The 57,671-nt window shown below is 41.5% G+C and carries 49 protein-coding genes, 1 tRNA gene and 1 pseudogene (1 of these 51 running past the window's edge); 26 read left to right on the top strand and 25 right to left on the bottom strand.

All coding sequences use genetic code 11. The features are described 5' to 3' along the window. The 3 genes from ccmC to ccmE form a co-directional block, all read left to right on the top strand. A protein-coding gene (gene ccmC / locus ACZW67_RS02630; protein ID WP_465182048.1) for a heme ABC transporter permease CcmC crosses the window boundary here: on the top strand, positions 1–440 show its 3' portion. It extends 349 nt beyond the left edge of the window; only the last 440 of its 789 coding nucleotides appear in the window; its start codon lies off the left edge, out of view; the stop codon is at positions 438–440. A 16-nt stretch (positions 441–456) separates the two neighbouring features. Next, complete coding sequence (gene ccmD, locus ACZW67_RS02625) at positions 457–678, top strand: heme exporter protein CcmD (RefSeq protein ID WP_110924042.1); 222 nt, start codon at positions 457–459, stop codon at positions 676–678. A gap of 244 nt (positions 679–922) precedes the next feature. Next, positions 923–1,423, top strand: coding sequence for a cytochrome c maturation protein CcmE (ccmE, locus tag ACZW67_RS02620; protein WP_465182047.1), 501 nt, complete (start codon positions 923–925; stop codon positions 1,421–1,423). A 417-nt stretch (positions 1,424–1,840) separates the two neighbouring features. Here the strand turns inward: ccmE and ACZW67_RS02615 are convergent, their stop codons facing one another. From ACZW67_RS02615 to ACZW67_RS02585, 7 genes are all read right to left on the bottom strand, one after another. Continuing rightward, on the bottom strand, positions 1,841–2,689 hold the full coding sequence (locus tag ACZW67_RS02615) for an aldo/keto reductase (protein WP_465182046.1): 849 nt from the start codon (positions 2,687–2,689) through the stop codon (positions 1,841–1,843). Between the two features lie 397 nt (positions 2,690–3,086). Continuing rightward, on the bottom strand, positions 3,087–4,037 hold the full coding sequence (locus tag ACZW67_RS02610; protein ID WP_465182045.1) for a MetQ/NlpA family ABC transporter substrate-binding protein: 951 nt from the start codon (positions 4,035–4,037) through the stop codon (positions 3,087–3,089). A 229-nt stretch (positions 4,038–4,266) separates the two neighbouring features. Beyond that, positions 4,267–4,953 (bottom strand): methionine ABC transporter permease, encoded by a 687-nt coding sequence (locus ACZW67_RS02605; RefSeq protein WP_465182044.1) that lies wholly within the window; start codon positions 4,951–4,953, stop codon positions 4,267–4,269. A gap of 18 nt (positions 4,954–4,971) precedes the next feature. Beyond that, positions 4,972–5,742, bottom strand: a complete 771-nt coding sequence (locus ACZW67_RS02600) for a methionine ABC transporter ATP-binding protein (RefSeq protein WP_181416320.1) — start codon at positions 5,740–5,742, stop codon at positions 4,972–4,974. A 256-nt stretch (positions 5,743–5,998) separates the two neighbouring features. Continuing rightward, on the bottom strand, positions 5,999–8,086 hold the full coding sequence (locus tag ACZW67_RS02595; protein WP_465182043.1) for an ATP-binding protein: 2,088 nt from the start codon (positions 8,084–8,086) through the stop codon (positions 5,999–6,001). A 106-nt stretch (positions 8,087–8,192) separates the two neighbouring features. Then, positions 8,193–8,915, bottom strand: coding sequence for a response regulator transcription factor (locus ACZW67_RS02590; protein ID WP_110924036.1), 723 nt, complete (start codon positions 8,913–8,915; stop codon positions 8,193–8,195). Positions 8,916–9,224: 309 nt separating this feature from the next. Further along, positions 9,225–10,484 (bottom strand): efflux RND transporter periplasmic adaptor subunit, encoded by a 1,260-nt coding sequence (locus ACZW67_RS02585; RefSeq protein ID WP_465182042.1) that lies wholly within the window; start codon positions 10,482–10,484, stop codon positions 9,225–9,227. Positions 10,485–11,176: 692 nt separating this feature from the next. On the opposite strand from ACZW67_RS02585, the gene pilG reads away from it, so the two are divergent. From pilG to ACZW67_RS02540, 9 genes and pseudogenes are all read left to right on the top strand, one after another. Continuing rightward, complete coding sequence (pilG, locus tag ACZW67_RS02580; RefSeq protein WP_465182041.1) at positions 11,177–11,554, top strand: twitching motility response regulator PilG; 378 nt, start codon at positions 11,177–11,179, stop codon at positions 11,552–11,554. A 278-nt stretch (positions 11,555–11,832) separates the two neighbouring features. Then, positions 11,833–12,195: a response regulator gene (locus ACZW67_RS02575; RefSeq protein WP_465182040.1), complete on the top strand. Its 363-nt coding sequence runs from the start codon at positions 11,833–11,835 to the stop codon at positions 12,193–12,195. Between the two features lie 3 nt (positions 12,196–12,198). Further along, positions 12,199–12,729: a chemotaxis protein CheW gene (locus tag ACZW67_RS02570; protein ID WP_465182039.1), complete on the top strand. Its 531-nt coding sequence runs from the start codon at positions 12,199–12,201 to the stop codon at positions 12,727–12,729. A gap of 519 nt (positions 12,730–13,248) precedes the next feature. Beyond that, positions 13,249–14,307: pseudogene (locus ACZW67_RS02565) on the top strand (methyl-accepting chemotaxis protein); the annotation flags it as partial. A 134-nt stretch (positions 14,308–14,441) separates the two neighbouring features. Beyond that, a complete protein-coding gene (locus ACZW67_RS02560) occupies positions 14,442–15,422 on the top strand; it encodes a CheR family methyltransferase (protein WP_465182038.1) in 981 nt (326 codons plus the stop codon). A gap of 30 nt (positions 15,423–15,452) precedes the next feature. Beyond that, positions 15,453–22,304 (top strand): Hpt domain-containing protein, encoded by a 6,852-nt coding sequence (locus ACZW67_RS02555; RefSeq protein ID WP_465182037.1) that lies wholly within the window; start codon positions 15,453–15,455, stop codon positions 22,302–22,304. Further along, on the top strand, positions 22,294–23,298 hold the full coding sequence (locus tag ACZW67_RS02550) for a chemotaxis protein CheB (protein WP_465182036.1): 1,005 nt from the start codon (positions 22,294–22,296) through the stop codon (positions 23,296–23,298). Before ACZW67_RS02555 ends, ACZW67_RS02550 begins: the two co-directional genes overlap by 11 nt. Positions 23,299–23,315: 17 nt before the next feature. Next, positions 23,316–23,813, top strand: coding sequence for a hypothetical protein (locus ACZW67_RS02545; RefSeq protein ID WP_465182035.1), 498 nt, complete (start codon positions 23,316–23,318; stop codon positions 23,811–23,813). 139 nt (positions 23,814–23,952) lie between these two features. Next, positions 23,953–24,480 carry a cytochrome b gene (locus ACZW67_RS02540; protein WP_465182034.1) on the top strand — a complete coding sequence of 176 codons (528 nt, stop codon included), beginning with the start codon at positions 23,953–23,955 and terminating at the stop codon, positions 24,478–24,480. Between the two features lie 277 nt (positions 24,481–24,757). Here ACZW67_RS02540 and minE read toward each other — a convergent pair whose 3' ends face one another. From minE to ACZW67_RS02515, 5 genes are all read right to left on the bottom strand, one after another. Continuing rightward, the gene (gene minE / locus ACZW67_RS02535; RefSeq protein ID WP_465182033.1) at positions 24,758–25,051 is read right to left on the bottom strand and encodes a cell division topological specificity factor MinE; all 294 of its coding nucleotides are present in this window, start codon (positions 25,049–25,051) and stop codon (positions 24,758–24,760) included. A gap of 2 nt (positions 25,052–25,053) precedes the next feature. Further along, a complete protein-coding gene (minD, locus tag ACZW67_RS02530) occupies positions 25,054–25,866 on the bottom strand; it encodes a septum site-determining protein MinD (protein ID WP_465182032.1) in 813 nt (270 codons plus the stop codon). Positions 25,867–26,212: 346 nt separating this feature from the next. Further along, entirely contained in the window at positions 26,213–27,043 is an 831-nt protein-coding gene (gene minC / locus ACZW67_RS02525) for a septum site-determining protein MinC (RefSeq protein ID WP_465182031.1), read from the bottom strand. A 146-nt stretch (positions 27,044–27,189) separates the two neighbouring features. Continuing rightward, the gene (locus ACZW67_RS02520; RefSeq protein ID WP_197102159.1) at positions 27,190–28,284 is read right to left on the bottom strand and encodes a hypothetical protein; all 1,095 of its coding nucleotides are present in this window, start codon (positions 28,282–28,284) and stop codon (positions 27,190–27,192) included. Between the two features lie 431 nt (positions 28,285–28,715). After that, positions 28,716–29,678 carry an acyltransferase gene (locus tag ACZW67_RS02515; protein WP_465182030.1) on the bottom strand — a complete coding sequence of 321 codons (963 nt, stop codon included), beginning with the start codon at positions 29,676–29,678 and terminating at the stop codon, positions 28,716–28,718. A 445-nt stretch (positions 29,679–30,123) separates the two neighbouring features. Between ACZW67_RS02515 and ACZW67_RS02510 the strand changes: the two genes are divergently transcribed. From ACZW67_RS02510 to ACZW67_RS02480, 7 genes are all read left to right on the top strand, one after another. After that, positions 30,124–30,780, top strand: a complete 657-nt coding sequence (locus ACZW67_RS02510; protein WP_110924021.1) for a YiaD family glycine zipper/OmpA-like lipoprotein — start codon at positions 30,124–30,126, stop codon at positions 30,778–30,780. A 423-nt stretch (positions 30,781–31,203) separates the two neighbouring features. After that, positions 31,204–32,664, top strand: a complete 1,461-nt coding sequence (locus tag ACZW67_RS02505) for an imelysin family protein (RefSeq protein ID WP_197102155.1) — start codon at positions 31,204–31,206, stop codon at positions 32,662–32,664. Between the two features lie 442 nt (positions 32,665–33,106). Next, a complete protein-coding gene (locus tag ACZW67_RS02500) occupies positions 33,107–34,780 on the top strand; it encodes a di-heme oxidoreductase family protein (RefSeq protein ID WP_465182029.1) in 1,674 nt (557 codons plus the stop codon). A 116-nt stretch (positions 34,781–34,896) separates the two neighbouring features. Beyond that, positions 34,897–36,048 carry an imelysin family protein gene (locus ACZW67_RS02495; protein ID WP_197102153.1) on the top strand — a complete coding sequence of 384 codons (1,152 nt, stop codon included), beginning with the start codon at positions 34,897–34,899 and terminating at the stop codon, positions 36,046–36,048. Between the two features lie 3 nt (positions 36,049–36,051). Beyond that, a complete protein-coding gene (locus ACZW67_RS02490) occupies positions 36,052–37,704 on the top strand; it encodes a DUF1513 domain-containing protein (RefSeq protein ID WP_197102151.1) in 1,653 nt (550 codons plus the stop codon). Between the two features lie 25 nt (positions 37,705–37,729). Then, the gene (locus ACZW67_RS02485) at positions 37,730–38,392 is read left to right on the top strand and encodes a M48 family metallopeptidase (RefSeq protein ID WP_465182028.1); all 663 of its coding nucleotides are present in this window, start codon (positions 37,730–37,732) and stop codon (positions 38,390–38,392) included. Positions 38,393–38,512: 120 nt separating this feature from the next. Continuing rightward, positions 38,513–39,115, top strand: coding sequence for a methyltransferase domain-containing protein (locus ACZW67_RS02480; RefSeq protein ID WP_197102147.1), 603 nt, complete (start codon positions 38,513–38,515; stop codon positions 39,113–39,115). Here ACZW67_RS02480 and ACZW67_RS02475 read toward each other — a convergent pair. Beyond that, complete coding sequence (locus tag ACZW67_RS02475; protein WP_465182027.1) at positions 39,089–39,772, bottom strand: HD domain-containing protein; 684 nt, start codon at positions 39,770–39,772, stop codon at positions 39,089–39,091. The genes ACZW67_RS02480 and ACZW67_RS02475 overlap by 27 nt on opposite strands. A 24-nt stretch (positions 39,773–39,796) precedes the next feature. Continuing rightward, positions 39,797–40,705: a hydrogen peroxide-inducible genes activator gene (locus ACZW67_RS02470; RefSeq protein ID WP_110924015.1), complete on the bottom strand. Its 909-nt coding sequence runs from the start codon at positions 40,703–40,705 to the stop codon at positions 39,797–39,799. A 316-nt stretch (positions 40,706–41,021) separates the two neighbouring features. Between ACZW67_RS02470 and ahpC the strand changes: the two genes are divergently transcribed. After that, a complete protein-coding gene (ahpC, locus tag ACZW67_RS02465; protein WP_197102143.1) occupies positions 41,022–41,588 on the top strand; it encodes an alkyl hydroperoxide reductase subunit C in 567 nt (188 codons plus the stop codon). A gap of 184 nt (positions 41,589–41,772) precedes the next feature. Here the strand turns inward: ahpC and ACZW67_RS02460 are convergent, their stop codons facing one another. Further along, positions 41,773–42,021 carry a YdcH family protein gene (locus tag ACZW67_RS02460; RefSeq protein ID WP_465182026.1) on the bottom strand — a complete coding sequence of 83 codons (249 nt, stop codon included), beginning with the start codon at positions 42,019–42,021 and terminating at the stop codon, positions 41,773–41,775. A 479-nt stretch (positions 42,022–42,500) separates the two neighbouring features. Here ACZW67_RS02460 and ahpF point away from each other — a divergent pair, with 479 nt between their 5' ends. Then, positions 42,501–44,078 carry an alkyl hydroperoxide reductase subunit F gene (gene ahpF / locus ACZW67_RS02455; protein WP_465182025.1) on the top strand — a complete coding sequence of 526 codons (1,578 nt, stop codon included), beginning with the start codon at positions 42,501–42,503 and terminating at the stop codon, positions 44,076–44,078. Between the two features lie 116 nt (positions 44,079–44,194). Beyond that, positions 44,195–46,411 carry an SIR2 family protein gene (locus tag ACZW67_RS02450; RefSeq protein WP_465182024.1) on the top strand — a complete coding sequence of 739 codons (2,217 nt, stop codon included), beginning with the start codon at positions 44,195–44,197 and terminating at the stop codon, positions 46,409–46,411. A gap of 70 nt (positions 46,412–46,481) precedes the next feature. Here the strand turns inward: ACZW67_RS02450 and ACZW67_RS02445 are convergent, their stop codons facing one another. The 6 genes from ACZW67_RS02445 to ACZW67_RS02420 all read right to left on the bottom strand — a co-directional run bounded on the left by ACZW67_RS02445 (position 46,482) and on the right by ACZW67_RS02420 (position 51,510). Continuing rightward, complete coding sequence (locus ACZW67_RS02445) at positions 46,482–47,342, bottom strand: bile acid:sodium symporter family protein (RefSeq protein ID WP_197102133.1); 861 nt, start codon at positions 47,340–47,342, stop codon at positions 46,482–46,484. A 140-nt stretch (positions 47,343–47,482) separates the two neighbouring features. Continuing rightward, positions 47,483–48,229, bottom strand: coding sequence for a glutathione S-transferase family protein (locus ACZW67_RS02440; RefSeq protein WP_465182023.1), 747 nt, complete (start codon positions 48,227–48,229; stop codon positions 47,483–47,485). Positions 48,230–48,397: 168 nt separating this feature from the next. Next, positions 48,398–48,730, bottom strand: a complete 333-nt coding sequence (locus ACZW67_RS02435; protein ID WP_110924009.1) for a protein tyrosine phosphatase family protein — start codon at positions 48,728–48,730, stop codon at positions 48,398–48,400. Positions 48,731–48,867: 137 nt separating this feature from the next. Beyond that, complete coding sequence (locus ACZW67_RS02430; protein WP_197102129.1) at positions 48,868–49,194, bottom strand: protein tyrosine phosphatase family protein; 327 nt, start codon at positions 49,192–49,194, stop codon at positions 48,868–48,870. Positions 49,195–49,356: 162 nt separating this feature from the next. Continuing rightward, positions 49,357–51,066 (bottom strand): SulP family inorganic anion transporter, encoded by a 1,710-nt coding sequence (locus tag ACZW67_RS02425; protein ID WP_465182022.1) that lies wholly within the window; start codon positions 51,064–51,066, stop codon positions 49,357–49,359. Positions 51,067–51,138: 72 nt separating this feature from the next. Continuing rightward, positions 51,139–51,510: an ArsR/SmtB family transcription factor gene (locus ACZW67_RS02420; RefSeq protein ID WP_413787067.1), complete on the bottom strand. Its 372-nt coding sequence runs from the start codon at positions 51,508–51,510 to the stop codon at positions 51,139–51,141. 268 nt (positions 51,511–51,778) lie between these two features. Between ACZW67_RS02420 and ACZW67_RS02415 the strand changes: the two genes are divergently transcribed. The 3 genes from ACZW67_RS02415 to ACZW67_RS02405 all read left to right on the top strand — a co-directional run bounded on the left by ACZW67_RS02415 (position 51,779) and on the right by ACZW67_RS02405 (position 53,965). Beyond that, complete coding sequence (locus ACZW67_RS02415) at positions 51,779–52,651, top strand: MBL fold metallo-hydrolase (protein WP_197102125.1); 873 nt, start codon at positions 51,779–51,781, stop codon at positions 52,649–52,651. A gap of 157 nt (positions 52,652–52,808) precedes the next feature. After that, positions 52,809–53,429, top strand: coding sequence for a class I SAM-dependent methyltransferase (locus tag ACZW67_RS02410; protein ID WP_465182021.1), 621 nt, complete (start codon positions 52,809–52,811; stop codon positions 53,427–53,429). Positions 53,430–53,527: 98 nt separating this feature from the next. Next, positions 53,528–53,965, top strand: coding sequence for a thioredoxin domain-containing protein (locus tag ACZW67_RS02405; protein ID WP_197102120.1), 438 nt, complete (start codon positions 53,528–53,530; stop codon positions 53,963–53,965). A gap of 140 nt (positions 53,966–54,105) precedes the next feature. Here the strand turns inward: ACZW67_RS02405 and ACZW67_RS02400 are convergent, their stop codons facing one another. From ACZW67_RS02400 to ACZW67_RS02385, 4 genes are all read right to left on the bottom strand, one after another. Beyond that, entirely contained in the window at positions 54,106–54,507 is a 402-nt protein-coding gene (locus ACZW67_RS02400; RefSeq protein WP_465182020.1) for a hypothetical protein, read from the bottom strand. A gap of 147 nt (positions 54,508–54,654) precedes the next feature. Further along, positions 54,655–55,014 carry a SirB2 family protein gene (locus tag ACZW67_RS02395; RefSeq protein WP_197102116.1) on the bottom strand — a complete coding sequence of 120 codons (360 nt, stop codon included), beginning with the start codon at positions 55,012–55,014 and terminating at the stop codon, positions 54,655–54,657. An 89-nt stretch (positions 55,015–55,103) separates the two neighbouring features. Further along, the gene (locus ACZW67_RS02390) at positions 55,104–55,427 is read right to left on the bottom strand and encodes a BolA family protein (protein WP_197102114.1); all 324 of its coding nucleotides are present in this window, start codon (positions 55,425–55,427) and stop codon (positions 55,104–55,106) included. A gap of 341 nt (positions 55,428–55,768) precedes the next feature. Continuing rightward, positions 55,769–56,581 carry a M48 family metallopeptidase gene (locus tag ACZW67_RS02385; RefSeq protein ID WP_197102112.1) on the bottom strand — a complete coding sequence of 271 codons (813 nt, stop codon included), beginning with the start codon at positions 56,579–56,581 and terminating at the stop codon, positions 55,769–55,771. Between the two features lie 675 nt (positions 56,582–57,256). Here ACZW67_RS02385 and ACZW67_RS02380 point away from each other — a divergent pair. Beyond that, positions 57,257–57,331: transfer RNA gene (locus ACZW67_RS02380), tRNA-Gly, on the top strand. Positions 57,332–57,671: the final 340 nt, after the last annotated feature.

Genomic DNA, 57,671 nt, shown 5'->3' with positions numbered 1-57,671 from the left:
TGCTCTGTATTATTAGCTTAATTACAGGCTCTATTTGGGCAAAACCCACTTGGGGAACTTATTGGGTCTGGGATGCACGCTTAACGTCTATGCTGATTTTAGCATTCTTATATGCTGGTGTTATGGCATTGTTCGCAGCCTTTGAGCATACTGCCAATCGCGGCAAAGCGGCAGCCATTTTATCGATTGTTGGTGCCGTGAACTTACCGATTATCAAGTACTCAGTACAGTGGTGGAATACGTTGCATCAAGGTTCGACTTTTAGCTTGACCTCAGCGCCAAAAATGTCGGCAGATATGTGGATGCCATTGCTATTGATGGTAATTGGTAGCTATTTACTGGTGGCAACGTTAGCGATTTATCGTACCAATACTTTGATATTGTATCGTGACCAAGGCAAAGCATGGGTGAAAGAATACATCCGTGGTCAACATAAATAACGGCTAGGAAACGATTATGCAGCCCTATTTTTATAGCGTATCTGAGTTCATCGCCATGGGTAAGCATGGTGTTTTTGTTTGGTCATGTTGGGCCATCACGGTTGGCGCGATGCTGATTTTTATTGCTTATAGTCGCCGCCAGAGACAAGCTCTTATCAAGCAGCTGACAATTCAGCAAGCCCGTCAGGCACAGCGTACGACTAAAGCAACACCATCTGCGACCAAGCACTCTCGTTAAAAAAACATTTCGATATCATGACTTTAGTGCATAAATGGTCAATGAGCCATTCATCAATGGGTAACATCATACCTCACTATAAGGCCTATTGATTTGTCCGAAAAATGCTACCATATAGCCGTTAGAAGAGTACGATTAGAAAGACATTTTTAGAAAGTTTTTCTAATGGTAGTTTCTTCAAATTTTTCTGTTTTATAGATTGATTCTGGTTTGTAAAACAGCGACTCATCAATGAGGTAGTGGTATGAATGCAGTTCGTCGCAAAAAACTGATGTGGGTTATGTTTACGCTTGCAGGAGCCACAATAGCCGTGGTGCTGGTGCTGTATGCTATTGGGCAACAGACGGACTACTACTTTGACGCGACCGCTATAGCAAAAGGTGAGGCACCACAAGATAAGCGCATTCGTGCAGGCGGTATGGTGGTCGCAGGTAGCGTACAGCGTGCAGCAGATAATCCGCTGAATGTTGAGTTTGCTATTACTGATTTTGAGTCAACCGTTCCAGTGACTTATCAAGGTATTTTGCCAGATTTGTTCGCTGAAAACTCAGGTGTGGTTGCCACTGGTAAAATGCAGGGCGATACCTTTGTGGCTGGTGAAGTATTGGCAAAGCATGACGAAAACTATATGCCTCCAGAAGTGGCAAAATCAATGAAAGAGAACAATCGTAGCGGTGCCGTACCTTCTTCTGAGCAATACAATCCTGCTGAAAAGGTTCATGAGACTGATACGCTGCAGCAGTAATACAGTCATTCCACTATGAAAGTATTACTGCGTTAACCTCGCTTGAAGTATTTAATATACATCTACGCTCGGTTGCCTTGTACTACTTCTAAATTGAATCGAATGTATTTGAACAAGATTAATCACAAAAAAGAGCCGCTAAAATCAATTAGCGGCTCTTTTTTTATATGGGTTTTAGAGTATATCCTAGGGCGTGTCTTCAATTCACCCGATAGTCATCTAAATGGGCTAAAAATGGCTAAGTCTTGCCAAACATCGTCAAATAGCTGGTTAATATCCCGATATTATCTGCGCTATTTTTCTTGTTTGACGGCAATTTATCTCATTTTTATCACCATTTTTGAAATGAAGACACGCCCTAATCAAATATGTGCTTTGCTCGTTTAAATTTAGAATACGCTCTAATATGACGAAATATTAGTCATCCCATACAGGGCTATAGTCAGGATGTTCAATTTTACGACCATCGCTACTAGCTAAGTTGCCAATTTTTTCTAATTCTTCCGCACTTAATTGCACATTGAGGGCATCTAAGTTGCCTTGTAAATGGTCAGGGTTTGCAGTCTTCGGAATGGCGACACGATGCTTATCTGATAAAATCCAAGCCAATGATATCTGCGCTGGTGTAACATTATGCTTATCTGCAATTTCTTTGATGGTATCATTATCAAACACATCACCACGCGCGAGCGGTGAGTAAGCTTCTAATAGAATATGGTGATTGTTCAAAAAAGTCTGCAAAGTATTTTGCTTGATGAATGGATGAAACTCAACCTGATTGACCACAATTGGTACGTCAGCATACTTTTCAGCTTCAATAATGTTCGCAATATTAAAGTTAGATACACCGATGTGACGTGTCAGGCCTTGTTTTTGTAGTTCGCACAATGCAGGAATGGTTTCAGACAGTGGTACACGATCATCAGGCCAATGTAACAGCAGTAAATCAACGTAATCAGTGTCTAAATTTTCTAAAGAACGCTTGGCTGCTGCGATTAGTTTTTCTGGTTGGAACTTCATATCATCAGGAAATATCTTTGTGGTCAAAAAGAACTTGTCACGAGCCACACCTGATTGTTTGATACCTTGGCCAACTTCTTTCTCATTGCCATAAGCCTGAGCAGTATCGATATGCTCGTAACCCATCTCTAACGCTTGTTTGACGACGTCGATGCAATCTTGTCCGGTTGATTGCCATGTGCCGAGACCGAGTACAGGAATGTTTGCTTGTCCAGCGGTACGAATTTTATAATTTTTAACGCTCATATTATTATCCTTATAGTTTGTCATCTAATTTATCAGCAATAGTTATATTTAATTTTGCCTATTAACTATTAAGCTCATCTACTATAAGAAAAATCTGTGTGAAGTGAAAGAGCGAGTGACGGTTTCCTACAAAGGACTAACAGGTTGTAACGTCATTTTCACTATATAGGTCATCCCGCTATAAAAGTATTACTGCGTTAATCTTGTTTAATCTCCTATTTATAGTACTTTCACTGGGCTTCGTTATATCCAAATTATATTGGATAGACTACAAGTAATTGTTTGCCGTTCATAAAATTGAGATCAAAAAAAACCCATCATTTGTGAATGATGGGCTTTTACTACTTAAGCTCAAAAATGGTTTATTTAGAGCAACCATTTGTGAGTGTTAGTCTACTTACTGAGCAGCAGCTTCAGCAGGTGCAGCGGCGTCAGTCTGTGCACCATGATCAGCGCCCCAGATTTTTGGATATTTATAACCTGGGAAAGTGTCATGAGCGTACTTCTTGAAAGCTTCTGAGTTATAAGCGTTGGTTACGTCTTCAACCCATTTTTTGCCAGTATCAGCAGACTTAATCGCTGACCAGTTGACATAAGAGAAGCTTGGCTCTTGGAATAGAGCTTCTGTTAGCTCGATACCTGCATCCGTTGCATAGTTACCGTTGATAACGGCAAAGTCAACTTCATCACGGGCGCGTGGCAACTGAGCTGCTTCTAATTCAATGATGTCGATATCATATTTACTGTTATCAGCGATATCAGCTTTTGATGCAGTCAATGGATCGATATTGTCTTTTAGGGTAATCCAACCAAGATCATTCATCATAACCAAGGCACGTGCAAAGTTGCTTGGATCGTTTGGTGCAGAGACACTCATGCCTTTGAAAGCAGCGTCAAGCGTGTTCTTTTTACCTGAGTAAATACCAAGCGGAGCCGTTGGTACTTGGAATGCTTCTACTAGATCAAGATTGTTTTCTTTTTTGAAATTATCAAGATAAGGCTTGTGCTGGAAAATATTGATATCCAAATCACCTTCAGCCAATGCAAGGTTAGGGCGCACATAGTCAGTAAAGGCAATCAGTTCAACTTCATAACCTTGAGCTTCAAGTGAGCCTTTTACTTGGTTACGTACCATATCGGCAAAGTCACCTTCGGTAGTGCCGATAATGATTTTTGTATGCTCAGGATCGATATCACTAGCAGCAGTTTCTGTAGTTGATCCTTCAGTCACAGGCTCTTGGGTCGCTTCTGGTGCTGATGAATTGCTACAGCCAACTAACACTAGGCCTGATACACCAACAGCGGCAAATGCAGTCGCCAACTGACGGCTGATATCTGTTAATTTCATGGAACTTCCTTAATAAGAGATATGGGATAAAGGGTTAAATAATGACCATTAAAAAAGCAACATTATCAATAGTAATGCTGCTGAGTTAACGGCTGTTAATTTAGTAACAAAATTAAAGGGTCTCAGTAACAAAGTCAAGCGTTTTGCTTAGTATGAATCGGCATGAAGCCTTGAATATTATTCATATAAGCATTGTCTTACTTGGTTTTGTTTTTTATTGGAACCGTTTCTAGCGTTTATCCAAGCGAGTGGCTAACCAGTTACCAGAGGCTTGAATCGAAATGACCATTATCGATAATACGATGACGATAAAAATCATCACCTCAGTTTGATAACGATAATAGCCATAACGAATGGCCAAATCACCCAGACCGCCACCACCAATCATACCCGCAGCTGCTGAATAAGAGAGCAGGCTGATACAAAGTATAGTCACGGACAATACCAGTCCTGAACGGGCTTCATTGAGTAAAACCTTGATAATGGTCAAAGGCCGTGCGCCCATCGATTCAGTGGCTTCAATAATACCGCGCGGCACTTCACGTAAGTTTTGCTCGACCAAACGGGCAAAGTAAAACGAACCCGCGATAGCGAGTACTAATGATGCGGCAATAGGGCCAATACCAGTACCTACAATGGCCTTAGTAAAGGGGCTCATAGCAATCATTAGAATCACAAAAGGGAACGCACGCATAAAGTTGGTGATACCACCAAGCACACCATACAATGTCTTGTTTTGCAAAAACTGTCGATCACTGGACAAAAATAAAAATATGCCAAACAGACCACCAATGACAATGGCGACTGTTGTAGAAATACCAAGCATAATAAAGGTATCGACAAAGGCACTTATAATTTCTTTGCGCAGCACCAACAATTTATCTATCGAGGCGGATAATTCACTACCAGTTAACATGTTTTTTCTCCTGCCTCATTAGTCTTCGTGCACTAAGCCTTGGCCAATAGGGGTGGTTGCCTGAATCAGACCATCTTTGACATCTGCAACTTCTAGTAGTTGTCCTTGATGTAGCAATGCGGCGCGATCGCAGAGTCTACGAATGACACTCATCTCATGAGTCACAATGACAATGGTGACTCCAAGTTGCTCATTGATATCACGTAAGCATGTCAGCAAACTACGGGTCGTCGCAGGATCTAGCGCACTGGTTGGCTCATCGGCCAACAGTACTTTTGGACTGGGTGCAATTGCGCGGGCAATACCAACACGCTGCTTTTGTCCACCTGATAGCTGGGCAGGGTAGTGGCCAGCACGGTCGGTTAAATCAACGATTGCTAGACAATCCATAACGCGTTTATGAATATCACGGCTTGGATAACCAGAGATTTTTAAGTTAAATGCCACGTTATCAAAAACAGTTTGATTAGACATCAGGTTAAATTGCTGAAAAATCATACCAATATTATGACGTGCGATACGCAGCTCACTGGCAGATAACGTTGTTAAGTCAGTACCATCGATGATGACTTGACCAGCATCTGGGCGTTCCAGCATATTAATCAGACGCAATAAGGTTGATTTACCGGCACCTGAATATCCCATTAGGCCGAATATTTCGCCTTGTTGGATAGTGAGAGATGTCGGCTCAACGGCAGTAAACCAATGCGGTTTGCCGTTTTTGTCCTTGATTGATCGGTCGCTTAAGAAGCTTTTGGTCACATCGTTTAAGACAATCATGTCATTCATGGAGGGCTCAAAATTCAATAATATTTTAATAGTCATAAACGTATTGTTTCGCTTCTACTACTGTGTAAGAAGCCAATTAAAAAACAACCGTCAACAACCCTATAATAAGGGGCGCTAATATAGCATATTATCAAGCACTTTGGATATGCACATCCGTGACACGCTTATGACTAATAGCTATTAGGCGTAAGAACTTTGAGGAAACGAGAGGATAGTGAAGTCGTGATAGGAAATGTGCATCTGATAGCACGATTAACTAATCATGCTGGTGGTAATGTGGATCATGCTCGACTGGTATGATGACTAAAAACCGAGTATGGCCATTCAGGGTATCAGTGAGAATACGGCCCTGATGTGCGGTGACAATTTGCGACACTAGAGACAAGCCTAGTCCAGAGCCTTTATTTTTTTGCTGTAAACGTACAAATGGACTGAATACTTCTTCACGTTTGTCTTCAGGAATACCTGTACCTTCGTCAATCACTGCTAGTACTGCATATTTCGGTAATGGGCGTACAGGTTCCGCTTTGGCTTTCTTTATATGCTTGGCAAATAGGCTTTCTTTGCGTGGTGAACTCTGAGTTTCAACGGCATTTTGATCATTATCTTTAGAATCATTCTGCATGCTGGTTTTGGTGTTATTTTTCGCGATGCCAGAATCAATAGATGCCTTATTCGTTTTTTGAGCGTCTTTTGAATGAATACTTATATCGCTATCAGTAGACACCTCAGTATCGGGGACGATTCTCCAAATAACTTTTTTGATTCTGTCGGTCAAATCATTGGTAAAGCTATAATAGTCGGCAATCAATGAAGATTCGCTACTGGTCTCTACTGTGTCGCTGAGGTTTGTTGAATTTTTAGTAATATCAGCATCAGTCTGTTTATCGTTAGCATTGTCTTCTATAAGAGTAACACTAGCTTCTAGGTTTTCGTCATCAGTATCTGGCGTAATGCTTGTACCGTTTTTATAGATAGGCGGTGCTGGTAATATATCTTTGGTATCTGTTATTTCAGACTTGCTCTTATCGATAGTATTCAACGAATCATCTAAATCTGAAGCGTTGTGAGTGCCATTTTCGCTGACATCGATGGGTGCATCATATGATTCGAAATCAGAGCTTCCATAATCAGCAAAGCTGTTGCATAACACGGTTTGTAGCAGATAGTCAGGAACGTTATCAGCTTCATCGATCGTTTGAACACCGTACAGTAATACTGTCACTGGCGGTTTGCCATGTAACATTGCATTGGTTAGTAAGTTGCGGATTAAGTGAGTCAACATCGATGACTGGCCATCAATGACGATGTGCTCACCAATTAGAGTGGCTTCAGGATAATGCTGACGCTCTTGATTGACTAAGTCGTATAAATCTAAATGCTCAACTTGTTGCAGGGCATGACCAGCATCTAAACGGCTGACCAGTAAAATACTCTCTACTAAATCATTAAGTCCTGATAAGTCGCGATTGATTGCATGAGCACGCTTATCAAATTTTGCTTTGGTATCGGTTGGTAACGAACCAGTCAGCATGTCCATCATTTCGATTTGCAGGCGAATACGCGTAATGGGCGTACGTAGCTCGTGGGAGGCATGTGCTAATAGCAAATTATTAGCATCGATAAGATGTTCGATTTTTTGTGCAGCTTGGTTAAATCCGCGTGCCAATGAAGCAATCTCATCGTTACCGCGAGCATTCACTCGTACTGTAAAGTCGCCATCACCCAACTGAGTCATCTGTTGGCTCATCTGATTGATACGCCAAGTAATGGTTCGAGCAATCCACCATAGGACACCTGCCATAATAAATAGCAGCAATAGAGTGCCTGTGAATAAATTCAGGGCAGCAGAGAGTACGGGTTTTTTGGGAGGTAAGCGTGATTCATACAATAATGTATAGCCAGTAGTGCTATAGACCTGAGCTTGCTTGGTAGGGGAGGTTTCTGCAAACGAAGGGAACACACGAGATAACAAAGAAGGCGGTTCTGGCAGCTCTAGCGGTAAGTCACTGTTGTCTGTTTGCATGAGCAGCCGACCTTGGCTGTCATACAAGCCCATCTTAGCTTGTAACGACTCATCAAAAATATCAAAGCTTTTTTTAACCACTGCCAGCATAAACCGAGACTGTAAGCGATTGTCTCGGCTAATGGAAGTATTCAGTTCATGCAGGAATGGGTCTATCTGTCCCAAGATTTGTGTAGCGAGTACTTCTGAGCGAATACCTGCATCTTTATCATGCACAAGTTGCGTCAACAGCACCATAGCCACTGCAAATAAGATAAGTGCCATCATGACACTGGCAAACAACTTGGCAAATACGGAACGAAAACCCAACTGCTGCATTAAACCATCTCTATTATTGAACGCTTATATCGATGCATCCTGTTAATTCTGTAAAACTGAATCAACAGGATGGTTGTTTTCTCGATCTATCAGCTGTTTTCTATGATCAAACCTGATCAGTGGCAAATTGATAACCGACACCGCGTACCGTGATGATACGTTTTGGCTGGCGTGGATTATCTTCGATTAAAGCGCGCAAGCGTGAGATATGTACATCAATGGCACGATCAATGTTGTCTGAGCTATCATCGTTTGGCATGGCTTGCCAAAGCTGCTCACGATTCAGTACTTTACCAGAATGTGTGGCAAAATAATGCAACAATTGGAACTGATGCGTCGTCAAACGTACAGCTTCATCATCGATAGTAACTTCATGGCTATCAGGGAATACGCTCAAACGGCCAAAAGTCAAACTGTCTGACTGGCTATCTGCTTGATTCGGTTGCTCGTGACGACGAATGACAGCACGAATACGTGCTAGCAGTTCACGCGGTTCAAAAGGCTTAGAGATATAGTCATCAGCACCCATTTCAAGACCTAACACGCGATCGGTCGTATCACCTTTCGCTGTCAGCATGATGATTGGCACTTTGTTGGTCATATTGTTTTTGTTGCCGCGAATTTTTTGACACACCTGCATACCATCCATATCAGGTAGCATCAAGTCAAGAACAACTAAGTCAATATCACGCTCTTTGGTGTCTAATAATTCAAGACCTTCTTGACCAAGACCTGCATGATGCACATCATAATAATTCATGGTTAGGTAGTCACTGATCAATTCAGCTAAATCAGGATCATCTTCAATCAATAAAATTTGCTTACTCATGGGTTATCCTCTAGTTGTTGTTATGGTTTATCAAAAGTTTAATATGCTCTGATATTTAAATCATGACAAATACATCGATGGTTTTAATTTCTAAAGCATTCAAACCGTTAAGCCTCTAAGATTTCAAAGTTTCTTTCAAAAGTAATTGGTTTCAGAAGTGAAAAGTATCTAGCCAGTAGTTAGTTCTTAGTAATTTATAATACTTGGCTAATGCGATATATCATACTGCTATATTGCCTAATTAGGCTGTTACAAAACAAGAGAGGCTTTGTTAATATTTCTACACAATGTAACTGTCGGTATGAATGACTACGAAACATTGACCTTTTTGCCATCAGAATCAAGCGGCAAATCAGCCAAACAAATCAGACTGTCATTGCTAATACCTGCAATCAGATATTGTTCTGTCGAGGGGTTGTACTCGACTACCTCAATAGGGTAGCGTTTTAAATGCTGGTCTTGTCCGATAATCCATACATTAGCCGTCAATGGCGTGAGTGGTTTATATGGTGGCGTTTGCAACTCTGTCAAGTCGACATCATGTAGCGCACGTTTAGGCACAATAGTACCCACGTCTATCTGACCATAGTTGACTCGCCCGGTTACTTGCATATTTGGTAATAACTGCTTACGACTGACCTCATTGTCAATAACATCAACATTGACCATAAGTCTTTTCGGTTGACTGGTCGCAGTCAGCTTACTGATTTGTCCCGTAAATTTTTCTAAGATATTTTCAGCAGTAAAATTGACAGTTTGACCTACCGACAGTTGCGGTTCAGCTTGAATAGGTAGCATAGCGGTAAAGTGTAATTTAGTCTCATCGCTAAATTTTAGGAGTAGCATTCGAGCTTCTAGCTTTTGACCTGCTTTTGCATACAGGTTTTCTACACGTCCTGAAAAGCTAGCACGGATAGTAATCAATTTATACTGAGGCTTTGAGCTCTCTATGCCTTTACTATTATTAACCTCACCATCACTTGAGCTAGCTATAGCTGCATTTGTCGTTAATGGCTCTGTGCCATCAGATAAAGCCTTCTTAATGGTTGTATCATTATTTACTGAAGGTTGATTGGGTTTAGCGTTTGCGATGGTATCTTGAGCATTAGTCTGTTTGGCAACATCAGTACCACTTTGCACCTCAGTGTCTTGATCAGGCTTATCTGAATCTGCCGCTGTATCGTCTGATATATCGGATGAGTTGACTGTTCTACTTTCTGTTTCCAATCGTCGGACAATGAGTAACGGTGTGTCTTTTTCTACCCATTGACCTTTAGTAACTAAGACTTTTTCTACATTAATTGGGTGTACTGTCACAAATTGGGTTTGTTTGATAGGTTCTATATTGCCTTGCAGACCAAGGCTAGGCTGGTAACGTGAAGATTTTATACTCAATATATGATCAGGTGTAATGGTAACACTATCGTCAGTAATGATAACAGGAGTGTCTACTGCCGGATGGTTTTCAGTGGCTACTGGATTATCGGTAGGCGCTGGCGGCTGACAAGCAGCAATGAGTAGAGCACTCAATAAATAGCTGCTGTTTTTAAAGATTTTGGGAGCTGTCATCGCGTTCACCATAGTAGTTATTATTTTATTATATAGTGAATTACAGTGCGGTGAAATGACTGCTAAACACTTACTTAACGTTATAAAAATTCGACTAATAGACCAAATAATGTCAGTCATGACAAACGTATCTAGCATAATAACTCTCTAGCCTACTGGTCAGTTCGTATATTAAGTCGATTATGACTAGAAAAGGGTTGATAACTGTGTTAAAAACGAACCTAACAAAGAATTTTGATACATTTTTATCACAAAAGAAAATTGTCCAGCAATATTTTGATCGTTTCTATATAATGTAAAAATATCATAAAGTTGTCGACTGTTTTTTTTGATTGGAGTGTTCAATATTTAAATTATCGTTTAAGTCATTAAAAAATGCTTTGCGTAATATAAAAAGTACCTTCATTTTAATGAGTAATATTAACAGTGCAGTGGTTCGCCCAAAACGCGAAGAGTTAGGCTCAATTTTCTAAGCTTATTAATAAAAAAGTGCGTATAGTAACTCATGTTGACAGCATGTTTGGTGGGTCAATACTGACAGATAGTGGGTTCGCTGTCATAACATATGGTAATGCAAGTTTAGCCGTTCGTATCAATCCAATAGTGAATGATACGACATGTTGAAATAACAGTTAAAATTTTGTATTGATCGATAGAATTACGAACAAATAGTCGTTTATAGGACAATGATAATGGAAAATGATTTTAGTGGTTTGAAAGTAATGGTAATTGATGATTCAAAAACCATTCGCCGCACCGCAGAGACTTTGCTTCAAAAAGCGGGCTGTGAAGTTGTGACTGCTATTGACGGTTTTGATGCTTTAGCAAAGATTGTTGATAACAACCCAGATATTATTTTTGTCGATATTATGATGCCACGTTTAGATGGTTATCAGACTTGTGCCTTGATAAAAAATAACCCTGATTATGCGAAAAAGCCAGTCATTATGCTGTCTTCTAAAGATGGTCTATTTGATAAAGCACGTGGTCGTATTGTTGGTTCTGATGAGTATCTGACCAAGCCTTTTAGTAAAGACGAGCTGTTTGAGGCGATTAACCAATACCGTTAATACGTCAAATGCTGGCATTAGCAACAGAGTATGTACGTCTAATATAAATTTTCGTTTAGGCTTATTGTTGGTATGATTTATGCATGTTGTTTTAGGTTGGGTGGTACGGTCAAAATACCTAACATGAGTGACAATTAATGATAGTTACTCAGTATTTCATAACAACTGTTAAGAAAGTGATGTTGCCAATTATTTTTGCCGATTCACTTTCGTTCGGGTTGTCTCAATAATATAACGACATATCCTCTTGGATATTTTCGAAAATAAAGGAAATCCCTATGACTACCGTTTTAGTCATTGACGACTCGCCATCTGAGATGGCGAAATTTCGCGATATGCTTGCTAGGAATGACTTTCAAGTCCTAGAAGCAACAAATGGTGAGCAAGGCTGTCAAATGGCAGTTGACCACTTGCCAGACGTCATTTTGATGGATGTAGTAATGCCTGAGATGAATGGCTTCCAAGCTACTCGAAAGATTACTCGTGATAAAGCCACTGCTCATATTCCTGTGATTATGATCAGTACTAAAAATCAAGAAACAGATAGAGTTTGGGGAAAGCGTCAAGGCGCTAAAGAGTATATCGCCAAACCAGTTGATGAAAATGGATTGGTTAATATCATTCGCAAAGTAATGGAGTAGCTTGTGGCTTCCAAAGGTTTTATTGAGCTTCTGCGTTTAGCAGATTTGGCACGCGCACGCAAAAGTGGTCGCCGCGGTGGACAAGAGTATGACTGGCAAGGTGTAGTATTTGAGATTGGTGGACAACGTTTGGTTGCGCCGATGGGTCAGGTATCAGAAGTACTAGCCATGCCAGAATTTACCAGCTTGCCTTTAGTAAAACCTTGGATGCTGGGTATTGCCAATATTCGTGGACGCCTATTACCAATAACGGATTTGTCCCGTTTTCTACAGGTTCCTAGCCGCTTAACGCAAATGAGCCAACGTAAAGTCATTGTCATCGATCATGACAATCTCTTTTCAGGACTGGTGGTAGATCAAGTGATTGGTATCGAACAATTTACGCATGATCAATACCGTGCAGAGGCAATTGAATCCAGTTCGCCTTTTGCACCTTATAATCATGGTAGATTTTTTAAAAATGAGCAAGACTGGTATGTTTTTATGCCCAGTTTACTTGCACAAGACTTGCAATATACCGATGCTGCAATATAGCTATCGATAACAGATATCTGACTGTTAAGGCTATGATCAAGTAATAGCGCACGATACGGTACGGTTGGATATCAGCATTCACACAGGCTTTGTTAATCACTGTTGTTTTTATAACAATGAGATTGTCAAAGTCAGTCACGATAAGACTTTGATGATTGTTTTAAAGGAATATGCACGATGAGTGATGTTATAAATAAACCTGTAGCTGGTACACCCAATTCAACAGCGGGTGGCACAAACGCTAATAGTGAGTGGAAGTTATTATTAGCACTTTTTGTTTTAATAAGTGTGGCTTGTCTGATTTGGTTGTTGAATTCTTTATCATCAGTGAGTCAGTATTTTTTAGACTTTACTCAATCAGTTGTTTTGCCTGTGGTTGTGTTTGTGATAGGGGTGCTAGGAATAGTATTTGCTCTGTACCAATTACTTAAACAGCGTGGTGGTTCAGAACGATTACTTATTGAAAAAGAAACATTACGTCGTCGCCAAGAAGCAGAAGCTGAGTCTGAGCGCGCGCGTCAAATCCAAGAAGAAAGCGAGCGTAACCAGGTAGCTATTCTGCGTTTGCTTGATGAATTGGGTGATTTGGCAGAAGGTGATTTAACTGTTAATGCAACCGTATCAGAAGATTTCACTGGCGCCATTGCTGACTCAGTGAACTTTGCAATTGACCAACTTCGTCAGTTGGTACTGGTCATTAACAATACGGCCGATCGTGTTTCGCAGTCTTCGGAACAAACGCAGATGAATGCGGTTGAGCTTGCTGAAGCATCTGAGCATCAAGCACAAGAAATCGCTGGTGTATCAGCAGCCATCAATGAGATGACAATCTCGATTGACCAAGTTTCAAATAACGCTTCAGAATCTGCAACTGTTGCTCAGCGCTCAGTTGCCATTGCCTACAACGGTGCAGAAGTTGTACAGCGCTCTATTGAGGGTATGAACGTTATTCGTGATCAGATTCAAGAAACATCAAAACGTATCAAACGTCTGGGTGAGTCTTCGCAAGAGATTGGAGATATCGTTAACTTGATTAATGATATTGCTGACCAAACCAACGTCTTAGCATTGAATGCTGCGATTCAGGCATCGATGGCTGGTGAAGCAGGTCGAGGCTTTGCGGTTGTTGCTGATGAAGTACAGCGTCTGGCTGAGCGCTCAGCTAATGCAACCAAACAGATTGAAACACTGGTAAAAACTATTCAGGCAGATACCAACGAAGCAGTTGTATCAATGGAGTCGACAACCTCTGAAGTTGTACGTGGTGCGCGGTTAGCAAAAGATGCTGGTGAAGCACTAGAAGAGGTACAGAGCGTTTCTAACACATTGGCTGATTTGATTCAGAACATCTCAAATGCTGCACTACAACAGGCTGAGTCTGCTGGACATATCTCACATACCATGAATATCATTCAAGATATTACTTCACAAACATCCTCTGGTACGATGGCAACTGCACGATCTATTGGTGAGCTGAGCGAAATGGCAGCAGCACTACAAGAATCCGTAACAGGCTTTAAAGTATTGAGTGATGATGAGCTGCTGGATAACGAGCAAGCATTATCAGCAAGTGCATGATGATCATGTTGGGCATTATTTGAGCACTAGTAAGTTAAGGCTTAGAGGTTCTACAGTATTTTATATTAATATGTTAATTACATTACTATGTAAATGATAATGGTTTACTTCGGTAATTATAGGTAGCAGGTGACGTGAATAAATTTATTCAAATAGACGGCCACGCTAACAAGCACATTAAACCAATACTAGTCGAGGCTTCTGTTCAGGAAAACAGCCTAGATATAAGGCAATGGCAACGATACATAGAACAAGAAATTGGCTTTTTTCTGCCAGATGTTCAGTTACAGTGGTTAACCAATGCGATTGAACACACTGCATCGTCATATGGATTAACTGCTCAAACTCTATGGTATCAGTTGCCAAAAAATAATGAGATGCGTCAACAGCTATTAGATAACGTACTTATTCATGAAAGTCGTTTTTTTCGTTATATACCTTCTATCAATTTTGTTACAGAGTATGCATTACAGCATCATCGAGTACGGTTAGCTGCTACCAACATCAATACTAATATTAGTATTAAACGTGACTCTGATGAATTGTTTCGCATTTGGAGTGTCGGCTGTGCAAGTGGCCAAGAAGTTTGGTCATTGGCGATGAGTTTAGCCTCAGAGCAGCTAGAAAAATATACGATACTGGGTACAGATATTAGCCATCAAGCGATTAAGAGAGCACAGTTAGCGCATTATGATCAGCGACAGAAGTTGTTAATCCCAGACTGTTGCCAGCAGTTTATTCAGCCATTGTGTGCTAATAGCGCAATTAGAAAACCGAATTTTTGTGACTCAACTATAACGAAAGAAATGATAGCAAGTAACCAAGCACACTGGCAAATAGTGCCAAGCTTGCAACAGTATGTTAGCTTTGCTTTACATAATATTATCGAACAAAAACCACCCACTCCGCATCTCCAAAATGTCATTATTTGCCAAAATATGTTGCTGTACTTTCGCAAGTTTGATCAGCGCGATATTTTAGCAAGACTATCAGATCAGTGTGCGTTAGGTGGTTATATTATATTGGCTCCAGGTGAGGCGTTGTTTTGGCGTCCTTCAAATATGCGCCGTATTGCGCACCCACAGGTTAATGTGTGGCAAAAAATTAATGCCTAAATTAGTGCTTAGACGAGTTAGGATGACCCTATGAAAAACCAGCCCAATGACATAGTGACGCTTGAGTGGTTATTGCCACTATTTAATCAGCAACTATCACAGATAGCTGATGGCTGGCAATTAGGTGATGACAGCACTAATTATGAGCAGATGGTGAAAAACTACCATCAAGTTGGTGGCGCGCTGACGATGATTCGCCTACCTCTGTTAGCAGATCTTGCTAATAAGCTGAGTTTATTGGTCGAGGCAAGTGGTCACGATAATATTTCTATCAATAACAGCCGTATCGGTCAGTTTGCGCATAGATTGTTAGAGCGTGAGCTCAATCAATATATGCGTACTACTAGCCACAACACGACGCTGATTAACAATGCTGCTAATGACCTTGCCCAAGCACTATCAGATCTAGGTATAGCAATAGAGTCGACAGAAATATCTGCGGCTAGTCAGTATGAAGGCTTAGATAGTCACACTATCGATGACAATATTATTGATAGTATCAAAGTAATGTTTCCTGAAAGTGGAGCGACCGTACAATTAGAAGGTCATCATTACCAACAGTTATTATTGGTTTGGCGCCAGCAAGTACAAGAATTATTGATGGCCAACACCAACCAGTCGTCTTTATTGACGGTATTAGGCAGAGTTAGCCAATATTTATGGCAAGCCTCTCAGATTGCAGATGTACAACGTCTTTGGTACTTAACTGAGTTATGGTTAAACGATCTTGCTAATAATGATACACCACTACCTGAGAGTTACGCCACACTGTTAAATCAGTTGGATCAAGTGATAGAGTTTCATGCGGAGCAAACCGAGCTCTCATCGAGTACTGTTAGAAGCTTGATCATCAGGGTCTATATTGAATTAAGTACCCTTACAAAAAATAGCAAGAGCACTCAGTCCGTACTGAATATTTTGCCGCACAGCGCTGCATCAGCATTGCGTTTTTTACCGCGCATACTCAGTGAGCTTGAAACACTTATTTTTAATCTGGATAATCCAGACACAATTTTAGACCCTCTACAAAAAATACAGCGCCAACTCGAGAGTCGAGGTTGGATGTACTATGTAGCACAAGTGGAGTCCATTCTTACAGATCTAGAGTATGCACTGTCATCAAAAACAGGATTTGCACAAGAGCAATGGCAAATTGAGCGTCAACTTCAAGAGCTATACAATGCGCTTTATAATACCGAACAGACGATATCTCTAAAGATTGGAGATGCTGCCTCTTTTATCACAATACCTGATGATATCGATACACAATCTGAAAGTAGTCAGATTGTAACTGCCACAGATGGTAACTTGCGTGAGCTTCGTATCGCAGTAGAAGATGTCAAACAAAGCTTTCATGAATATGTACAGCGCCAAGATATTTATTTGCTGCCTACAGCTACTGACTTCTCTAAGATTGGTGATGCTTTTGTTGAGATGGGTTTGCCAGAAATTTGTGAAACCATCGATGCGCTATCCAATATATTCACACAGTTAGCAGTTCATGAGATAGCAACGCTTAGTTGGGACGTCACTCAGGCATTGGCTGAGGGATTGACATCTATTGAGCTGCTACTGGACTATCTTGCGCAGCAGGTTTTTGATCAAAAGTTATTGACTCAGGCACATGAATATACTGTTAAAGCCACAGATCTGCTTAATGACTATATTGCCGCACCAGACACCGTCAATGAGACTTTCCTTACCCAAAAGCCAGCCGCAACTAATGTAACCCGTTATGATGATAGTGGTGAATTGGCCCCTACCAGTGCTCAGTCTATTGATGCTGAAGCTTTGACTGATATCAGTGTAGATGAGGCTTTTGTGCAAGAGCAAGGTGCTATTGATAACGATAGGATAGAGAGTGAATCGTTAGCAAAAGCACGCACGCAAATTCAGCCTGATAACTTTGAGACAGATGCAGATATTCGTGAAATCTTTATTGAAGAGGCGACCGAAGTCATTGCTGATCTAGAAGATTTCTTGCCTATTTGGCAACAGGATGCACAAGACTTAACACCGTTAACGGAAGTGCGTAGAGGTTTCCATACTCTAAAAGGCTCAGGCCGTATGGTAGGTGCCTTTAGTATCAGTGAGATGGCATGGTCAATCGAAAATCTGCTGAATCGCCTTTTAGATAAGACATTGCCTGTCACTGATACGGTTGTAAATCTAGTCATTGAAACAGTAAAGAAATTGTCTGCATTGGTCACAGATTTTGAAGCGCAGCAATTACCAAGTTTAGATCCTGCTGTTACGATTCTGCAAAGTCACAATTTAATGATGCAGCAACCGATGAATGCTGGATTAAACGTGTCTGAGCCTGTTAAATCTGAGTTATTAGGCACTCCCGACACGATTTATGACTCTCAAACGATAAGTGATAACGATGAAAGCACACGTATCACTGCTTCATTATCTGATGTCGAGATTCCTGCAGTACTCTTACCATTCATGCAATCCCCTGATCAGCTAGCCGCTGATGCTAACGATGCAGATCCCGATATTAAAGAGATATTTATAGAAGAAGCCAATGAGGTACTGGCTGAAATCGTACCTTTATATGAAAATTGGTGCCAGTCACCAAATGATTTAAATGGATTGACAGATATTCGTCGCGGCTTCCATACCTTAAAAGGTTCTGGTCGGATGGTAGGTGCCAACTATACTGCTGAGTTGGCTTGGGCGATAGAAAATATGCTCAATCGTATCTTGGATAGTAGTATTGCAGTTTCAGAAGATATGAGTCAGCTTATTGCCGACGTATTGGCTGCTTATCCTTCAATGCTACTAGTATTTGAAAATAACAGTCAAGATTACCCAACGACGCTACCACTTTGGATTGCCTGCGCCAATGCTTATAGTAAGCAGCAAGGTAATGAGTTCAGTTATTCAGCTTTGTATCAGAATAATAAAGTGTCCAATGGGTCTGGTGCTGAGGGTACTCAAGCGTCATTATTATCATCTGAGTCAGATGATGCCACTTCTGTACATGATACTGTCAACAAAGAGATGGATGCTACGCTGCAGACGATTAACTCTGTCAATGAAATGATAGCAGAAGCATCTATTATCATAGCGCCTCAAAGCGATGAAGAGAAAGCGTTTTTTAATATCTTTATCGATGAAGCAGAAGAGTTATTACAGGAAATAGACCAGTTCGTTGATGAGCATCAAGATGAGTCTCATATTGAAGTAACAGATGATATTGTACGTGCATTCCATACACTGAGAGGAGCTTCTGGTTCCAGGGCTCTCGCTGCTATCAGTGAAGTGAGTGCGACCATAGAGCATAGTTTAGAGTTATTACAACAGAAAGATAAAGCTATGAATACTCAGCATTTAGAGGCACTAGCGAAGTCTTCTACGCTCATGGATGGTTATTTAAACAGCTATAAGCAAAACGTTCAACCAAAAAACATATCGGTAAAAGATGCACAAAGCCAAGAAGACCTAGCTTCATTGCAGGCGATGCTTGGTGGACAACATGTCGTTAGTGATACTGAAGTTATATCCGATAACAGACCAACGATAGAGCAGTTATTGGATGATAATATTGATGAATTACTAGATGCTCAATGGGAGTTGGATGATGCATTTAACCAAGCTGAAATAGAAAATATCCAAGACTACATAGAGCAGCAAATATCACAAATAAAGTATTTATCCAATAAAGCACAACCATTTCCAAAGTTCACCTCGATTCTCGATGAGCTAGTTAATACCTATAGCTATCTAAACGATAATCCTGAAAAAGCAAGAGATACAGACATTCAAGCTATTTTACATACTGGTCACGCTCAGTTGGTTGGTCTGTTTGATGCATTAGCGGGTAGTACGTCACTGAAAGTGGACCAGAAAGTTATTGCGAACCTGCAAAGTATTTACCATACGGATGATAGTGGTGAAGATAAGGATGGTTTCGTCGTTCGAGCGATATCAGCCCCTGATCTAGAGCTTGAATCTATCGATACTGACGCTGAGTTACTAGAAATATTCTTAGAAGAAGCGCAAGAGCTCGACACGGCATTAGACGAGAGCTTCAACAAATGGCGTTCGGATATTAGCAACGTTAATGCTCTAAAAGTGTTGCAACGTCATCTGCACACTATTAAAGGCGGGGCACGGATGGCAGGCATTAGCAGTATTGGTGACCTGACTCACGAAGCTGAAAGCGTTTATGAAGCATTTGTAGAAAACAGACGAGTACCGACAGTCCAATGGCTTGAAATTATGCAAATAGTGCAGGACACAATGTCATTGCAAGTTATGCATATTGTGAGTTATAAAAAGTCATTTTTTGCCTCAGAACTTATTGTGCAGTTACAGCAGCTTCTAAAAGCACCAGTCTTGCCAGAAATGGTAGAGCTGATCATACCCGTGCCAAAAAATCACTTTGAATCTGAAATACAAAGTAAGGCTATTAATAATACACCTAGTAGATATGAGGTATTAGATAGCGCAAGTTTAGATAGAATGATTAAACAGTCATGGGCTAATGGTTTGCCAGACCCTGACATATTATCGGTATTTCTAGAAGAAGCAGAAGCGCTTACCAATCGTAATAAGTATCTGCAGTTGTTCTTAGCAAATACGGGTAATAAAACAGCATTACAAGCGCTACAGCGTGACTTGCATACCCTTAAAGGTGGTGCGCGAATGGTGGCTGCTACTGGGGTTGCAGATTTAGCTCGTGAGATGGAGTCTGTCTACAAAGATTTTGTAGACAACCGCCGTCCTGTTACCAAAAAAGTATTAGAACTATTAATTGCTAGTCATGATTGGTTAGCTGACGCGGTGTTTGTTCTTAGACAGAATGTCAATCCGCCAACACCTGCGTTACTCATTGAGGCGTTACAGCAATTTGGCAAAAATCCTGATAGTTTAAAGCAAGTACCGAAAGAGTCTTTACAGTCTCAACGTGAAGCAATATTGATTGCTAAAGAAAAGCAAGATTCACAATATCTGGCAAAAGATATCAGTGAAATGCCATCGATGAACGTCAGCACAAACCAAGACGATCAGAGTGCTAGCAGTAATGAAATGATTCGTATCTCAGGTGGTTTGATTGAGCATATGATTAACTTGTCTGGTGAGTCAGCCATTAACCGTGCTCGTATCGATATGGGTATGAGTAGCTTGACTAACAGCATCGAAGATATGGGCATTACCGTACAGCGACTGGCTGATCAGTTACGTCGAATGGAAATCGAACTTGAAGCACAAATTTTGTCTCAAATAGATGATGAATTGATTCAAAATGAAGACTTTGATCCTCTCGAGATGGATCAATACTCTTCTCTAAATCAACTATCAAAATCTTTGACAGAGTCAGCATCGGATTTGATTGATATTAATCATACGTTATTAGAAAAAACACGTGATAGCGAAAGTCTTCTATTGCAGTTATCACGGACACAAACTGAACTACAAGACGGTCTTATGAACTCGCGTATGGTACCATTTACGCATCTGACACCACGTCTTGAACGAATTGTACGCCAAACAGCGAATGAGCTTAATAAATCTGTTGAGCTCACGATCATCAATGCTGATGATGAGATGGATAGAACCATTCTCGAGCGTATGACTTCACCACTTGAGCATATGCTACGTAATGCTGTCGATCATGGTATTGAAAATACTTCGACACGTCTCAGAGCAGGTAAGGAACGTAGTGGGCATATTACTCTTGAAGTCAATCGCGAAGGTAGTGAGATTGTCATTCAGTTAACGGATGATGGTCGCGGGATTGATGTAGAAGCCGTTCGTAACAAAGCCATTTCTCAAGGGCTTATTGATGCTAGCGATACTAGTCTAACCGACCTTGATATCATGCAATACATCTTTAATGCTGGATTAAGTACCAGCAAACAAGTGACGCAGATTTCTGGACGCGGCGTAGGCATGGATGTGGTGATTAGTGAGATTCGTCAGTTAGGTGGCTCTGTGTCAGTTGTCTCAGAGCTCGGTAAAGGCTCTCGTTTTACGATGCGCCTACCGCTGACGGTTGCTGTATCTGATGCTTTAGTTGTACGTGCTGCTGATCGTTATTATGCGATACCACTGGTACAGATTGAACGAGTAGTGCGGGTTAATCCAGACAAACTGTACGACTACTACCAATCAGGCGATGCAACGTTGAATTTTGAAGACGTCGATTATCGAGTGCGCTATTTAAATGAGATTTTATCAGGTAACAAACTGAACGAGTTGGTTGTTAATACCAATACGAGTCTACCGCTCATTATCATCAAAAACCGTACTGGACAGAATATCGCGCTACAAGTTGATCAGATTGCAGGCTCACGTATTGAGGTGGTTGTAAAACCTTTAGGACAACAGTTATCGCACCTATCAGGTATATCAGCCGCTACCATTATGGGTGATGGCTCGGTAATGCTCATCTTGGATCTGATTGCTCTCATGCGTAATGCACAGATGACTCAAAATATACCGCAATCTATAGACTCTAAACGAGGAAGCTTAGAATCTAAGTCAACTATTTTAGTAGTCGATGACTCAGTCACTGTACGTAAAGTGACGTCGCGCTTCTTGGAGCGTCAAGGGTTCAATGTGGCGCTTGCGAAAGATGGTGTTGATGCGATCGAGATATTACAAGACATGATACCAGACATGATATTGTTGGATATTGAGATGCCACGCATGGATGGTTTCGAGGTCGCTACTCAAGTCAGATACAGCAAGCGCTTACAGCATATCCCAATTATTATGATTACATCACGTACCGGCGAAAAGCATCGTGAGCGAGCTCTGGAAGTTGGTGTGAATGATTACATGGGTAAGCCGTTCCAAGAACAAGCACTACTCAATAAAATCCAGCATATACTGGGTGAGAGGGTCAGTCTAACTCATGAAGGATAATACGCGTGTTTTGGCACTGAGAAACAAAAAAAAGAATGATATTAAGGTGATCGTTATTGCCGAAGACCATCATCAGCGTATGGCATTTTCGGATACCATTCGCAGTTGTGGCTTTACCCTCATTGGGTGTATGTCACGGGCGCAGTTGCAAGAAAAAACGGTGCTCTCTGACGTGGTGATTGATATCTGGCTGATAGATAGTGACTACGATGATAATATTGTGACTGAAACGACCGTTTCTATACCCGCTGCGGTGCTGGTAGGCTTTAGTCAAGCACCTTACCTTAATGAAGCCACGCAGTATGCCAAATGGCAGCGTAAGCTCAAACGTAAGCTTTCACAAATGCTTGAGCTACCTGGGCTAATGGATGTGCCAGTTCATAGGCACGATCGTACTGATACGGATTGGCATTATGTGGTGTTTTTGGGCGCTTCTATGGGCGGTCCAAGCGCCATCAAAGAGTTTTTAGACAACTTGTCTGCCACACTACCAGTTTGTATCTTGTTGGCCCATCATTTCAATACAACCATGATTGATACCTTGCCACGCATTTTGAATCGCCATAATGATTGGCATTGTCAAGTTATTACCTCGTCGCAGCGCTTACGAGCCGGTCAGTGTCTAATAGCACCTATCGATAAGCAGATTGTCTGTGATTCGACAGGTCGAGTTATACTGTTAGATCAAGCTTGGGAAGGTGAGTATAAACCTGCAATTGGGCAAATCCTGAAGAACACCAGCGATGTGTATGGTAGTGAGCTTATTAACATCATATTTTCAGGTATGGGTAATGATGGCTCTCAATATTTGGATCTGATCCAAGACAATAATAGTCAAATTTGGGTGCAAGACCCTAGTGTGAGTGCTTGTCCGAGTCAACCTCAAGCTATTATGGATTCAGGATACTGTGATTTTGTTGGTAGTCCAACGGATTTGGCACAAAAATTGACAGACTATATTGGTGAAAGAACAGTCGAAGCTTCTTCACCTTAACTTATTGTGAGTGATGTATGAAACAAATTTTGAAACATTCGTTTGAAGCAGTGAGTTTGTTGACCACTACTAACGGTACACTCGATGTTACCATTGTTCCAGCATTCAACCAGCCTGATTGGGTGATTCCAAGTAGTCTGATTTTGAGTGTGGATGAGCATGACGAGCGCACATCAACTTATTATTGGCAGGAGCAAGAACTGGTCGTGTTTCATTTATTGCCACAAGACGTGGTAGTAGATAAAACAATCGTACTAGAAGGTAATACCTCAGAGCATCGCTTGACGTTACAAACGGCAGGTGAGCTACGTCAATTACAAGTGCGTATTTCAGAAGTTAAAGATATTGATGTTCCTGAGCCGTTCAATAATATAAATATCAACGAAACAGCAGTACCCTTTAATGAAAACGTTATGCTATCCTACCTTTTTCAGACCGTTATGATTGAGGATCAAGTCTATTTAGTACCAGACTTAGATAAAATTGCACATCAGTTAGTTGATGTAAGTAGCTAGACTCACTTCTGCTTTTTATTCATTTATTATGAATTGGATATTTAAATCATCTCAATGATTTTTGAGTGCTGAATGAGTAGCTGTTTTTATCTATATTGCTGATGACAGATAACTAGTAATGAGGGTAATAGGGTAGCTCATGAGTAATACGAATTCAAGCTTGTCAAAGTGGTCAGTCAGTAGCCGTATTTTTCACTGGATCAGCGCGGCTTTATTGTTGGTAACGTGGGTTATGATGTTCTTGAACAATAACTTTGATAACAATCTTTATATCGGACTGCATAAAGCTTTTGGTGTTAGTTTATTGTTTTGGATGATAGCTCGCGTGATTAACCGTTTAATTACCAAAGCACCACCATCCGTACCGATGCCAAAGTGGCAACTGTTATTGTCTCATCTGTCTCATTTTGGACTATATGCCTTGTTGATTGCAATGCCGATGGTTGGTTTGTTGATGTCTGTATATGGCGGTCGACCTGTTGACATTTTTGGCTTGTTCCAAATCCCTGTATTTGTTACACCAGATAGAACTTTGGCACGTTTCTATAATAATCTACATACGGATGTTATCTGGCAAGCCATTCTTGCGTTTACCGCGGTTCATATTGGTGCTGCGTTATATCACCAGTTCGTTAAAAAAGACAATTTGATAGCACGCATAAAATAGTCGATTATAGAATAGCTATGTGTTGCTAAAAGTTCTGTGTGTTGCTAAAAGCTTTGTATGTTTCTAACAGCGATGTCATGACTTAAACAAAAAAAGCCCTCAGTATGATTACTGAGGGCTTTTTTGAAATATGGCATAAAAGCATCAATTGAAATTGTCTGCTGTTATATAGTCGATTCAATTTAAAAGTATTACAAGGCAACCGAGTGAAGAGGTATATTAAATACTTCAATCGAGGTTGATGCAGTAATACTTTTATAGTGGAATGACGATAACTTTACTTTTTGTGCTCAGGCAAGCTGATATTCATCTCTAATACATCTAGACTATCTTCAGAACGATGATTGATGTTGACATCGTCAATCTGTACGCCATTGACATATTTATTGACCACTTCTAAAATTTCACGTTTCATTTTTTCGATACGATCGGCAGTTAGACGGTTATTCAAGCGGTTTTCACTGGCAACAATAACCTTAAGGCGTTCAGTCGCCAAATTAGCGCTACCTGCTGTACCATTGCTGTCATCAGTAGCAAATAAGCTACTCCAAAATCCTTTTTTCTTAGTCATCATTAACCCCCAAACCAGCGCTGTAATAAACTTTTCTTCTTCACGTCAAGATGACGTAGCGGACGTTCTTCGCCTAAGAAACGGGCGACAATATCGTCATAACATTGACCAGCAACAGAGTCGGTGTAATGGATGACAGGCTCTCCATGGTTAGATGCTTCAAGCACAGAATGGCTTTCAGGAATAACACCAAGTAGCGGCACTTTTAGAATATCATTAGAAATCGTATCGATATCCATCATTTCATTAGCCGCCGCACGTTCAGGGTTGTAACGAGTAATAATCAAATGCTCACGTACAGAACCTTGATTTTCTTCAACCTTTTTAGTCTGGCTTTGCAAAATACCAATAATACGATCTGAGTCACGCACTGAAGAGATCTCAGGGTTGGTGACGATAATCGCTTCATCAGCATGATACATAGCCAACTGTGCACCGCGCTCGATACCAGCAGGTGAGTCACAGATAATATAGTCGAACTGTTTAGAGAGCTCATCCATGATTTCTGCTACACCTTCATCCGTCAAGGCGTCTTTGTCACGTGTTTGACTGGCGGGTAGAATGAACAAGTTTTCAAGCTGTTTGTCTTTGACTAGTGCCTGTGACAAGCGTGCATTGCCGTTGATAACGTCAACAAAGTCATAAACAATTCGGTTCTCACAACCCATGATCAAGTCTAGATTACGTAGACCCACATCAAAATCGATAACGACTGTTTTATAGCCACGCAATGCTAAACCGGCGGCAAAAGAGGCGCTTGTTGTGGTTTTGCCCACACCGCCTTTACCTGAAGTGATTACAACTATCTTCGCCACAATGGCACACTCCTATGAGTCAATGGGATATCTTTTATATGAATAGCGCAATTGTATATGACATATATAGTATATATGCGCTACCTGCGAAGGTAGCCTAGCATAAATAAACAAAAATTTATAGAGAGTCTATACTAAAGCCGAAAAACAGCCAATATATAGGTTATAACGCTTTGTAGCCTAAAATATGTTAACCAATACTATCTACTATGAATCATACTATAATATATTATAAAATATATGCTGATGGATGCTATAAATAGTGGCAGAGTCTGCGATTCATCATAGAGCATTTTTGTTAAATAAACTTACCCTAATTAGAGTGGCTATTTAACAACCATCCAAGTTAGGTATCACTTATCACAGTAAATACCAAGCCTTCACCTTCTACGAACCTTACTTGTACGGCTTTATCAACGACATGTGGCGGTAAGTTATCTCGTAAGCAATAAGTGCCTGCAACCGATACCAGTGAAGGATTAAAAACCTGACAAAAAATGCGAGCATCTTTGTCACCAGTAGCACCCGCAACCAAACGCCCTTGAGCACGGCCATAGACATGTAGGCTATTATCAGTAATCGCTTCAGCACCGCTATTGACACTGTTGGTCAAAATTAAGTCGCCACCGACGTGATTGAGACTTTGTCCTGAGCGTAGCATTTGGTCATAGATTAGGCTAGTGATATGATCATCACTTGCTAGTGACTCTGTTGAGGTATCAGATAAGGTTGTCTCGGTAAGTGGTTCGTTGACAGCAGTCGCAGGGTCATTACTGACTGACTCTGTTTTACTGTTTTCGAGCGCCTTACTCACTGGAACAGCGGGCTTTTTAGTGGGCACAATACGCTCGATGCGTTTGCCATCGGCAGGGAAAATCGCCAACCGTTGCGCGCGCGCTTGAGAATCCATCATACCGGTGACCACACCGATGGGCTGTAGACCACATGACCACAACAGTTCCACTAATGCTGATAAGTCTTGCTCGACTTCACTATCAATAAGAATGGGAATGTTGCTAGATTTGTTGCTAAAAGTCTCATTAAGCTGTGATTCAATAGCGCTCAAATCATTTGTATTGAACTGCAAACGTGAAAAGGTCAGCATCTTGCCATAAAATGCCAGTGCTGGCGTTGGTACGGCGTTCGAGGTCTGGTTGTCACTATCTAAAACTGTCATATATAAATCCTCAAAAATTCATTCTATCGCTGTGTTCACGGTGCTGTTTTTATTATCGAGCCATACTGTTTTATGCTATGACTTTAGTCTATGTTATGACTCCGCCATACTATTTTATCATCGAAGTATATGATTAGCAGTAGAGCTTATAGATTAAGCATGTCTTGGTGTTTCCACTGTTGCACTCTTACTTGCGCTTCAAACTCAGCCAAACTGTCTTCAATGATACTCGAAATCAAAGTATCTAGCGCTGTATTATCCGTATTTATTTGTGCGACACCACGGGCAATCGCGACCATTAATGAATCGAGAAGCTTAGGGTCAAGGAGACGTTGATTCAGTGCGTAAACGACGTTTTCACCTATATTATGCCCAACATGTTGCAGTTGTGATTCAATCAAACTGCCAGCGATAGGAATCATGCGTAGATAACGACGTAGCTCAGGCGTATTAGCCAAGCCTTCTTCAATGGCATTCCCTACCTCGGCTGCTAAGATACTGCCGCCACCTGATGCTGCCGTTAATTCCTGCAATTTTGGTGTCAGCTCTGTACGTAGTAAAGACAACAACACCGCTTCAATTTCATCACGATTTCGTGAAATCGTCGATTCAATAAATGATTTGTGCGCCTCAGGGTCGGTCAGCTCCTGCCGAAAGTTTTGGATAGTTGTCAATATGACACGGTCCGATAACTCTTCTAGCAGTAAGTCGATATAGAACTTGATGCGATTAATCCACGGCTGCGGCAGCACTTGGTAGCCAAGCTGATATAAGCGTCGTCCGATGACCACTGCCCGAAACAAACGTAAGGCGCGTAGTTGCGGAAAGCAACCCAATACTTCATACCAGTGTACAAAAGGAAAAAAGAACCAGCGGTAATAGGCTTTTTCTTTAATAGCAATCATCCAACGCAGTAATAGCTCAAGGATTAAGAATATCGTAAAGAAGCCACCAGCAGTACGCAAAGGATCATGCAAGGTGTTTTGATACCAGCTGAGAGCATCGCCAACGGTTAGCCATCCTGCGATATGAGCACTAAAATTACTCATCAAAATAGCATCAATACTAATCAATAACAGATCAATGCTAATGACGATCATCATTACGATGTCGTAAGTCAGCTTTAGGCGATTTGGCTTGGGGCGATTTGGTCGTGACGGCTTATTATCCGACTGATTAGGGGATTGGTCCGTTAATGACGCTGAGTCTAGCGGCGGGCTAGTAGTAGGAGAGGCGGGCACAGTCAAACCTTATAAATAATAAATGGCATAAGAAGTAAGCGGCTTAGCGAGGGCGTGTCATCAATTAGATTGTAAAGCTTAAAATGAGAAAGATTGTAGATAAACAAGGAAGAAATTGCCGTTAATATGAACATATTGGCAAAATTACTGACGATGTTTAGCAAAATTTAGCCATTTTAAGCTTTACAATCTAATTGATGATACGCCCTAATATAGCGTTATAAAAGTCGCTACTGTTTAGAAAGTCATACGCTCATGACTGTTCACATTATCAATGAATAGGGCTAAAAAACAACCCATCTTTCATTATAATTAAGCATTACTATTCAAGAGTTATCATTTAAGGTCAGTGTTTAAAAAAATAGTGATTAATCTTGATACTGATATGCGCTGAATAAGGTTACCGTTTGGTTTTTATTTTCCTAATGGTTTTAAGTATCTGTGATTTTAGGATTGGTGTCGAAATCAGCCAGCATATTGGTAATGAGTTGGTCTTTTTCGTGCCATATCTGCTCAACCCAATCGAACATTTGCGCCTTTACCGCATCATCATTTTCGTAGCCACCATTTTGGATACCAGTAAATAATGAATCAGGTATCTCGATGTATCTGACATCGACGCCTAATCGCTTGATATTACCTTTCCATAGATCGCTATAGGTCGGTACACCATCGGGATAAACAATCGTCATATCGAGCATGCCATCGATATCTTCACCCAGTGCGTTAATTGCTAATGACAGGCCACCTGCTCGTGGTTTCAACAGGTGAGTATAGGGTGACTGCTGCTTAGCCTGTTTGGCCTTGGCGAAGCGCGTGCCTTCTAGGTAATTTAATAAGGTAAACGGCTTGTCTTTTAACAGTGCACAGGCGCGTTTGGCCTCTTCGATGTCTTTGCCTTTTAATGCAGGATTTTTCGCAATGGCTTCTTTGGAATGTCGGCGCATCATTGGAAAATCTAAAAAGTAAAAAGCTTGACCAACAATGGGGATATAGATTAATTCAAACTTGGTAAAGAACCGTGTCAGCGGCAGGCGTTTTTCGCTAATGTACTGCACGATACTGGTATCGACCCAAGACTGATGATTGCTGACCAGTAGGTATTTGCCATTAATATGAACATCATCGGGTAAGCTAATACGCCAATCTTTACGCGGCAACATGTTGTCGATTAAAGCATTATTACTACTGATCCAATGAGTAGCAATTTTTATCACGGTTTTATCCGCAATAGGAGCACCAGTGATAATCTTTCCAACGCCCATCAACCATAGAGGAATACTACCGCCGAAACTATTGGCTGTGATAACGCCAGTTGCCGTCGCAAGTGAAATCGCTTTTGCTAGTTTAGGCGTGCGTTTGTGTATTTTTTTGATAGTGGAGGTCAGTCGCATGCTAATCCTTTTAGGTCAGTCTTATTGGTCTATAAGTTATTCAGTACTTCACTAGTAACTCTTTCGTCAGATACGCTTAAAACAGATAAATAAAGTTAAAATTTCGAAAAATACAGGTGTTTATTTAATAGAGTTATTTATATTTTATGGCTCTGAGCAGTGCTATGGCATAATTTTAGCAGAAACAAATCATAGTGTATGAGTACAAACGTGACTTGTGATAACACCTTAATAGTCAGTAGTTAAAAACACTCGTATCAATGGCATAAATCATGGTTAGATTAATATAGACTTATCATGCGTAGCTGTGACAAAATATTACACATAGTTAGTCTGTAGTTGCCATAATAATGGAGAGTGCATGTAAGTAAACGGATCTAATTAATAGAAAGATTCATAAAAAGCACGAATTATTTATAATTTTTTAAACTTAAGAGGAAATATTATGCGTAATACATTAATGATTGCAGCAGTAGCATCAGGTTTAGTTCTTAGCGGTTGTGTTACTGATCCAACTACTGGGCAACAAAGTTTGAATAAAACGACGCTTGGGGGTTTAGCTGGTGCACTTGGTGGTGCCGCTATCTCTAAAGCGACTGGTGGCGATGAGACTGGTCGTGATGCTGCTATCGGCGCCGCTTTAGGTGCTGGTGTTGGTTACTATATGGATCGTCAAGCCAAGCAGCTTGAGCAGCAAATGGCTGGTACTGGTGTAACTGTTGAACAAAACCCAACGACTGGTAACATCGATCTAGTAATGCCAGGTAGCATCACATTCTCTTTTGACAATTCAACGCTAAGCTCATCTTTCAAGCCAACGCTTGATAAGCTTGCTACTACTATGAACCAGTATAATCAAAACACGATTACTATCGCAGGTCATACTGATAGCCAAGGTTCAGATTCTTATAACATGGGTCTATCACGTGATCGTGCTTACTCAGTTGCTAACTATCTAACGGCTCGCGGTGTTGCTTCTAACCGTGTTAATGTTGTTGCTTATGGTGAATCACGTCCAGTAGCAGATAACAGTACTGACTATGGTCGTCAACAAAACCGCCGTGTTGAGTTAACTGTTAATGCGCCACAGAGCGTAAACTAATTAGTAGTTCTATATAATGATTGTTTAAATAATCTTTATAAGTGCTAAGATTATTCATAAAAAAGATCAGCGATAAGCTGGTCTTTTTTTGTGGATTGAGTTTGATGATTTGATGTGTTTTTCAGACTATAAAGTATCGATAGCATGAAACAAACATAGTAGGTAGGCGTTTAAATAGTGCTTTCAATATGATTACTTTTGCAGCTCAAAGGCTAGTGAAAGACCAGTTCAAAATTAAATATTGATAATGATTATCAATACTACTATAATTTGTAAAGTTTTCTTAATGTTTTAATACTATATGTTTTAGTTGTGCATAAGAAAAAATCTATGCATGGATAAACTAGCTTGCCGTAACATGCACTAATATCATTGATGATTTCTCATCAAAACCAATTTTTTTGCTATATTCTGAGGATATGTATGACGATTACTACCGTAATGAGCCGCAAGACTTTACCAACTACTTTAGCTGCTGCGCTTGCAGGGTTGTTATTGGTGTCAGGTTGTACCAAGCAAACCGAAGAAAATACTGATACTAGTGCGGATACTCAAACAGAAGTACAAAACGCAGAAGCTACTGACAATACGGATCTATCAGCTGCTGATAAAGCGCACAATGACAGACTGATCAGCAGTTATGCAAACATGGCACACGCTGCGTACAAAGACTCGCTAGATACGGCTAAATTGTTGCAAACAGCAGTAGAAGCGTACGTAGCAGCACCAACTCAAGAAAAACTTGATGCGGCAAAAGCTGCTTATAAAGCCGCTCGCCAACCGTACTCACAAACTGAGATTTTCCGTTTTGACGAAGGTTTTGTGACCGCAAATGACAAACGTGCCATTGGTAGCATCGATGGTTGGGAAGGACAAATGAACGCTTGGCCACTTGACGAAGCATTGATTGACTATGTCAGTGACAGCTATGAAGGCGAGTACAACAGTCAAGACAATATCATCAATAGCGATACTATTACGGTTGGTAGCATCAATCAAGATACCAGTACCATTACGCCTGAGCTGTTAGCAGAGATGAATGAGATTGGCGGTAGTGAAGCCAATGTGACGACTGGCTACCATGCCATCGAATTTATGCTATGGGGCCAAGATACCAATGGCGTGAACGAAGGTGCTGGTAATCGCCCTGTGACTGATTATGCAAAAGAAGCAGGTCAATGTACCAGTGGTGATACTGTCAATGATGATGCTAGTATATGTGTGCGTCGCGGCGAATTTTTGACATCTGCTACGCAGTTGCTAGTAGACGATTTAACAGCGATGGAAGCCGAGTGGCAGCCTGAGAGCGAAAACACTTTGCGTAGCGATCTGATGGCACGTAAATATGACAATGGTTTGCGCCAGATTATGTATCAAATGGGCAGTCTAGCACTAGGCGAGCTGGCTTCTGAACGTATGCAGGTTGCTTTTGTCACGGGCTCTACCGAAGATGAGCATGAGTGCTTCAGTGATTTGACACATCTGAGCTATGCCAATAATGCGCGTGGCATTCAAAACGTCTTTAACGGTAACTACAAGACAGTCGCTGGTAAAACAGTTGGCGGTTATGGTCTAAAAGACTATCTCGTCGATACTGACAATAAAGCAGCCGCTGATCAGCTGATTGCTGACTTTGCCAAAGTAGAAGCTGCATTCAACGTGATTGTTGAAAAAGGCGAAAAAGAAGGTATCAAAATCGATCAAATGATTGCGACCGCCAGTCAAGTAAGCAATCAAGGTATCTCTGCTGAAGAACAAAACGTTCGCCGTGGTTGGGTTGAGGCTGGTATCACTAGCTTGCAAGAGCTAACCGTTGGTATCGAAAATGCGGCAAAAGCAGTCGGAATCGATAATTTAGACGCTGATGCAGGTTCGCAATTTTAAGTTGAGAGCTATTCATTCTCAGGATGTCAAAATCCCAACTGTATTTGTTTATAATGCCTGATAAGTCGCTATAAGCTAGGGCGTATCCTCAAATTAATCGATAGTTATCTAAATGGGTTAAAAATGGCTAAATCTTGCCAAACGGCGTCAAATAGCTGACTAGTATCTCGATATTATCTGCGCTATTTTCCTTGTTTGACTGCAATTTATCTCATTTTTATCACCATTTTTAAAATGAGGACACGCCCTAATGAGAATTATTTTCCTAGCAAAATAATTTAGGTATAATACGCACGTTGTCGACCAAGTTGGCAACGTGTTTTTTTGCCGTATTAAAATAGCTTGAGAGGTCGGTGTCTAGCTGTGCCTTATCGACTAAAAGTGAAGAGCTTTATAGCCCGCGATTTTAATGGTTCTATGCTAGAACTAAGGTACCTTTTTTATGAACACCGCAAATTCTATGAACACCGCAAACGTCTCAAAAGTCAAAAAACCTGCCTCATTTTACTCTTTTTTTATCAATAAAAATGTACCGTCAAAACTGACAATTGGTATCTTCTGTGCGCTGTCTCTCAGTGCTTGTCAGCCGAACGACAATACTTCTGATGATGCTGATACTAATGAGCAAGCTGCAGTAGAAAATAGTGAAAACCAAGCGGTCGCTCCTGAGCGTATCGAAACGATAGAAACGCTCGCTGGTGTGCCAATGCAGCAGTTAGCAAGTTTTGATCCACAAGAGATCAAACAGGGCGGTGACACTGGTATCAGTATCAGTAGTGCGGAGAGTTACTCGAAGCCTTCATCAAACCTGACGGCATCACGTAAAGGCTCATTCTTTATTGGTAATGCATTCTTTAAGCAGCCGTGGGTCATCGCACCTGCTAGCACAGACAGTCGTGATGGTTTGGGCGCATTATTTAATGTTGCCGCTTGTCAGTCTTGTCATGTAAAAGACGGTCGTGGCCATGCGCCTATGAACGCCGATGATGATGCCGATAGCTTGCTCATTCGTCTGGCTATGCCTGCGACAACCGATGAGCAGCGTCTACAGTTAAAAGACTCTTTGATCGAAAAAGTAGTACATCCCATGTATGGTGGTCAGCTTCAGGATCGCGGCATCCAAGGTGTGCCTGCTGAAGCGAGGATATCGGTACAGTGGACAGATAAGCCAGTTACTTTTGCTGATGGCTACGTCGAAACGTTACGTGCACCTACTTTTAACCTAACCCAACCTGGTTACGGTAAATTAGATGATGAATTGATGGTATCACCGCGTGTGGCTTTACCTATGATTGGGCTTGGGCTACTGGAGCAGATTCCAGATGAGGCTATCAAAAATCAAGCTATGAAGTCAAAAGGTGATATTAGCGGAAAATTCAACTGGGTAATGGATCCACAAACGGGTAAAAATGCACTCGGACGCTTTGGTTGGAAAGCGGGACAAACCAAGCTGATTACCCAAAACCAGAGTGCCTTTAATGAAGACATGGGGCTGACGTCAAATATCCGCCCTAATGAGTCTTGTATGCCGACGCAGACAGCTTGTCTGAATGCGACGACTGGTGCTGATGAGCAAGGTAATGGTAAACCACCTGTTGAAGTTAATGATGACGTGGCAAAGTTTGTAGAATTCTATACTCGTAACCTAGCGGTTCCAAATCGCCGTGATGCGGATAATGAATTGGTCTTGGCTGGCAAAAAACGTTTCTATGACATTGGCTGCCAAAGTTGTCATACACCAAGATATCAGTTGCCAAAAACCGACGATGATCGTCTTGAGCAGCATGGACAAGTGATTTATCCTTATACCGATCTACTGATACATGATATGGGTGATGATCTTGCTGATCGTACGATTGCTGGCAAGCTACCACCAAAAGAGGCGCAAGTTGAGTTTTTGGCCACTTCTTATGAATGGCGTACCCCTGCATTATGGGGTGTTGGTCTTGCTCAGATTGTAGATCCACAAGCGACGTTTTTGCATGATGGTCGTGCTCGCACCTTGATGGAAGCCGTTCTATGGCATGGTGGAGAGTCTGAAAAACAACAGAAAGACGTGCTCAAACTCGATAAACAAGGGCGTGCTGAATTGAATGCGTTCTTAAAATCATTATAAAAGCGCGGTTGTTTATTTACATTTAATACCTAAATAGGGCAGATATTAATAAAATAGTCTGCCCTATTACAGATACAACGATTGAAATAATTACTCATATAAATACCGAGAAACCTATGAAAATAAACCATGCTTTGGCAATGGCGTTATCTGCATTAAGTGCTGGATTGCTAATCAGCTGTGTTAAGCCTGCTGATGACAATAAAGCACCAGAGACGGATAGCCAAGAAGTTGCGCAAGACAGCGCTGCTGCCAGCAGTCCAGCAGAAGAGAATGGTGATATTACTGCTAAGATTAATGCAGTAGACATCAGTACCGATACCGAAACCGCTTATCTGACCCATGTGGCTGATAACATTGTCATTCCAGCGTATGCTGATGTGGCCAAGCAAAGTGACCTATTGCATGATTTGGCACAAACGCATTGCCAGTCAGGATCAGTTAGTGGTGAGGAACTACAAGCACTGCGCGATCAATGGCTCGTTTTAGCACAAGCATGGGCAAGCGCTGAGATGATTAATTTTGGTCCTGCGACTGCCAGCATGAGTAACTTGTACATTAACTATTACCCTGATGAGCGTGGCTTAGTACACAGTGGCGTTGCAGATCTCATCACTGCTAATCCGCAGCTAACCGCTGAGCAACTCGCTAACGAAAGTGCGATTGTCCAAGGTGTCCCAGGACTAGAAGAAGCATTATATGCGAATGACAGTTTAGACGCTGGCCAATGTGCTTATGTCATCAGTGCAAGCAGTGCGTTGAGCACACGCCTAAAAGAGATTGAGAAAAACTGGCAGCAGAATTCAACGCAGTTATTGGCAATCGATAAAGTAGCTGACAGCGACCAAGGACTGAACCAATGGTTCAACTCTTTGCTATCGTTGGTCGAAACCATGAAATCTAACGCTATCGATCAACCATTGGGTCTAACTGGTAAAGCGAAAGGTCATCTACCTGCTGCTACTGCCGCACAAAGTCGCGCGATTATCAATGCGAAGTTAGCGACATTGAATAAAGTGCTGACTGATCCAGTATTGACCGAAATACTAAACAGTAATAACGACAGTGAAGTGGGTAATAATTTATCAACCGAACTGGCTGAAACCACCACGCTACTGGCGCAAATGCCAGAGGACTTAGCGACGGCAGATAAAGACACGCAGCAAGCGTTGTATGATCATCTAACGACGATAACACGCCTGATTAAACGTCAATTGATTCCAACACTTGGTATTCGTGTCGGATTTAATAGCACAGATGGTGATTAAGCTATGCAGACACAGGGTGATACAGTAAAAGATGCTACCGAAATAGACGCTACTGAAACAAACGGTATCAAGCGTTTAAGTCTATTAGATAGATGCTTTAAGCCAGAAGTGCTGAAAACGTTGGCACTGACAGCGCTTAGTACGGCAGCGTTGGTTGCAATACACCATCGCTATCGTAAGCAGCGCTATCCATCTGCGCGTTTGCAAGACTATGTGGTCGGGCTAGGTACGCAGTTTCAGTCACTGTCGTTACAGGTGTCATCACAGCTATCATTACTGACGTCACCCCAGTTAGCCGCTACGCAGCACTTATCAAGGCTACAGTACGCCTATCAGCAGACTACCAATGCTTGGCATCAGGCTTATCAAAGCTACCCATCGAGCATGGAGTATGATGGCGATAGTTGTGTTGATAGTCATATTAATAATGCTGACGTGGTTGTAGATTTTTCTACAGTTCATACCACCACCATGCTGGCACGTCCAGTATGTTGGGTGAGTGGTGTCGCATCAATGCCGCAGTCAGTCGCTTTAACGAGCGATGATGAAAGCGTTGATGGCTATGGGGTAGTCGGCATCGATGCAGATCGCCAAATCGTTTGGCAAACGACTATGCCAGAGCGTGTGCATGATATTATCGTTCAGCCAGTGTTGTCTGGCTCTCATAGCCAAGCAACTCATGATGTCGTCGTCATGGGTCGCCGTCCCAGTGAAAAATTTTGGGTATTGGATACGGCAACTGGGCAAGTAAAGCATGCTATCGAAGCATCCATGAATCGTCATTTTTATGGTCATGCTTGCTACAGTTTGGACGGCACGTTGCTGTATGTCACCGAAAACAATACGGTAGATTTAGCGGGTAAGGTTGGTATCTATGATATCAATCAAGGCTATCAAAAAATCGCAGAGTTTGACTCACATGGCATCGGTCCACATGAGCTGATTATGCACCCAGATGGTGAGACGCTCGTTATCGCGAATGGTGGTATTAAGACTGAGCAAGCCTCTCGTGAAGAGCTAAATTTAGATACCATGCGACCATCGCTGGTGTATCTGAACCGTCATGACGGCACATTGCTTGAACAGGTCATTCCTGAGCACAATCAGATGAGCGTACGCCATTTAGCCATGCATGACGATGGTACGGTGATGATTGGCATCCAGTTCCAAGGTGAGAGGCATATTAATGTGCCATTAGTGATCACACATAAGCGCGGTGATACTGATTTTGAGCCGCTTACGATGCCGAATAATCAATGGCAACGCTTTCATCAGTATATCGCCAGTGTGGCGGTCGATAGTGAGCGCAATCTATTATGCGTAACGACACCTATTGGTGGATGTGCGGCTATTTATGATTTAACGACTCGCGCGCTGATTGATACAGTAAGTTTGCCAGATTGTGCAGGGGCATCGGTATCTTCTCGTGATAGTTATAACGAGTCTAATGGGCATAATACGCAGTTATCAAACAGTCAGTTATTGGGTTTTATCGTGAGCGATGGGCAAGGGCAACTGACAACTTTGAATGTGGCTCAAGCGGCAAACCAAGCAGATAAACAATTAGATGAGACAATGGCGTTAGCTGATCGAATTATTATAGACAGCAAGCGACACAAAATGTCTTTTGATAACCACTTGCAGGCATTGTTGTGATAAATGATAGAGGCAGGGGATAACGATGACGCTACAGGATACGACATCGTTATCAATAGTCACCAAGCAACAACTGGCACAAGCAGGCATTGAGCTACAGGTTACTAAAAAACGTGTCAAAAATATTAATTTTCGTCTGAAACCTTACCTATTGATGGTGTCTGTGCCAGTATCTATGAGTGCTGCACAGATTGCACAGGCTGTTGCTCAGCGTGTATCGTGGGCAGTGGCTAACCATGCACAAGTATTGGAACAATATAAGCGCAAACAGCACGCCTTAACCGAATCCTCAACTGCCAATAGCCCTCTATTATTATGGGGCATAGCACAGTCCTTTGTGCTCAGCCCCGATGACACAATCGCCTATTATCGGCAACAGCTCTCCGACGTTATTCCTACTTTGTTTGATAAGTGGCAACCCATCGTTGGTGCGCGTGCTAATGAAGTCCGCCTAAAAAAAATGCATACACGCTGGGGCAGCTGCAATACGCGTGTGCGTCGGGTATGGTTATCTGTCTATCTTCCCGCTTATCCCATTGAATGCACCGAATATGTCATCGTTCACGAGCTTTGCCATTTGCATCATGCCAATCATAGTTCTGCATTTTGGCAGACAGTAGCGACAGCGATGCCGGATTATCAGCATTGGCATAATATGCTGGCAGGTAAAACAGGACAGCTAGATTAAATCTAATCTTCAATATCTGTAACGTTAATAAGCCAAACATGATAGATTATAACGGTATATTTTGTACCGTTTAAATGAAATTTAGAGTTTATGATAGAGTCAGGTGGATAAGGATATTCTATGAACAATGTCAATCAGGCTGATTTTTGGCAGCAGCGTTATGAGCAAGACAGTATCGGTTGGGACATGGGCGAAGTGTCGCCACCGCTCAAAGCTTATATTGATCAGTTACCTGAGACTGCGAAAGGTCAGGCTATTTTAGTACCGGGTGCGGGTAATGCCTACGAAGTAGGTTATCTACATGAGCAAGGTTTTACCAATGTTACCTTGGTTGATTTTGCACCTGCCCCGATTCAAGCATTTGCTGAGCGTTATCCCGACTTTCCAGCTGGGCATTTAATCTGTGCAGATTTCTTTGGTTTATCACCTGAGCAACATCAGTTTGATTGGGTGCTTGAGCAGACGTTTTTTTGTGCGATAAATCCAGCACGCCGAGATGAGTATGTCGAGCAAATGGCTGCGTTGCTGAAGCCTAAGGGTAAGCTGATCGGCTTGTTGTTTGATAGAGATTTTGGGCGACAAGAACCACCATTCGGTGGCACGAAAGAAGAATACCAACAGCGTTTTGAGGGCGTTTTTGATATAGAAATAATGGAGCCGAATTATAACTCGCATTCTGCACGGCAGGGTAGTGAGCTATTCGTTAAGCTGCAAGTGAAGTAGCGAATTAATCTCGCGCTTGATATTATCCCGAGCTTGCGCTTCTAACTGATCATAGTAATGGTCAGTCAGATAGAGTTTGGGATGTGCTAATAATCCTTTTAAGACTTCCGTTCGTCCAACGCAGTAATCTGCCATTGAAACATGTATGTATTCTTGGCGTACTGCTTTGACGTATTTCTCGTACGCAGACCATGATGCACCCAAAATACTTAAATCCATATCCAATAGATATGCTGCATCGCTATAACGATCATGTTCTGCTAATACATTAACTTCATGACTAGCAGTCATCATAATCAGGGCGTATATATGTTGGCATTGTTCAACGTTTAAATAAGGCCTTAATACCTCTACCGCAAATTCTGCACTTTTCAGCTCATTGTCTGAGTGTGTCGGCTCATATATTACATCATGATAATACATTGCCAATGCGATAATATCTGGCTCATTAAGGTGGTGCTTAATTTGTTTGAACTGTCCAAATAACTGCTGAATATGTTGAAGGGTATGATAAGCACGTTGATCTTCACTATAACGCACAGCGATATCTTGCCAGAGTACTTGCGCGTTGTCTGGCGTGATATCACCACTGATAGCAGATAGATGCAAATAAAAACGATTGCCCAGCTCAGTGTAGATTTGCGACAACTCGTTCATATGTACCCCTTCATACCCTACTGTTTATGCTTTATTAGCTGCATCTTCAAAAGCTTGCTTGAATACCTTGCCAAGCAGATTGACATCATCGACACGGGCATAATTCAGACGGGTGACAAAGGCAATATGGCGATGAGGGCCTTGCTCAGCTAATGGCACAGCGACGGCATTTTGGTTTTGTAAATGAAGTTGATCTAATGCCATCTCTGGTACCAACGTTGTGCCCATATTGGCAAGTGCCATTTGAATAAGTGTGTTCAAACTGGCATCTGAAAAGCTTGATTTCATCTGTGCACGATCAAAATGACAGACAGAAAGTGTTTGATCGGTCAAGCAGTGCCCTTCGCCAAGCAGCATGAGATTGGCAGTTGCTAGCTCATCTGCATTGATGGTTTCAAGCTTCGCATGCACATCCTCTTTTGGAAAGACAGCAAAGAAATCTTCGCTCCAAAACTCAAAGCTATGTAGCCCATCTACCGCATAAGGCAGTGCAATAATAGCAGTATCGATATGACCGTAACGTACTTGCTCTAGCAAGCGCTCTGTCTGTTGCTCAACGATGGTCATGCGAAACTCTGGATGGTGAGCTCGCAGGGCAGGCAACACTTTTGGTAGTAGGTACGGCGCAATCGTTGGAATAATGCCGACGGTCATTGGATACGCAAGTGGTGATTGATGGCTGTGGGCACGTGTGGTCAAATCACTAACTTCAGAAAATACTCGCTGCGCCCGCGTTAGAATGTCTTCGCCAATAGGGGTAATCAATACTTGCTTATTATTACGCTCAAAAATCTGTGTATCCAACTGCTTTTCTAACTCGGCAATACCCAAGCTCAGCGCAGACTGAGAGATGTTACAGTCTTCCGCTGCACGTTTAAAATGACGGTGTTTAGCCACTGCTAAGGCAAACTCAAGCTGACGTAAAGTAATCATAAAATCTCTCTATTAGTGGGCTTTTAACAGGGTACACTGTGGTGACTTCTTCGATGCATCTGTGCGATATCTGATCTCGGTGTCACCTTAATGTAATCTATGTGTTATATAGTCAATGACGTATCACGCACTGATGATAAAAAATAGAGATAATAGTTTAACAAGTTTAATAAAACAAAACATCACATTAAAAACTTTTAACTGGATTAACGATAGAATTCGCGTATAGTTTGTCAGGTAGCCCAAAGTACTAAAGGCTTAACAGAAACATCCATACCAAAAAATTCCAATTAACTTAACTATAAAGGAGCCAGTCATGGCGTCTATCATCAATCAAGAAATCCCAGAATTTTCAGCAGATGCGTATGTAAACGGTGAGTTCAAAACCATCACTTCAGAAGACGTAAAAGGCAGCTGGGCTATTTTCTTATTCTACCCAGCCGATTTTACTTTTGTTTGCCCAACTGAACTTGAAGACATGGCCGCTCATTATGACGAGCTAAAAGGCTTAGGCGTAGAAGTATACTCAGTATCAACTGACACTCATTTCACGCACAAAGCATGGCATGATTCTTCAGACGCAATCGGCAAAGTACAGTATCCAATGATCGGCGATCCTACTGGTAAAATCACCCGTGGTTTCAACGTTATGATCGAAGAAGCTGGTCTAGCTGAACGTGGTACGTTCTTAGTAGATCCAGATGGCTTGATTCAAGTTGCTGAAATCCATGCTGGCGGTATCGGCCGTAGTGCAAAAGACATGCTACGTAAAGTAAAAGCAGCACAGTACGTTCGTGAAAACGACGGCGAAGTTTGCCCAGCAGCTTGGGAAGCTGGTCAAGAAACGCTAAAACCAAGTCTTGATCTTGTTGGTAAAATCTAAGTAATGGCCTAAACAGTCAAATTATTTAGATATTTGTAGTGTTATATATAGAGCTATTGGCTATATTAATGCTATAAATAAAGACCCCATCAGCATAAGTTGATGGGGTCTTTTTATGTCGTTTACTAATCAGAATCTTTATTGCGTAATCATAAATTAAGCATTAAGCATTAAGCATTAAGCATTAAGCATGAGATTGTAGTTTGTTTTTATCGATTATTTTATAAATCTCATCTTTTAGTTGCAGCTTTCGCCGCTTCATTAGTTCTATTTCTTCATCACGGCTAGCATGCTTTACCAAATCTTTTTCCAGATGATTAATCTGTTGATCAAGCTGAGTATGCTCATCAAAAATACTGGCAAAATGGCTGTCTTTTTGCCTAAGTTCAGTAATAACATCTCTGTTGTCTTGCAAAGTATCAGTCTTTCTCATGTGTTCATCCTTGTTATGAAGCGCAAGCTAACAATAAGCATCCGCGCATTGTCGTTATGATTTTGAGACTTGATTTTTATTAAGCCAAAACGCTCACTCAATATTGATAAGGCTTAATACTAGCAGAGAGGCCTCATGGTAAACCTATGAAAAAGCCAATCTGTTACGAGACAAATAAGAATTTTTCTTATCGGCCTTACTTGATTGTAGCGAAAAAACAACCTCTATACTATGATAATTAATCTGTACGTGAATTAATATTTAATTTTAAATAATGATTTATGATTGGTTTTATAAAACATAAGGTTTGAGTTTCTCAGCTTGCCCAAATCCTCCGAACCTATGATAATAGAGACATCAAAGGGCATAAGTTTATTGCCTATAATATTTTAGACAACATTATTAATACTAAATAATCCATATTTGAACGCGCAATACAACAGTTGCCGTTACATATCCAGTAATGAAGAGGAACAAACATGATAGATCAAGGTTTATTAGACGCGATTAAGAGCTACAGTGAAAACATGACTCGTCCTATTACTTTTGTATTGGGTAGTGGTGAGCATAGTAAGCGTGCCGAGTTGATTGATTTTTTGACTAAAATCGCTGGTACGACGGATAAAATCAATTTTGATGCGACAGCGAATGATGACAGTTTGCCAAGCCCAATCAGTTTTAAAGTAGTCAGTCATATAGACGGCGTATTGACAGACACTGGTATTGTATTTAGCGGTATCCCAGGCGGTCATGAATTTACCTCGCTTATTTTGGCTATCTTACAAGCGGGTGGTCATACGCTAAAATTGGATGAAGGTATCCAGAAGTTAATCAAGCGTTTTAATAAGCCCTTACAGTTCCAGACCTACGTGTCATTGTCATGCCACAGCTGCCCAGAAGTTGTTCAAGCATTGAACCAATTCGCGCTATTAAACGATGGTATTAGCAACGAGATGATCGATGGTGCATTGTTCCAAGAGCAGGTAGAAGCGAACAACATCCAAGGTGTACCAGCGGTATTTTTAAACGGTAAGCCGTTTGCTAACGGACTAATCGACACTGCTAAATTGATCGGAAAATTGCAAGAGCAGTTCCCTGATTTATTGTCAGAAGTAGAAGACGATGCTGATCAGCTAGAGCAGCAAGACGTGACCATCATAGGTGCAGGTCCTGCAGGGGTCGCAGCTGCGATTTATACCGCTCGTAAAGGTCTAAAAGTGACGATGGTTGCTGATCGTATCGGTGGTCAGGTCAAAGACACGCAAGACATCGAAAACTTGATTTCGGTACCATTAACGAACGGTACTGACTTATCAAACAACTTTGTTAAGCATCTGCACGAATACAATATCACGCTAAAAGAGCACGTGAGCGTGAAAGAAATCAGTGAAACTGAAGATGAGAACTATCGTATCCATCTGAATACTGGTGAGACGTTTGAGACTCGTAGTATTATCCTAGCGACAGGTGCTCAATGGCGTAAGCTTGGCGTACCAGGCGAAGACGAGAACATCGGTAAAGGCGTAGCGTTCTGTGCTCACTGTGATGGACCTTTCTTCAAAGGTAAAGATGTATCGGTCGTTGGTGGTGGTAACTCTGGTATTGAAGCCGCCATTGATTTATCAGGTATCGTAAAACATGTCACGGTATTTGAGTTTGCTGATGATTTAAAAGCGGATCAGGTGCTCATCAACAAGGCTAAAGAAAAAGCCAATATTGATATCATTACTAGCGCGGCGACCAAAGAGATTAAGGCCACAGATGGTAAAGTTAGCTCTATTGTGTATGAAGACCGTAATTCGGGTGACACCAAAGAGTTAGATTTGGCGGCGGTGTTTGTACAAATTGGCCTAGTACCGAATACTGGATTTATCAAAGGTTTTGTTGATTTAAACCGTTTCGGTGAGATTGAAATTGATGAGCGCTGCCGTACCGATCGCAAAGGTATCTTCGCTTGTGGTGATGTAACGACCGTGCCATTTAAGCAGATCAACATTGCGATGGGTGAAGGTAGTAAAGCAGCACTGTCAGCATTTGAATATTTAGTCATGCAATAAGCTGTGCAAGACCAAACTGTGAAATACTAAAGTTAGTCTAAGAAGCCACCTCTTTTGAGGTGGTTTTTTGTTATGATATCCAAACAAATATAAGGTTATATGAAGGCACTTAGATAATGGATGACTCCAAGCATCAATATACGATAAAAGATTTAGCCCAATTTATGAGGGTTGCCCGAGAGGACAAGGATCAAAAGCCATTTATATTTATTACTGGTGCAGGATGCTCTGTCACGGCAGGCATTCCTTTAGCTAATAAAATTGTATCAGAATTGAATGAACAGTTTGCTTTGGAGTTAAAACCTTTATCTGATGAAGACCGTGAAGATTATGGTAAGTGCATGGGACGTCTTGAGACATCTAAACGTCGTAGATACCTACAAAAACATATTGGAAAAGCAAAAATAAACTGGTCTCATATAGCTTTGGCTTGCTTGATAAAAGAAGGCTATGTTCGTCGTGTGTTAACGTTTAACTTTGATAATTTATTGGCGCGTAGCTGTGGATTACTGGGCCAATATCCACCTATCTATGACTTTACCGCTGCTAACTTAAACCTGCATCGTTTGATAGATGATCCTGCTATCGTACATCTACATGGACAGGGACACGGCTTTGTCCAATTAAATACAGATTCTGAGACGGAAGAACATGCGGCGAGGCTCAAAGAATTCGTTGGTCATACTTTGAGTGAATCACCAACGCTATTCATTGGTTATAGTGGTAAGAATGATGCATTTTTACCACAAATTGAAGAGCAATTCAGTGATCAGCATCGGCTATTTTGGGTTGATATGGGTGATCAAGCGCCAGAACATCTGCAACAGAAACTTTTAACTTCTAGCTTAGCGCATTATATGAGCTGCGAAAATGGTTCAGATTTATTTCTTATTCAGTTGGCACAAGAGTTAGGCTGTTTTCCGCCTACAATCTTTGCAGATCCTTATCAGCACTTGCTTGATGAGCTAGATGAGATAGCAGATTATCCAATGCCAAAGGAAAAGTCATCAGAAGATAAGAAGGAAAATCGATCGACACTCTCTAACACTCGCGCGCAAGATATTTTATGGGGAACCAAGAACAAACTCAAAGAGGTGCGGCAGAAAGATAAGGAGGAAGAAACTAATTTTTTAGAAGAGTATTTGCAAGGTAATTATGAAGAGATCATACAGAAATTAGAAATGCACCACTCTCTAAGTTCTGAACAATCACTATGGTTGGCACGCTCCTATATTGGATTAGCACTTCAACAATCAGGTAGGTCAGAAGAAATAGAAATATATGAAAAATTGATCGATAGGTTTGAAGACAATAATGAGTTAGATATACAAGGGCAAGTAGCCAAAGCACTTCTCAGTAAGGGGGTTGCGCTAGAAGAGCTGGAGCAGCTAGACCATGCAGTTCAAATTTATGATGGAATTGTAGAGCGGTTTGGGCTAAGTAATGAACTTATTTTACAAGAGCCAGTGGCAAAAGCATTCTTGTATAAAGCAACTATGCTAAGGAAGCTTGAGCAGTTAGAAAGTGCTATTAAAGTTTTGGCTGAACTCATAGATCGGTTTGGTGAGAGTGATGAGCTTGTTCTACAAGAGTCAGTGGCAAGAGCATTTGTTAGTAAAAATATTACATTTAGAAACCTTAAGCAATTAGACGAAGCGATTGAAGCTTGTAATGAGCTTATAAAAAGATTTGGTGAGAGTGATGAGTTTGCTCTACGAGAGGCTGTGTCAAAAGCATTTATGGGTAAAGCGCTTGCATTAAACGAGCTTGGACAGTTAATAAAAGAAATTGAAGTTTGCAATGAGCTCATAGATCGGTTTGGTAAGAGTGATGAGCTTGTTTTACAAGAAGATGTGGCACTAGCACTTATTAGTAAAGCTATGACGCTAAATGAGCTTGAGCTTTCAGATAGAGAAGATGAAGTTTACAATGAAATTATAAGACGATTTGGCGAAAGTAATGAAGTTTTTCTACAAAAACAAGTCGCAATAGCATTTAATCAAAAAGGCTATTCAAAGTTATTGATGGCTAAAAAACAATGGCGAAACATAGATGTTGCACAGGACTATCTGAGTAAAGCTTCGAACGATTTTTCTAAAGCTCTGAAAAAATCTTCCAGAGATAATCATGCTATGATTTTAGGTAATGTGGCTTATACCGAGTTTTTACAAGGAAATATGGCTGATTCTGAAAGTCATTTACGCAAGGCATTAAAACAAGACGGGCAACCTCTTTATGAAGCTACAATAGAGGATACTGCTAAACATACTGTAGACCTTGATACCAATTTCAAAAAATTATTAGAAAAAGTCTGGAATGAGATAAACGAATAGAAGTACGGTTATTATTTTATATATCATAAAAACCACCTCTTTTGAGGTGGTTTTTTTATGCCTACTATAATCAGTTCTTATTCCGAATCAACGCAATAATTGGCAGCGCAATCACATACATCAACACACCGTACACCGCTGCAGGTAAAGCAATGGCAGGCAAACCAACTGCTGTTCCCATAATGATAGGTGCTAAAGTAATCGCAGTCGTACTGTTCTGAATACTCGTTTCTATAGAGATGGTTTTGGTATCAAACCAGCTCAGTTTTAATAATTTAGAGGTCAAAATACTAAATATAAATAAAGCCATAATGATAAGGACAAGCTCAAGCCCCATTGATGTCAACTGTGACTTTAGCAGCTCCCAGTTAGAAGCGATGGCAGCGAAGACTATCAATACGAAAAAGATACTGGCCAAGCCATTTAGAATGCTGCTTCTGCGTACCATAAAGTTAGTGAATTTATAGCGAGCCAGCATACCAAGGGTAACTGGTAACGTCGTCAAGAGAAACATGACAGCGCCAATCTTTACCGCGCTAATAGAGCCCGTGTGGTCTTGCATAAAGTGGTTAAAAGCTAAGGTGATTAGAATAGGCAAAGTAATGACAGATAGTAGGCTGACCACGCCAGTGAGAGCGACTGACAGCGCGACATTGCCTTTGGCATAATAGGTGAGCATGTTGCTCGTGACACCGCCTGGACAAAAGCTAATCAGCATAATACCAAAAGCAATTTCTGGTGGTGGTGCCATTACTAGGATGACTGCCAAAGCAATCAAAGGCACGAAAATAACTTGATTGACGAGGCCTACAAAAAAAGCTTTGGGGTAGTTGACGATAACCTTAAAGTCACTGGGTTTTAGCCCTGTTCCTAAGGTAAACATAATGTAGGCAAGAGCCAGTGGGAGTAAAGCCAGAGCAGTACCGCTCATAAAACATTCCTTGTTGAATTAAAAGCCATATTAAAATGGCTTTTTAAATAGATCACATTCCTTGTGTCTCTATCATCTTAAGTGTTATTAAAAATTTAGTAAACCTTTCACCTAAAGTTTGATGTGGGCTTGATTCAGTTTTATTCTGCCAATGCCCCAACCAATGAGACTATCTGGCCCGCTTCATCTTCTTCAATGATACGGGTTTCTGTAAGCGCAGCTTTTCGCCATGCTTGTATATGAGGGTTATTTAGCATTGTCTCACAGTATTGTTTAGTCATTGGTTTTAACTTTACGCTTGAGGCATCCGCATAAGTCTGCAAGCGTAGAACCACAGGGGCAAAAAACGCATCGGCAGCCGTAAATTGACCAAACAGATAGCTGTCTGTTGAGCGAGATTCTAAACAATCTGCAAAGATATCTTCTATACGGGCGATATCAATCAAACATGCAGCACTTGGCTGTATTTTCGCAGTGGCTCTGATATTCATCGGCATCTCACTACGAATACCCATCAGTCCTGAATGTATTTCAGCGACGATACTCTGACAATAAGCGCTATTTATTCTGTGGCTATTATCATTAGTAGTGTCAGCGTCAGACTTGCTTAATCCGGTCCAAATATCTATATCTGTCAGGTAATCATTGGCATGAATGGCAATCGCTAAAGTATCCCATACCGTCACCTTATCATCACCTTGACCATACACTAAAACGGGCACTTTACCCGTTGGCGCGTGCTCGTCAAGAATTTGTTTAGATGACGGATGAAGCAACTCGATCAGATGCTCATCAAAATCAATGTCGAATGCCTTTAGCAATAACCAAGCACGAAGTGACCACGATGAGTAGTTTTTGTTGCCGATGATTAGTAGGGGTGTTTGCATAATAAAATCCTTTTAAGCGGTATTAAGTAGAGTTTTATTATGTCTTTAATATTGAAAATTGACCAGTCTATCATTCAAGTAATAATTGAAAAAAACGCCCATCCAAATGTTGGACGGGCGCAATTATTAATATTCTGCAATGATTGTCTTGATGCATCAATCAACGAATTAGTCGTCTAACAAATCCATTTGCTTGGCTGCTTCATAGATACCGTTTGAGCGGTTACCGGTACGGCAGAATATCAGCATTGGCTGTTCAGCTTGATTAAAAAAGTCAGCAAACGTTTCGACATGCGTTTGATTTAGCTCATTACCAGCAAAAGAAATCTCTTTATAAGCAAGTCCTGCTTCTTTCGCAGCGGCTTCAATATCAGCGCTGGTCGGTTGATTTGGTTCTTCACCATCTGGACGGTTATTGATGATGGTTTTGAAGCCGTTTTCAGCAATCATCGGTACTTGGTCAGGGGTGATTTGTCCAGTAAAACTAACTTGATGGCTCATAGGAGCTCCTTGTTATTTTTTATATGAGAGAGTGACATGTTTGGTCTGTAACGACTGTACTAAGCTTAAGCTGAATGCGCAAAATTCTAAAGATGAGCTATGTAAACATCGTAACAGTCTTTATAAATGCAACAATGTTATAGCAGACCTTGCATTAAGGCACTTTGATACAGCAGTTTGGCGCGTGCACCAGTACCACAGAACATAAGTATGGGTTTGGGCATAGAGTGATAAAAATCGGCAAACTGTTCGACAGTCAGCATGCTTAAGCGCTCATCATCAAATGGTAGGTGATGATAGGTCAAATTTGCGTTTGCAGTTGCACTGGCAAAGTCATAGCTATTCGGCTGCGTTTCTGTCTCAGCATCAGGACGAATATTGAGCACAGAGCGGTAGCCAAGCTCAGCAATTTTGAGACATTGGCTTGGATAGATTTGCTTATAAATAGTGATGTTATCGGTCATAAGTTGCTTCGGTTACGGATATAAAAAGGTATTTGAAGATAGAGGGATGGCTAGGTGCCGCTTCTCTATAGTATGTTTGATGACTAGCATAACACAGCTTTTATCATAGCTATATCTTGCCACAGACAATAATGGCTATTGATTTAACCTATAAGCGTTGGTTCATATATCCTTTAGCGCATCTACTGCATCCATTGTACTTAAATAAACGTGTCCTGAGAGGTCGGTGATCACAGGGGTATTTTCAATGATATCCATGACAGGCCCTTTAATGAAGCTAAAATTTAGGTGCTTATCCTGAATAAGTAGCTCTTTATTTAGGCTGATGAGCATCTCTTGTCCAGTCAGATCAATGTGATTGACGGCTGACATGATAAGGACAATCTCGTATGCTTGCGGGTATTGCTGAGTGGCGTGTATCACGCGGCGGTGCACGGATTCACTATTACCAAAAAACAAGCTTTCATCGACACGCAACATTAATAAGTGACTAAACGTCAGAACATCATGACGATTGATATTGCGAAAATGCCCCGTGCCAGCTAACTGTCCGACGATGGCCACATGCGGTTTGCTCGATTGCCAAATCAGGCTAGCAAACGACACCATAAGACCAATGACCAAGCCTGTATTTAGCCCAAATATCAGCACACCTACAAATGCCGCCATAAAGCTGGCCGCATCTAGACGGTCACGTTGCCATGCTGACTTCAGTGTCGTGATATCGATTAGACTGATAATAGAGGCCATGATGGTTGCGCCTAATATCGCATAGGGCAGTGGCGCTAGTGCGTTGCCAAAAGCAATCAAAGCAGCAATCATCACCATCACTGTTACCAAACTGGCAACAGGTGTTTTGGCGCCTGAGTCGGCATTGATAGCAGTACGTGAAAATCCACCAGCGACTGCAAAGCTTTGAAAGAAACCACCAGCAATATTGGCAAACCCAAGTCCAGTCAGTTCGCGGTTGGCATTGAAGCTCTCACCGCGCAGACGGGCATAATTGCTAGCGACTGAACTGCTTGAGACAAATACAATCAGCGCCATCAGCCCCGCGCTAGGTAATAGGTTGAGGGCGACATCAAAGTTGGGTACATAGGGAAAGGTAAAGGTCGGTAGCCCTTGCGGAATACTACCAATCGTTGCGACACCGTTTGTGGTCCAATGTAAGCTCATACTCATGACAATCGCAATGCCGAGTAGGATAAGGGGAAACAAACGCTCTGCCCATTTGGCGTAGATAGATGGCAACCAAGATTGCCATACCCATTGACTGCCGTAACGATTGGCAACCAAAAGCGCAAAAGCGATCATACCAATGAGTAGTGTGAGTGGATGCAGCTGGCGGGCATACAATTGCATACTGGACAAATAACCGAACAAGCCATTTCCCGCTATGGGAATAGCCGTTAAGTATTTCAGCTGACTGATAAAGATAAGCACCGCGGCACCACTGATAAAACCAGCAGAAACCCCGCGACTGATAAACTGCATGATCCAGCCAAGCTTTAGCCACCCAGCTAACGATAACATCGCCCCAACCATCAATGATAACAAGCTGGCCATCAACACATACTGTTGAGCGCCTTCTGCTGCATAAGGATGCAGACTACTGGCGGTCATAATCGCAGTGATAGCGACAGGCCCCACTGCTTGAATATTGCTCGAGCCTATCCATGCATAGACCATGACGGGTACGATAGCGGCGTATAAGCCATATACAGGTGGCAGACCTGCTAGCACCGCATAGCCTAAGCTTTGCGGAATCACGAGCACACCAACGACCAATCCTGCGATGACGTCAGTCGGCAGCGCAGATAGCTTGTATTGACGTAACCAAGCGGGAATTAGACGAGTGGCAAGAGAAAGCATAGCAATACGTCATCATGATAAAAAAGTTAGAGTGTGTTGAACGTTATTACAGCCGATTCTTAAGCGGATAATCTATCCGTCTGTTTTGGCACAAAAGCGTTGGTAAAGGAGATCTAGAACCGCTAAAGCATCGTCACTGGCAATACTATAGTAGATTTGCTTGCCTTCACGGCGTGTCGAGACCAGCTCGTCTTTACGTAGGATACCCAATTGCTGTGACAAGCTTGGTTGTCCAACACCGACTAAGCTTTCAAGCTCACTGACGCAATACTCTCCTTGAGTCAGCTGACATAGCAGTAACAGGCGATCAGGATGCGAGAGTGACTTTAATAGCTGGCTGGCTTGCATCGAAGCTTGTTTCATTTGCTCAGCAAGGTCTTTAGGTGCAGACTCTGTCTCACTAGGTGATATAGGGTCGCTCGGGATAGTAGTAGATGTGCTCAATGCTGAAGGTTTCAGAGCGAGCTCCTTATATTAAGTATAAATAGTAGGGTATAACATTTATAGATAAACGTGATTAATTATCAATGATACATGAGTCTTTATCAAGTTATATTTATTTACATTATATAAATTTATAAAATGTATAATAACTGCTATGTTAGTATGCACAGTCAATTGATATGTCGCTGCAGATACGAGAGCTGAGCGCATATTATACTTAAGAATTTATTAAAAACTAAAATATTCATAGAAATACAAAGAGGCAGCCATGCAAGTCCATTCATTCTTACATAGCGATACAGAGACCTATACTCACGTACTGGCAGATGTCCAGAAGCAAGTATGTGCCATCGTTGATCCCGTATTAGACTTTGATGCCAAGTCAGGACGTACTGGCACTACGAGTGTCGATGAGGTGATTGAGTTTGTCCGTGAGCATGGCTGGGGGCTGGTCTATATTATAGAAACCCATGCCCATGCCGATCATATCTCAGGGGCTGCACACGTCAAAGAGTTGCTAGGTGGTCAGCTCGTCATAGGGCAGCATATCACCGAAGTACAAAAAATATTCAAGCAAATATTTAATTTCGATACCAGTTTTCGCACGGATGCCAGTCAGTTTGATATTTTGACAGATGATGGCGAGACTTTGGCGCTTGGCGATATTACTATTACGGTCATGTATGTGCCAGGTCACACGCGAGCTGACATGGCGTATGTTGCTGCTGATGATGAAAAGACAGTGGTCTTCGTCGGAGATACTTTGTTTGCACCAGATGTGGGTACGGCTCGCTGCGATTTCCCCGGTGGCGATGCCAAAACCTTGTATCATTCAATCAAAAGGCTGCTGGCACTCCCTGAAGATACGATGATGTATCTGTGTCATGATTATCCAAGCAAGGGTCGAAAACACTGTCCAAGCACTACTGTGGCAGCGCAAAAACTGGGTAATATACATGTGAAAGAGGGGATCAATGAAGCCGAGTTTGTAGAAATGCGTGAGCGCCGTGATGCTACGCTTGATATGCCGCGCTTAATTATTCCTTCGGTACAAGTTAATATTGATGCAGGTCATTTCCCAGAGCCGGAAGACAATGGTATTCGTTATCTGAAAGTACCGATTAATGCGCTCGGTAAATAAAAAACGTGTAATAAGTGAAAGTTGTCATCCCGTGCAGCACGATGCAAGTATCGTATGCTAGATATCTATAATAATGCTAATCTGTAGATGGTCCGCTATGTAGAAGCTCGGTATAGCTACCTGCAAACGCTAAGTTCGGCGATAACTGGAGAGAGCAATGAACCCTTACGAACGTTATGTATTGCCCAAGCTGATCGATGTCGCTTGTAGTGCGGGTAATGTGATGAAAGCGCGGTCTAAAATTGTTCCTCAAGCACTAGGTGAAGTACTCGAAGTTGGAATTGGTAGCGGTTTGAATCTACAGTTTTATGATGCCAAACGAGTCTCTTCTATTGTTGGTATCGACCCAGCGGCTCAGATGCATACACTCGCACGTAAGCGGGCGAGTGACATTAGCATTCCAGTTGAAGTGATAGCCGTGGATGTTCAAGGCATTCACGCTGATACGGATCGATTTGATACGATTGTGATGACCTTTACCTTATGTAGTATCGACGATCCGGTATCGGCACTTCAAGAAATGGCACGAGTGCTAAAACCTGATGGTCGCTTGTTATTTTGTGAGCATGGATTAGCACCAGATCTTTCTGTCGAGCGTTGGCAGCATCGATTGACACCATTTTGGAAACCTATAGCAGGAGGGTGTCATTTAGATCGCGATATCCCAGCACTGATTAGAGCAGGTGGTTTTGCCATCGATGAGTTAAGCCAAGCATACTTGCCAGGTCCACGACCGATGAGCTACGTGTATAGTGGTGTGGCAAAGCAAGTGCTGTAGAGAATGACTATAAACCATCATCACAAAGTTGCTTGTATAATCAATCTATCCAAGCCGAACTGTTAAGACAATAAAATAATTAGAATAGGAATCAAATCATGAATGAGCAAAACTTCTATCTAGTCTGCCCACATTGCCACGCGACCAACCGCGTACCAGCAGTCAGATTAGGTGCTGAACCAAAATGCGGTAAATGTGGCCAGCCACTACTGACGGCTAGCCCTCACGAGTTGAATGCGCAAACGGTCAGCAAGTTCATTCAAAAGAATGAGGTATTGACCATCGTTGATTTTTGGGCAAGTTGGTGCCAGCCTTGTATTATGATGGCGCCGCAATTCAAAGTGGCTGCCAGTCAGTTGCCGCAAGTAGTTTTTGCAAAGATACAAACGGATAAATACGAGCAAGCAGCAGCCCCTTATAACATCCGTAGTTTGCCGACTATGGTTGCCTTTAGAGGCGGTAAAGAAATCGCGCGGCAGTCAGGAGCGCTGCCTAGTGACCAAATTATCCAGTGGGTACGAAGCTTAAGTGTTTAAGCGACAAATCAGACCTCGCTCCTGATGATTAGTCATAAAAAAGCCAATACGTTGATTGCGTATTGGCTTTTTTAATCACTACAGTCGTCTAACGCTATGGACACTCGAAGCTATCGAATATAGCTCATCTTATTTAAATGCTACTCACCATAAATTTTGATACCGTTGACGAAGCTACAGCGTTGAATACGTGCAGATTGCACAATCGCATCACTCTCGCCATAGAGGCGTGATAACTTGGCATCGCGTGCTTGAATACTGTTGCTTTTGCCAAGACCAAAACTGATATTAGGAGAGATACCCCAACGTCCTGCAGAAATCCCAACCCCGACACCAGAGGCCGATAAGCTTGACTGCTCGTTACGTGCTGCGTCTACATAGCGATTGACACGGTTGTACTCTTGGCTGAGTGCTTGGCAATCATAGCTTTGATAGGTGCTTGGCGGCACATACTGTGGTGTGATATTGCCTGTAGAAGCACAGCCTGAGAGCCCTAAAATACCAGCTGTGGCTAGTAACGTCGCTGTAGTAAGAGTTTTCATAGTGGCTCCATTAGGCTGAATTATTGTCTTTGTATGTATTCAAGATAGCAAAAATAATGTGATTAAGATATTGAAAGTCCATCGATTATCCAATATTTTGCCTCTGAGTAGTCTTGCTATATGTGCAACTTTAATACGGCAGACGGATCAAAATAAGTTGCCAGGCTTTGTAAAGGCCAGTACCACAATACCAAGATACGCGATACCCGCAATGACAATCCCCGTTTTTCTTTGGGCAGGTGTTGCATGATTCTTGAATGCTTTTACACTAGCGCTAATAGCAGTGAAGAGCAAAATTATTTTGGCGAATGCCCATTGGACAGGGGCATTGACACTCATGAGCTGCATGAGCATCACTGCGCCTGATACGATAATGAGTGCATATAGAATATGAGACGCTATCTTCACCGCACGTGGCGCTCGTCTATTAGAGCTTAATACCAAATAACTCTGGTATATAAATACCACAATGATCAGTAATGCCATTAGCATATGTAAATGTTTCATTGAATATGGTTTTCCTTAAATTTGCATTGGTCAGCTTGTTTGTAGCATTCAATTATTATATGAACACATGCGATCTGAATAACAACATTCTAAGCTTTGTTTTGTCCAGCGCATAACGGGCTATCAGGGCTTTGGCCTTGCCATTCGACAGGAGTATAAGCGTGAATAGCTAGAGCATGTACTTGACCACCTTGTGAGGTCAATAGTGCATTAACCAATCCATATACGAGCTGATGGCGTGCAACCAAGCGTTTACCTTCAAAAGCATCACTGACAATAGTAAGCTTAAAATGGCTCTCTTTACCATCGAAATAACCAGCATGATTCATTGATTCATTGACCAGTTCTAAATGTTGTGACTGCAAAGCTTGTAGCTCCGCATTAAGCGCATCAGCAATCGGTGTGGTAGTCATAACAATCCTTCCATATGTTTTGCTTAATAATATTTTGCTTAATAATATTTAGCAATGTGTAGATTATATATTGCGGGCATTATAGCAGACACAATTATCTAGACTGAGTGCTCTTGAAATGCATAGGCAAATCAATCGTTCTCAATTGTTATCCATAGGGCTAAAAAATATAACCATCAGTAATAACGCGATTAATAGCGATACGCTCAATTGCCAAACTCAATAGCCATTGTCATTTCTTACTAAAAATGAAAAGAGCAGAGCACAATACTTCATGTGCACTCTGCTCTTATAATCTATAAATATTGGCTCAAAACGTGACATCTACCAATAAGTTTTGATTAACGGCGGGCTTGTTGATACAGCGGCGTTACTTTAGGCATTAATGCCTGTAATTGAGAAATACGACTGCTGCTAGATGGGTGAGTGCTTAAGAATTGTGGTGGCTCACCTTCGCTTGCCTTCTGCATTTTTTGCCATAAGCTAACTGCTGCCTGTGGGTTGTAGCCTGCACGTGCCATCAGCTCAAGACCAATTTGGTCAGCTTCAGACTCTTGAGTACGACTATGGGGTAGGCTCAAACCTAAATTGCCAGCAGTACCTGCCAACTCAGCCTGTCCTTGTGATAAGCCAAATATGCTAGCAGCCACACCGATACTTGTTTGCGTTGCATATTCACGCGACAGACGCTCACGTGAGTGTTCACGTAGCGCATGCGACATCTCATGCCCCATAATCGCTGCAATCTCATCGTCAGTCAGGCTCAAGCGGTCGATAATACCTGAATAAAACATAATCTTACCACCAGGTACAACAAAAGCATTCAGTTCATCAGATTGGATAGTATGCACTTCCCAGTCCCACGCTGCCGCATCTGTACGGTAAGTGCCAACCTGACCGATTAAACGATTAGCAATAATCTTTAGGCGATTAAGCTGAGCTGTATTTTTGTCCAGTACGCCCTTTGATTTGGCTTCTTTCAGTGTATTCGCGTAGCTTTCCGCTGATAACTGAAGGACTTGCTCACTAGAAACTAACAGCAGCTGCTGACGGTTGACACCAACGGCACCCGTGTTGGTCGTGCTAGTACAGCCTACTAAAGTCAGTGTGGACAGTGACACTGCCATCACGGTAGTGGTCAGTAGCTTTTTCATAAAAATATCCTCGCTGTAAATGATAAAAGTAAAAGTTGTACAAAGTATATATCTATAAAATAGGTCAAATGATAATTCTTGGCTAATATGTGGACAGCACTTATTACTCTATTTATCTGTCTTAATAGTAAAATTTTACCCGAACCAGCATTGCCCATAAGTATAATAATGTTAATAGCCTAAAACCAATGTAGAAACAGTAACAACACAGCGTATGATTGTAAGTGGCGTATCATCAAACATCACTTGCTCTGCTACTATATCAACTTTGCTATACGTATTATCTCTACTTGATTGGTTTGTATCACACACCTTGAGTTTTGACAGTTATCGTATGTATTAGAGTGGAAAATATTTTTGAGGTTTATTTATAGAATAACGTAGCGATGCACTACGAAAATAGCAGTTTGGCTGATGGGCATAGACGCGATTAAACATAGTTCATGATAACGGTACATAATATTTTCATCATTAGTGAAAATAATGATTACTTCAGTAAATGAGATACTTATTATTAAATCAATTACTTATAGGTAGACTCTCTAGAAATAAAGGCTTAAAGTGAAAATATTGGAAATAAATATGAAAAAGGTGTTGACACACTCAGGAATTTTGATAGAATAGCCAGCCTATCGAGACGGAGTTGTTGTTAACAACACTACAATTCGATAATCAGCGGGAATAGCTCAGTGGTAGAGCATAACCTTGCCAAGGTTGGGGTCGAGAGTTCGAATCTCTTTTCCCGCTCCAAATATGGCTTGAAAAAGCACTAAATCCTCACTTCTTATCATAAGAAGTGAGGATTTTTTTATGGATAAAATTTGGTCGAAACTAATCATAGATAACCACTCATTCGCACCCAAAGAGTCTGGCCGATGAACCAGTAGAAGTACGGAGTACTAATAAAAAGCCAGCAACCAGTCACGAGCATGGCCACAGACGAAACCAGTAAACCCTTAAATATCTTAAACCAACCTGCATCATAAGGGCGCATCATGCCTCCAAGAATCCTCACCCATATTTCCCCTCAGCAAGCCTTCATCATATCAGCCATCGTCATCGCCATCATGGGTGTTACCATGATCGGCTT

The organism is Psychrobacter sp. TPE 89C, assembly GCF_055522395.1.
The sequence above is the reverse complement of the archived record's forward strand: the minus strand, read 5'-3'. Positions and strand labels throughout refer to the sequence as shown.

What these genes read in the sequence shown, in the direction of transcription:
- ccmD (WP_110924042.1), top strand. Translation starts at nt 457, where the DNA reads ATGCAGCCCTATTTTTATAGCGTATCTGAGTTCATCGCCATGGGTAAG.
- ccmE (WP_465182047.1), top strand. Translation starts at nt 923, where the DNA reads ATGAATGCAGTTCGTCGCAAAAAACTGATGTGGGTTATGTTTACGCTT.
- ACZW67_RS02615 (WP_465182046.1), bottom strand. Translation starts at nt 2,689, where the DNA reads ATGAGCGTTAAAAATTATAAAATTCGTACCGCTGGACAAGCAAACATT.
- ACZW67_RS02610 (WP_465182045.1), bottom strand. Translation starts at nt 4,037, where the DNA reads ATGAAATTAACAGATATCAGCCGTCAGTTGGCGACTGCATTTGCCGCT.
- ACZW67_RS02605 (WP_465182044.1), bottom strand. Translation starts at nt 4,953, where the DNA reads ATGTTAACTGGTAGTGAATTATCCGCCTCGATAGATAAATTGTTGGTG.
- ACZW67_RS02600 (WP_181416320.1), bottom strand. Translation starts at nt 5,742, where the DNA reads ATGAATGACATGATTGTCTTAAACGATGTGACCAAAAGCTTCTTAAGC.
- ACZW67_RS02595 (WP_465182043.1), bottom strand. Translation starts at nt 8,086, where the DNA reads ATGCAGCAGTTGGGTTTTCGTTCCGTATTTGCCAAGTTGTTTGCCAGT.
- ACZW67_RS02590 (WP_110924036.1), bottom strand. Translation starts at nt 8,915, where the DNA reads ATGAGTAAGCAAATTTTATTGATTGAAGATGATCCTGATTTAGCTGAA.
- ACZW67_RS02585 (WP_465182042.1), bottom strand. Translation starts at nt 10,484, where the DNA reads ATGACAGCTCCCAAAATCTTTAAAAACAGCAGCTATTTATTGAGTGCT.
- pilG (WP_465182041.1), top strand. Translation starts at nt 11,177, where the DNA reads ATGGAAAATGATTTTAGTGGTTTGAAAGTAATGGTAATTGATGATTCA.
- ACZW67_RS02575 (WP_465182040.1), top strand. Translation starts at nt 11,833, where the DNA reads ATGACTACCGTTTTAGTCATTGACGACTCGCCATCTGAGATGGCGAAA.
- ACZW67_RS02555 (WP_465182037.1), top strand. Translation starts at nt 15,453, where the DNA reads ATGAAAAACCAGCCCAATGACATAGTGACGCTTGAGTGGTTATTGCCA.
- ACZW67_RS02550 (WP_465182036.1), top strand. Translation starts at nt 22,294, where the DNA reads ATGAAGGATAATACGCGTGTTTTGGCACTGAGAAACAAAAAAAAGAAT.
- ACZW67_RS02545 (WP_465182035.1), top strand. Translation starts at nt 23,316, where the DNA reads ATGAAACAAATTTTGAAACATTCGTTTGAAGCAGTGAGTTTGTTGACC.
- ACZW67_RS02540 (WP_465182034.1), top strand. Translation starts at nt 23,953, where the DNA reads ATGAGTAATACGAATTCAAGCTTGTCAAAGTGGTCAGTCAGTAGCCGT.
- minE (WP_465182033.1), bottom strand. Translation starts at nt 25,051, where the DNA reads ATGACTAAGAAAAAAGGATTTTGGAGTAGCTTATTTGCTACTGATGAC.
- minC (WP_465182031.1), bottom strand. Translation starts at nt 27,043, where the DNA reads ATGACAGTTTTAGATAGTGACAACCAGACCTCGAACGCCGTACCAACG.
- ACZW67_RS02515 (WP_465182030.1), bottom strand. Translation starts at nt 29,678, where the DNA reads ATGCGACTGACCTCCACTATCAAAAAAATACACAAACGCACGCCTAAA.
- ACZW67_RS02510 (WP_110924021.1), top strand. Translation starts at nt 30,124, where the DNA reads ATGCGTAATACATTAATGATTGCAGCAGTAGCATCAGGTTTAGTTCTT.
- ACZW67_RS02505 (WP_197102155.1), top strand. Translation starts at nt 31,204, where the DNA reads ATGACGATTACTACCGTAATGAGCCGCAAGACTTTACCAACTACTTTA.
- ACZW67_RS02500 (WP_465182029.1), top strand. Translation starts at nt 33,107, where the DNA reads ATGAACACCGCAAATTCTATGAACACCGCAAACGTCTCAAAAGTCAAA.
- ACZW67_RS02495 (WP_197102153.1), top strand. Translation starts at nt 34,897, where the DNA reads ATGAAAATAAACCATGCTTTGGCAATGGCGTTATCTGCATTAAGTGCT.
- ACZW67_RS02490 (WP_197102151.1), top strand. Translation starts at nt 36,052, where the DNA reads ATGCAGACACAGGGTGATACAGTAAAAGATGCTACCGAAATAGACGCT.
- ACZW67_RS02485 (WP_465182028.1), top strand. Translation starts at nt 37,730, where the DNA reads ATGACGCTACAGGATACGACATCGTTATCAATAGTCACCAAGCAACAA.
- ACZW67_RS02480 (WP_197102147.1), top strand. Translation starts at nt 38,513, where the DNA reads ATGAACAATGTCAATCAGGCTGATTTTTGGCAGCAGCGTTATGAGCAA.
- ACZW67_RS02475 (WP_465182027.1), bottom strand. Translation starts at nt 39,772, where the DNA reads ATGAACGAGTTGTCGCAAATCTACACTGAGCTGGGCAATCGTTTTTAT.
- ACZW67_RS02470 (WP_110924015.1), bottom strand. Translation starts at nt 40,705, where the DNA reads ATGATTACTTTACGTCAGCTTGAGTTTGCCTTAGCAGTGGCTAAACAC.
- ahpC (WP_197102143.1), top strand. Translation starts at nt 41,022, where the DNA reads ATGGCGTCTATCATCAATCAAGAAATCCCAGAATTTTCAGCAGATGCG.
- ACZW67_RS02460 (WP_465182026.1), bottom strand. Translation starts at nt 42,021, where the DNA reads ATGAGAAAGACTGATACTTTGCAAGACAACAGAGATGTTATTACTGAA.
- ahpF (WP_465182025.1), top strand. Translation starts at nt 42,501, where the DNA reads ATGATAGATCAAGGTTTATTAGACGCGATTAAGAGCTACAGTGAAAAC.
- ACZW67_RS02450 (WP_465182024.1), top strand. Translation starts at nt 44,195, where the DNA reads ATGGATGACTCCAAGCATCAATATACGATAAAAGATTTAGCCCAATTT.
- ACZW67_RS02445 (WP_197102133.1), bottom strand. Translation starts at nt 47,342, where the DNA reads ATGAGCGGTACTGCTCTGGCTTTACTCCCACTGGCTCTTGCCTACATT.
- ACZW67_RS02440 (WP_465182023.1), bottom strand. Translation starts at nt 48,229, where the DNA reads ATGCAAACACCCCTACTAATCATCGGCAACAAAAACTACTCATCGTGG.
- ACZW67_RS02435 (WP_110924009.1), bottom strand. Translation starts at nt 48,730, where the DNA reads ATGAGCCATCAAGTTAGTTTTACTGGACAAATCACCCCTGACCAAGTA.
- ACZW67_RS02430 (WP_197102129.1), bottom strand. Translation starts at nt 49,194, where the DNA reads ATGACCGATAACATCACTATTTATAAGCAAATCTATCCAAGCCAATGT.
- ACZW67_RS02425 (WP_465182022.1), bottom strand. Translation starts at nt 51,066, where the DNA reads ATGCTTTCTCTTGCCACTCGTCTAATTCCCGCTTGGTTACGTCAATAC.
- ACZW67_RS02415 (WP_197102125.1), top strand. Translation starts at nt 51,779, where the DNA reads ATGCAAGTCCATTCATTCTTACATAGCGATACAGAGACCTATACTCAC.
- ACZW67_RS02410 (WP_465182021.1), top strand. Translation starts at nt 52,809, where the DNA reads ATGAACCCTTACGAACGTTATGTATTGCCCAAGCTGATCGATGTCGCT.
- ACZW67_RS02405 (WP_197102120.1), top strand. Translation starts at nt 53,528, where the DNA reads ATGAATGAGCAAAACTTCTATCTAGTCTGCCCACATTGCCACGCGACC.
- ACZW67_RS02400 (WP_465182020.1), bottom strand. Translation starts at nt 54,507, where the DNA reads ATGAAAACTCTTACTACAGCGACGTTACTAGCCACAGCTGGTATTTTA.
- ACZW67_RS02395 (WP_197102116.1), bottom strand. Translation starts at nt 55,014, where the DNA reads ATGAAACATTTACATATGCTAATGGCATTACTGATCATTGTGGTATTT.
- ACZW67_RS02390 (WP_197102114.1), bottom strand. Translation starts at nt 55,427, where the DNA reads ATGACTACCACACCGATTGCTGATGCGCTTAATGCGGAGCTACAAGCT.
- ACZW67_RS02385 (WP_197102112.1), bottom strand. Translation starts at nt 56,581, where the DNA reads ATGAAAAAGCTACTGACCACTACCGTGATGGCAGTGTCACTGTCCACA.